The organism is Streptomyces sp. NPDC059092 (assembly GCF_042756365.1).
In the GTDB taxonomy this organism is placed as follows: Bacteria; Actinomycetota; Actinomycetes; order Streptomycetales; family Streptomycetaceae; genus Streptomyces.
Genome location: NZ_JBHZEJ010000012.1, coordinates 57,672 through 113,887 on the forward strand (window position 1 = coordinate 57,672; position 56,216 = coordinate 113,887).

Consider the following 56,216-nt stretch of genomic DNA (forward strand, 5'->3'; position numbering starts at 1 on the left):
CGGGTGACCGACACCACCACCGGCACCGTCTTCGTCGAGCCGGGCTCCTGCAACAGCCCCGTCACGCCTGCCCTCTCTCGGCTCCGGTCAGGGAGGAGCAGCTAGACAGGCCCAGACAACAAACAAGGCCCGGGTCGATGACCTGGACCTTAGTCGTGGAGCGGGTGACGAGAATCGAACTCGCGCTCTGAGCTTGGGAAGCTCATGTTCTACCATTAAACTACACCCGCTCGGCGAGCCAGTGATCGGCTTCGCGTCGTCGGCAACTCTACCCCATTCCCCGCCCCGGGTGCCCCTCGCCCCGCGGGTTCCGTCCGCGTGGTCGGGGGTGCGGGTGTTGCTGAAGGGGGGGCGGGGGCGGGAGTTGGGGCGTAGGGTCGGGGGCGGAGTGCCGCTTCATGTGGTGTCCTGATCATCCCCTAGTGTGGGCGTTCGTCCGCGTTTTTGGGGAAAGGACCTGATGGACTTGAGGGAACACACCGTCGTCCGTTGTGCCGAAGGGCACGTGTTCAGTACTGCGACATTCCCGATGCAGCAGCTCGGTGCCGGGCGGATCGGGCCCGGGCGGCTCATCCGGTGTCCGCGTTGTGCGCGGCTGCGGCATGCCGTGCCGGTGGAGACGGTGAACAGGGTGGATCAGCGCTGATCCTCGGCGGGTGAGGCGCGCGGGGCTGCCCGATTGGGGTGGGCTCGCGCGCCTTGCGTATCCTCGGGGCGTGCTTCTCTCAGACCAGGACATCCGGGCCGAGCTCCACTCCGGCCGCGTACGCCTCGAACCGTACGACGAGACGATGGTGCAGCCCTCCAGCATCGATGTACGCCTCGACCGGTACTTCAGGGTGTTCGAGAACCACCGTTATCCGCACATCGACCCCGCCGTCGAGCAGGCCGATCTGACGCGTACGGTCGAGCCCGAGGGCGACGAGCCGTTCATCCTGCACCCGGGCGAGTTCGTGCTCGCGTCGACGTACGAGGTCATCTCGCTGCCCGACGACATCGCCTCCCGGCTGGAGGGCAAGTCGAGCCTCGGGCGGCTCGGGCTGGTGACGCACTCGACCGCCGGGTTCATCGACCCCGGGTTCTCCGGGCACGTCACCCTCGAACTGTCGAACATGGCGACGATGCCCATCAAACTCTGGCCCGGCATGAAGATCGGGCAGCTCTGTCTGTTCCGGCTCAGCTCGCCGGCCGAGTTCCCCTACGGGTCCGAGCGGTACGGGTCGCGGTATCAGGGGCAGCGCGGGCCGACCGCCTCGCGGTCCTTCGTCAACTTCCACCGGACGCAGGTGTGACGCGCGCATGACCGAGCGCAGGGAGAACCTGTCGTACGAGACGTTCGGCCGCGCCGTGCGCGAGCTGGCGCAGAGTGTCGCGGACGACGGCTACGAGCCGGATGTCGTTCTGAGCATCGCGCGCGGCGGTGTCTTCGTCGCCGGCGGGCTCGCCTACGCCCTGGACTGCAAGAACATTCACCTGGTGAACGTCGAGTTCTACACGGGTGTGGGGACCACGCTCGCGATGCCTGTCATGCTCGCGCCCGTCCCCAACGTCGTCGACTTCTCCCGCAAGAAGGTCTTGATCGCGGACGACGTCGCCGACACCGGCAAGACCCTCAAGCTCGTCCACGAATTCTGCGTCGGCCATGTCGCCGAGGTGCGCAGCGCGGTCATATACGAGAAGTCGCAGTCGCTCGTGAAGTGCGAGTACGTCTGGAAGCGCACCGAGGACTGGATCAACTTTCCCTGGAGCGTCGAGCCGCCTGTCGTCCGCGGGTGAGAGGACGGCGAGGGGGCGGTGGTACCGCCCCCTTCTTCCGTTACAGCGTGCCCAGTTTGAGCAGGGACAGCAGCCCGATGAGCTGGATCGCCGACGCGCCCAGCGCCTTCGGCCACGGCAGGTCGTGCGACCTGCTGACCATCACGGTGAAGAGCGCGCCCGCCGCGATCCACGTCGCCCAGCCGATGATCTGCACCAGCGAGTTCTCACCGCCCAGGAAGAGCGCGAAGAGCAGGCGCGGGGCGTCCGTGATCGACATGATCAGCATGGAGAGGCCCACGGTCGGCTGCCAGGCGCCGTCGCCGCCGAGCTGGCGGGCGAGCGAGTGGGTGACCGCGCCCAGGATCAGACCGCCGATGACGAAGGCGACCGCCGTCGTGAGGACGTACGGGATGGCCGTGGTCAGCGTCGCGTTGATCGCTTCCTCACGGGCCGTGTCGAAGCCGAACAGCGCCAGCAGGCCGTAGAGGAACGTGACGACCAGGGCCGGGCCCCAGATCGGGTAGTCGCGCATCTGGTGGAACGTCTGCGCCGGGCGCAGGACGATGCCGCTCAGCAGCTCCTTCCAGCGCAGCCGGGGGCCGGCCGGGGCCGGGGCCGCGCCGGCCTGGTAACCGGCGCCGTCGCCGTAGCGGTCCTCGTCGATGCTGAACGCCTGGGTGTGCCCCGGGTTGTTCGCGTACGGGTCGCCGTGCTGCTGTTGCTGCGGCGGGCCGCCGTACCCCTGCTGCTGCCCGTAGGGGTCGCCGAAGTACTCGGGCTCGCCCGGTCGGCCCCCGTGCGGAGCGCCGCCCCCTTGCTGTCCACCGCCCGAGGGGGGCCACTGCTGCCGGCCGTACGACGGCGCGCCCTGCTGACCGCCCCCGTGTGCGGGGGGCGGCGCCTGCCGTCCGTACGGCGGTTGCTGCGGTTGCTGTTGCGAGGTGCGGTTGTCCCGGCCGCGTCCGATCCTGAATCCAGCCACGCGGTCGAACGTACCCGCTCCTGACGGGCCCGGTGACGGAGGGAGGGGAACCGGGGGGCCTTTGCGGCCGAGCTGTGACATCCCTTAGGGGAACCCTGGGGGGATCTCCCCAGCAAACGGTGAGGGGACGTCAGTCCAGGAAGACCGCTGTGCTGAAGGTGAGCAGGGGGTGGGGGCGGTAGGCCGGTGCCCCGGAACCGGACGTCTCGGGATCGGGATCGGGAGCGTAGAGCGCTATCAGGTCCGTTTTCTCCGACCGGTGGGTTCTTGTCACCAGGTACCCGTCCGTCGCGCGCAGGATCTCCGTGGTCGCCTTTCCGGTCGGTACGCCGGGGAGGCGGGGCGCCGGGGGCTTCCGTACCGCCGTGAAGGCGTACGCGCCGCCCTGCGGCCCGGGGCCGTCCGGGCCGCCCAGCAGCAGTGTTCCGCGCGCGGGCGCCCCGGGCGCGTGGGGGCGGGGCAGTGCGACGAGGTCGTCGTAGCCGTCGCCGTTCACATCGGTCTTCGGCTCCGGCGCCGCCAGCGCCGCCCCTCCGCCCTGGACCGGCGCGGTGGCGGCGCGCGGGGCACCGGTCCGGCTGAACGGGCCGCGCAGGAAGCTGACCTGGCCCCCGCTCGCGGTGACCGCGAGGTCGACCTCGCCGTCGCCGTCGAAGTCCCCGCAGACCGGATGGTCGGGCCACTCGTCGCCCGCGCGGGCCTTCGCCGGGATCTTCAGGACGACCGCGCGGCCGGTGGGCCCGTCCGGGCCGCCGAAGAGGATCTGGAGCGGTACGGGCGGCACCCCGATGCCGTTGTACGGCGGGTCCGTGGCGATGATCAGGTCGCCGAAGCCGTCGCCGTCGAGGTCGCACGCCGCCTCGGCGTCGAACGCGGCGGGCAGCACCCCGGCCACCCGCGCGCCCCGCTCGCGCGGGTCCAGCGTCTGGCGCACGGCCGGGTCGAAGCGGCGGGGCGCGTCGGCGCCTTCACCTGCCTTGGCACCGGCCCCGGCCTTGGCCCCGGCCCCGGCCCCGGCCTTCGTGCCGTACACGATGCCGATGCCCGCGTCGTCCCCGTACGTGTCGCCCGCCGCCTTGACCAGGTCGTTCAGTACGAGGTCGGGGTAGCCGTCGCCGTTGAGGTCGTCCGGGACGCGGCTGCCCCTGCCGCGCGGCACCGCGCGGCGCGGGACTGCCGAGGTGCCGGCGCCCGGGGCGGTGTCGCCGTTCTTCGCCTCCGCCGAGCCGCCGGGGGAGGACGTGGAGGAGGACTGCGGGGAGGCGTCGGTACAGGCCGCCAGCGGCAGCAGCAGGACCGTACAGGCGGAGAGGCTGATCGCCGCCCTCGCGGTCTTCGCCGGCCCCGCAGCTGCCGCCGCCGCTGTCGTACGTATCCGCCGTACCCGTCGCGACCGCCGTATCCGCATGATCCCACCCGCCCCATCCGTACTCACCGGCCCCCGACGCACCGCCTCATTGTGCGCGTGGCGCAGCGCCGTGCCCAGGCCGGGCCGGGGGCTCAGTGGCCGAAGCTCTGGCCGAAGTGGTCGCCCGTCGTCGGCGTCAGGCCCAGATCCGACGGGCCGATCCGACGCGGCCACCCGTCGGGGCCGGTGCCTGGGCCCGTGCCCGTCAGTCCGTTCGGGCCGCCACGCAGGACGCGTACCTGCGCCTTCTCGCCGATCGCCAGTTCCGCCGCGCCGTCCCCGTCCGTGTCCAGCAGCGCGAGCGCCCAGGCGGGGGCCGCGAGGTGCTGGGCGCCCGTGGTGGTCAGTCCCTTCGGGCCGCCGCGCAGGACGAGGATCAGGGTCGAACCGCTTTCCGACGGGGCGGTGAAGGCCACGTCGGTGTACCCGTCGCCGTTCACGTCGCCCGCCGTGAGCGCGCCCCCGAAGCCGCAGCCGGTGGATTTCGGCGCGCCCGGCAGCCCCGGTGTCGCGTCGTCGACCGTCGTCGGCTTCGGGGTGCGGCCCCGGCCCGCCGGGCCGCCGTACACGACCGTCAGCCGGCTGCCGTCGTCCACGAGCTGTTCGTCGCCGATGACCTCGCAGGAGCGGCCGACGATCACGTCCGCGGTGCCGTCCTTGTCGAGGTCGGCGGTGAGCGTGTCCGAGCCGTACATGTCCCTGCCCCGCGTGTCCTTGAGGCGCGTGTACGCGGCGGATACGCCCCCGGCGCCCCGGGCGGTCCCGCGGTGGACGGCGGTGGCGCGCGGGACGGGCATCTCGTCCACGTAGACATGGGTCCAGGTCACGACGAGGTCGTCCCGGCCGTCGCCGTTCACATCCCCCGCGGCGGCGAGGCGGGCCGTGTAGTACCCCCCTGATCCGGAGCCGCTTGATCCGGAGCCGCTCGTGGGCTCCGGATCAGGGTCTTTCGGCGTGAGGTCCAGCGGCACCGTGGCCGCGGGCACACCCGCCCGGCTGAACGGGCCGTACGACAGCGTCGCCGTCGAAGGTGACTGCCCCGCGGTGACCAGGTCGGCGTGTCCGTCCCCGTCGAAGTCGCCGGTCACCGGAGCGCTGCCGGTGAGCCGTGCCCCGCCCGCGAGGCCCTTGTCGCCGCCCCAGACGACGAAGACGGTGTTCGTGCCCGCCCCGGTGATCAGGTCGGCCGTCCCGTCCCCGTCGAGGTCGGCCGATACCACTGACCCGCCGAACGAGCCTCCCTGGCCGGCCTTCCCGAGGTTCAGGCTGTTCTGGGTGATCAGCCGGTGGCGGGCCGGGGCCGGGCCGTCCGGCGAGCCGGGCACCACGGCCGCGTATCCGGCGGCGTAGAGACCGTCGACCGTCGCGCCGGAGTCGGTCAGGACGAGGTCGCCCGTGCCGTCGCCGTCGAAGTCGGAGTACGTCGCGGGCTGGGACGGCGGGGACGGCGGGGACAACGGTGATGACGGAGACGGCGGCGGTGGCGTGCTCGACGCGCCGGTCGCGCCGGACGCCGTCGGACCGGACGGCCCGCCGTCCGGCGGCGATCCCGGCCCGCCGCACGCCGCCGCCAGCCCTATGAGGCAGACGAGACCCGCAAGACGGACCAGAGGAGCACGGACGGGCCCACCGGCCACCGGAGGTGTCAGCATGGCCAGTTGGACCCGTCCCGTCCCCGGATGGTTGTGCTCGCCCCGCACAGGGCGGGGGACGGCCCTACTTCGCCGGTTCGGGCTCCGGGTCCGGCGTGTTCTCCCGCTCCTCCGCCGGCTCCGGGTCCGCCGGTGTCCGTACCGAGTCGAGCAGCAACTGCGCCACGTCCACGACCTGGAGCGATTCCTTGGCCTGGCCGCCCGCGGCGGAGCCGCTGTCGGACGCCGCCTTCTTGCCGTTGACGGAGTCCGTCAGCATCACCAGGCAGAACGGGCAGGCCGTCGAGATGATGTCCGGGTTGAGCGAAAGGGCCTCGTCCACCCGCTCGTTGTTGACGCGCTTGCCGATGCGCTCCTCCATCCACATCCGCGCGCCGCCCGCGCCGCAGCAGAAGCCGCGTTCCTTGTGGCGGTGCATCTCCTGCTGGCGCAGGCCGGGGACGGCGGACATGATCTCGCGCGGCGGCGTGTAGACCTTGTTGTGCCGGCCCAGGTAGCAGGGGTCGTGGTACGTGATCAGTCCCTCGACCGGTGTCACCGGCACCAGCCTGCCCTCGTCCACGAGGTGCTGGAGCAACTGCGTGTGGTGGATGACCTCGTACTCGCCGCCGAGCTGCGGGTACTCGTTGGCGATCGTGTTGAAGCAGTGCGGGCAGGTCGCGACGATCTTCTTCGACGTCTTCGGCTTCTTCGTCGACGCGTCGTCGTCGTCCTCGCCGTACGCCATGTTCAGCATCGCCACGTTCTCCTGGCCGAGCTGCTGGAACAGCGGCTCGTTGCCGAGACGGCGGGCCGAGTCGCCCGTGCACTTCTCGTCGCCGCCCATGATGGCGAACTTGACGCCCGCGATGTGCAGCAGCTCCGCGAAGGCCTTCGTGGTCTTCTTTGCGCGGTCCTCCAGGGCGCCGGCGCATCCCACCCAGTAGAGGTAGTCGACCTCGGACAGGTCCTCGACGTCCTTACCGACGACCGGTACCGCGAAGTCGACCTCCTTCGTCCACTCCAGGCGCTGCTTCTTGGCCAGCCCCCAGGGGTTGCCCTTCTTCTCCAGGTTCTTGAGCATCGTCCCGGCCTCGCTCGGGAAGGCGCTCTCGATCATCACCTGGTAGCGGCGCATGTCGACGATGTGGTCGATGTGCTCGATGTCGACCGGGCACTGCTCCACGCACGCACCGCAGGTGGTGCACGACCACAGCACGTCCGGGTCGATGACGCCGTTCTCCTCCAGCGTCCCGATCAGCGGGCGCTCGGCCTCCGCGAGGGCCGCCGCGGGCACCCCGGCGAGCTGCTCCTCGGACGCCTTCTCCTCGCCCTCCACGGTCTTGCCGCCGCCGGCCAGCAGATACGGCGCCTTGGCGTGCGCGTGGTCGCGCAGCGACATGATCAGCAGCTTCGGGGAGAGCGGCTTGCCGGTGTTCCAGGCGGGGCACTGCGACTGGCAGCGCCCGCACTCCGTACACGTGGAGAAGTCGAGGATGCCCTTCCAGCTGAACTGCTCGACCTGGCTGACCCCGAACACCGCGTCCTCGGCCGGGTCCTCCCAGTCGATCGCCTCGCCGCCGCTGGTCATCGGCGGCAGCGCGCCGAGGGCCGTGGAGCCGTCCGCCTCGCGCTTGAACCAGATGTTGGGGAAGGCGAGGAAGCGGTGCCAGGCGACGCCCATGTTGGTGTTGAGGCCGACGGTGATCGCCCAGGCCATGGTCGTACCGAGCTTGATCATGGCGGCGAGGTAGACCAGGTTCTGCAGGGTGGCGAGGCTCAGTCCGCCGAACGCGGCGACCAGGGGGTACGAGACGAAGTACGCCGCCTCGTAGTGGCCGACGCCGTGGATCGCGCCCTCCAGGCCGCGCAGCGTGAGGATCGCGAGGCCGATCACCAGGATCACGTACTCGACGAAGTACGCCTGGCCCAGCTTGGAGCCGGTGAAGCGCGACTTGCGGCCCGCGCGCGAGGGCAGGCTCGCCAGCCGGACACCCATCAGGACGAGGATGCCGACCGTCGTCGCCAGGGCGATGAACTCGGTGTACATCTCGTACGGCAGCCAGCCGCCCAGCACCGGGAGGACGAAGTCCGCCTGGAAGAGCTGGCAGTACGCGGTGATGATCGTCAGCCCGAGGGTGAGGAAGCCGACCGCGACGAACCAGTGGGCGACGCCGACGACCCCCCACCGGTTCATCCGGGTGTGGCCGACGAACTCCTTGGCCAGGGTGAGGCTGCGCTGCTTCGGGTCGTCGGTGCGGCTCCCCTCGGGCACCGGCCGGCCGAGTCGGACGAACCGGTAGATCTGCGCGACGGCGCGGCCGATGAGCGCGACACCGACCACGGTCAGGACCAGCGACACGATGATCGCGGCGAGTTGCATGCGGGGCTCCTCGGGCCTGCGAGGGTGGGTGACTCAGCACTCATACTGATCGTACTAAGCGGTAACTTAATCAGCTCGTGCTGAGGGTACCCACTTATTCCGTCGCAATGTAGCCGTGGGGCCGGTGATCTGTGTCGCTGAGGCGACCCTGACCGCGGGGACCAGTGCGCCGGGCGTACGGGCGAGGATCGCCAGGTCGAGGCCGATCCAGCGGTGCTCCACGTAGTGCTGGTCGAGCAGGGGCGTCTCGTCCCACGGCAGCGCGGAGCGGCGCCGTACCTGTGCGAGCCCGGTCAGGCCGGGCCGTACGAGCTGCCGCCAGGGTGCCGCCGCGGCGGGGGAGCCGAGCTTCAGGGGCGCGGGCCCGACCAGTGAGAGGTGGCCGCGTACGACATGGGGCAGCCGGGAGAGCAGGTCGAGGCGGAAGCGGCGGGTGCGCAGGGAACTCAGGAGGAAGGGGTGTCCGTTGAGTCCAGTGCGGTAGTCGCGTACGAGAACGCCGCCGGCCGGGCGGGTGAGCGCGACGGTGAGCGCGGCGGCGGCGAGGACGGGCGAGGCCAGGAGCAGCAGGGCCGAGCCGAGGGACAGGTCCAGCAGCCGCTTGGGTTCGAGGTGTTCCCGCCGGAGCCGTTCCAGGCGCGGGAAGGTCCACGGGGCATGTCGCTTCATGGCCGCATCTGACCGTCCTCTGAGCGATTTATGGCTTTTGTCGGGGAACGATCGCATGCTGGGGCGGTGCGGGTCCGGTAGGCGCCCCGAGGGAGCCGCCGGTCAGAGGTCCCCGGAGAGGCGGGCGCACAATAATTGAGTCCCCTCGGCTCAGGTCCTTTGACTCCACGGAATCTGTCATGCATCCTTGAGCCTGTTCCACTCAAGTCACCTGGAGGAATCGAAATGGCACGTGCGGTCGGCATCGACCTGGGCACGACTAACTCCGTCGTCAGCGTTCTCGAAGGCGGCGAGCCCACCGTCATCACCAACGCAGAGGGCGCCAGGACCACGCCGTCCGTCGTCGCCTTCGCCAAGAACGGCGAGGTGCTCGTCGGCGAGGTCGCGAAGCGCCAGGCGGTCACGAACGTCGACAGGACCATCCGGTCGGTCAAGCGCCACATGGGCACCGACTGGAAGATCAACCTGGACGGCAAGGACTTCAACCCGCAGCAGATGTCGGCCTTCGTGCTGCAGAAGCTGAAGCGGGACGCCGAGGCGTACCTGGGCGAGAAGGTCACCGACGCGGTGATCACCGTCCCGGCGTACTTCAACGACTCGGAGCGCCAGGCCACCAAGGAGGCCGGTGAGATCGCGGGCCTGAACGTCCTGCGTATCGTCAACGAGCCGACGGCCGCCGCGCTGGCCTACGGGCTCGACAAGGACGACCAGACCATCCTGGTCTTCGACCTCGGTGGCGGCACGTTCGACGTCTCGCTGCTGGAGATCGGTGACGGCGTCGTCGAGGTGAAGGCCACCAACGGTGACAACCACCTCGGTGGTGACGACTGGGACCAGCGCCTCGTCGACTTCCTGGTGAAGCAGTTCGCCAACGGTCACGGCGTTGACCTGGCCAAGGACAAGATGGCTCTCCAGCGTCTCCGCGAGGCCGCGGAGAAGGCGAAGATCGAGCTGTCGTCCTCCACCGAGACCACGATCAACCTCCCGTACATCACGGCGTCCGCCGAGGGCCCGCTGCACCTGGACGAGAAGGTCACCCGCTCCCAGTTCCAGCAGCTCACGGCCGACCTGCTGGACCGGTGCAAGACCCCGTTCCACAACGTCATCAAGGACGCTGGCATCCAGCTCTCCGAGATCGACCACGTGGTGCTCGTCGGTGGTTCGACGCGTATGCCCGCCGTGGCCGAGCTGGTCAAGGAGCTGACCGGTGGCCGCGAGGCCAACAAGGGCGTCAACCCGGACGAGGTCGTCGCCATCGGCGCCGTGCTCCAGGCCGGTGTCCTGAAGGGTGAGGTCAAGGACGTCCTGCTCCTCGACGTCACCCCGCTGTCCCTGGGTATCGAGACCAAGGGCGGCATCATGACCAAGCTCATCGAGCGGAACACGACGATTCCGACGAAGCGCTCGGAGATCTTCACGACGGCCGAGGACAACCAGCCGTCCGTGCAGATCCAGGTCTACCAGGGCGAGCGCGAGATCGCCGCGTACAACAAGAAGCTCGGTATGTTCGAGCTGACCGGTCTGCCGCCCGCGCCGCGTGGCGTGCCGCAGATCGAGGTCGCCTTCGACATCGACGCCAACGGCATCATGCACGTGGCCGCGAAGGACCTCGGCACCGGCAAGGAGCAGAAGATGACCGTCACCGGTGGCTCCTCGCTGCCGAAGGACGAGGTCAACCGGATGCGCGAAGAGGCCGAGCAGTACGCGGACGAGGACCACCGCCGCCGCGAGGCCGCGGAGACCCGCAACCAGGCCGAGCAGCTCGTCTACCAGACGGAGAAGTTCCTCAAGGACAACGAGGAGAAGGTTCCCGGCGAGATCAAGACCGAGGTCGAGGCCTCGATCGCCGATCTCAAGGAGAAGCTCAAGGGCGAGGACACCGCCGAGATCCGTACCGCCACGGAGAAGGTCGCGGCCGTCTCGCAGAAGCTCGGACAGGCGATGTACGCGGACGCCCAGGCGTCCGGTGCGGCCGGTCCCGAGGGTGCGGCCGGCGAAGGCCAGGCCAAGCCCGAGGACGACGTCGTGGACGCCGAGATCGTCGACGACGAGAAGCCCAGGAAGGACGGTGCGGCGTGACCGAGGAGACCCCGGGCTTCGAGGAGAAGCCCGATGTCCCCTCCGGCGCCGACGACGCCACGCCGAAGGCCGCCGAGCCGGACTCCGCCCAGGAGTCCGGGCCGGCGGCCCCCGCCGGGGACATCCAGGACGCGGCTCTGCTGGCCCAGCTCGACCAGGTCCGTACGGCGCTCGGCGAGCGCACGGGGGACCTCCAGCGGCTCCAGGCCGAATACCAGAACTACCGCAGGCGCGTGGAGCGGGACCGTGTCTCCGTCAAGGAGATCGCGGTCGCGAACCTGCTGACCGAACTGCTGCCCGTGCTCGACGACATCGGCCGGGCGCGTGACCACGACGAACTGGTCGGCGGCTTCAAGTCCGTCGCCGAGTCGCTGGAAGCGGTCACGGTCAAGCTGGGTCTCCAGCAGTTCGGTACGGAGGGCGAGCCCTTCGACCCGATGATCCACGAGGCCCTGATGCACTCGTATGCGCCGGACGTCACGGAGACGACGTGCGTCGCGATCCTCCAGCCCGGGTATCGGTTCGGCGAGCGGACCATCAGGCCCGCCCGGGTCGCGGTGGCCGAGCCACAGCCGGGCGGCAAGACCAAGTCCGCGGAGGAGCAGGCGGATTCGGCCGATGACAGGGAGAACGGTGGCCCCGACGAGGGCTGACGGGAAGAACACACCGGCCACGGCCGGCGCGCGAAGCGCCGGCCGGGCGCCGGACACAGGTGACGCGGTGACCGGCGGTGCCGGTGCGGGCGGAGAGGAGGGACGTCGAGGATGAGCACGAAGGACTTCGTGGAGAAGGACTACTACAAGGTTCTCGGCGTTCCCAAGGACGCCACCGAGGCCGAGATCAAGAAGGCGTACCGGAAGCTCGCCCGCGAGTTCCACCCGGACGCCAACAAGGGCGACGCCAAGGCGGAGGAGCGCTTCAAGGAGATCTCCGAGGCGAACGACGTCCTCGGTGACCCCAAGCGGCGCAAGGAGTACGACGAGGCGCGCTCGCTCTTCGGCAACGGCGGATTCCGCCCGGGGCCCGGCGCGGGCGGCAACGGCTCGTTCAACTTCGACCTCGGTGACCTCTTCGGCGGCGGCCAGGGCGGCACGCAGGGCGGCCCCGCCGGGGCCGGCGGGGCCGGCGGCTTCGGCGGCGGGCTCGGGGACGTCTTCGGCGGGCTGTTCAACCGCGGCGGCCCCGGCACCCGTACGCAGCCGCGCCGCGGCCAGGACATCGACACCGAAGTGACGCTCAGCTTCACGGAGGCCGTCGACGGGGCCACGGTCCCGCTGCGGATGTCCAGCCAGGCGCCCTGCAAGGCGTGTTCGGGCACCGGCGACAAGAACGGCTCACCACGGGTCTGCCCGACCTGTGTGGGCACCGGGCAGGTGTCGCGCGGCTCGGGCGGCGGGTTCTCGCTGACCGACCCGTGCGTGGACTGCAAGGGGCGCGGGCTGATCGCCCAGGACCCGTGCGACGTGTGCAAGGGCAGCGGGCGTGCCAGGTCCTCGCGGACCATGCAGGTCCGGATCCCGACGGGCGTCAGCGACGGCCAGCGGATCAGGCTGCGCGGCAAGGGCGCTCCCGGCGAGCGCGGCGGCCCGAGCGGCGACCTGTACGTCGTCGTCCATGTCGACGCGCACCCGGTCTTCGGCCGCAGGGACGACAACCTCACCATCACCGTGCCCGTCACCTTCACGGAGGCGGCGCTCGGCGGCGAGGTGCGGGTGCCCACGCTGGGTGGCCCGCCGGTCACGCTGAAACTGCCCCCGGGCACCCCCAACGGCCGTACGATGCGGGCCCGTGGCAAGGGCGCCGTCCGCAAGGACGGCACCCGCGGCGACCTGCTGGTCACCGTCGAGGTGGTCGTGCCCAAGGACCTCGGCGGCCAGGCGCGCGACGCGCTGGAGGCGTACCGGAAGGCGACCGTGGACGAGAACCCGCGGGCGGAGCTGTTCCAGGCGGCGAAGGGAGCTTGACCCGATGGACAGGGACGGGCGGCGGCGGCCGTCCTCATCGTTCGGCAGGGCGGCGTACACGCTGACCGAGGAGACGCCGGTGTACGTCATCTCGGTGGCGGCCCAGCTCTCCGGGCTGCACCCGCAGACGCTCAGGCAGTACGACCGTCTCGGTCTGGTCTCCCCGGACCGTACGGCGGGCCGCGGGCGCCGCTACTCGGCCCGTGACATCGAACTGCTCCGGCAGGTGCAGCAGCTCTCGCAGGACGAGGGCATCAACCTGGCCGGGATCAAGCGCATCATCGAACTGGAGAACCAGGTCGCCGCGCTCCAGGCCAGGGTCGCCGAGCTGTCGTCCGCGGTGGACGGCGCGGCGGCGGCGATGCGGCAGCGCGAGGCGCAGGTGCACGCCTCGTACCGCCGGGACCTGGTGCCGTACCAGGACGTGCAGCAGACGAGCGCGCTGGTGGTCTGGCGCCCGAAGCCCACGCGCCCGACGGACTGACCTCGTTCACGGTCGCCGACCCACGGACCGACCTCGTTCACGGTCGCCGAACCCGTTCACCGTCGCCGACCACTTCCACCGTCGCAGGACGCCCGGCGGGGATCTCCCCGCCGGGCGTTCCCGTGTGCGGGGCGTCCGGCCGTCCTGGGCGCGGTCAGCCCAGCTTGCGTTCCTCGGCGGCGGCCTCGGACCCCCACCACACCCCGAGCGAGAACAGCGTGTCCACACCGACGACCTCGTACAGCTTGTTCAGGTCGGTGTTGACGGTGCGCAGGCTGACGTCCAGCTCGCTGGCGATCTGCTTGAGGGTGCGGCCCTCACGGAGCTTGTTGAGGATGCGCCGGGAGCGCCCCGTCGTGACGATGCCCTCCCGCGACCGGAAACGGCCGCCCATCCAGGGCTCGGCACGCTCCCATTGCTGCTCGAAGAGGTGGTGGAGGAAAGCCACCATGCCGGGGTGCGTCACTTTGAACGCGGTCATTCTGTTCGGCTCGTCCCGGTGGTCGGAAATGATGGCGAATCTTCTGTCCACGAGGATCATTCGCTCGAAATCGGAGGCGAGGGTACGTATCTCCGCGCCGTGCGCGGACATGGTGGTGGCCCACTCCTGTTCCGCCGCACGGGTGCGGGCCGCTTCCGAATAGATCGTGCGGCGGGTGATGCCGCGCTGGAGGAGCTTGATCTCGCGGGGGACGACCGCGGCGAGCCCTTCCGGCCTTCGGTTCACCGGATGTGCCGTATACATGTGGGATTGCGCGTAATCCGCTGCCTGCATGATGGCGGCATTGACGTGTTCGACCCGGTCGAGAAACTCGATTCCGTTACCGGTGGGCGATTCGTGCGTGCGCATGTCGCGGTACAGCTCGTCGAGCTGGTGCATGCGCTGGAGGTGGCGGGCGATGCCGGCGCGCTCCTCGGCCATGGCCGTCTGCTCGGCGTGGTGCAGGTCGGCGACGCCCCACCGGTCGGAGTGCGGGTCGTGCACGGCCAGCCCGAGGCCGATCAGCTCGGTGCAGCCCGGCTCGGCCCGCTCGACCTGCTCGCCCCGGACGAGCCGGCGCAGCAGGGTGTGCGCCCCCGCCGACACAGCGGGCGACGGTTCTCTGTGGGTCACCGCGTCCGGTTGTGTCATATGTCCCTCCTGCGTGGTTCCGCAGTGCTGCACGGTTCCGCAGTGCGCATCTGTGCAGTCAAATTTCGCTTGATCCGGGCAGGCCTGAGTCGGCACTCTACAGAGAGTGACCGAGGTCATCGCCGAGTTCTCGCCGTGCTGGAGCGTTATTTCGGCGTCCGGTTCAGGGAATTCGAGCCGATTCGGGCTGATTCAGATGGCGCGTTCCCTCTCTGTGTTCACGGTCTCCGTGTTCGCGGTGGTTTTCGATGTGGGCGGTACGGAGCGAGGTAAGAGGTGTTTCGAAATGCCGGGTCAGCGCTCCTCGTCCACGATTCCCGAGTGCGCGATCAGATAGCCGAGCTGCGCTCTGCTGCCGCTGCCGAGCGTGGTGGCGAGTTTGGCGATGTGCGCGCGGCAGGTCCGTACGTTCATCCCCAGGCGCCGGGCTATGGCCTCGTCCACATACCCCTCGATGAGCAGTTTCGCGATCGACCGCTGGACGCCGGAGACACCGTCGGGCGTCGGTTCGTACGGGACCTGTTCGGTGAGGGGGACGGCGCGTCTCCAGAGCTGTTCGAAGACCTGGGCCAGGTAGTCGACGAGCGCCGGGTGGCGCAGTTCCAGGGCGACCGCGTGGTCGGAGCGCGCCGGGATGTACGCGACGGTGCGGTCGAAGATGATCAGCCGCTCGACCAGCTCCTCCAGCGTCCGGATCTCGACGTTCCCCTCGGCGAGCCGTTCGGCGTAGGCGAGCGTGCCCTGGCCGTGCCGGACGGTGTGCTGGTACAGGGTGCGGATGCTGACGCCGCGGTCCACCACGAGCCGGCCGCGCTCCAGACCCTGTTCGAGCGCGTCGGCGCTGCGGACGCCCCCTGGCTGGACGGTGAGGACCTCGGTCCTGCACGCGGCCGTGGCGAGGTCGATCGCCGCGTTGATGCGGCCCTTGCCCTCCAGGACCGTGATCGCGTGGGCGCTCGGCGGCCCCTGCGAGGCGATGGCCATGAACGGCTCGAAAGCGTCGGTGAGCGCGACCGCGAAGTGCCGGCGCTCCTGGATCTCCCGCTCGATGGGGTTGAGACGTTGGGAGAGCGCGGCCGACGGCGGAACCGGTCGCAGCCAGTCCGGATCGTCCGGGTCCGGTTGGAGGAGCGGGAACTCCATGAGACAGGGGGCCGCCGCGACCTCGCTCCGCGCGAGGCGCCCGGAGCGTAGTGCGCTGGCGTAAAGCTGCCTGCCGTCTTCACATAGATCAGTGACGGCATGGGGATGTGTCGGCTTTGTGATGGTTTCGGTCAAATCTCCACCCCTCAGGGTCCTGAACATGCAGGAACATGATGCCTCGTCCCGGTGGTGTTGACGTGTCCGAATGAGACATCGTCTAGATGGCGGGGGAGAGGAATCCATCAAGTGAGGACGAAGCCGACTATGTATAAGAGAATGCTTCGCGCGGTGGTTGCCACTGCTTTCTCTGCGGCTCTGGCCTACGGTGCGCTGGGTGTTGCCGGGGAGATCTCCTGGACCAGCGCTCCGGCCGGTTCGGCCGGCCAGACCACCGCGGCGGGGGAGATCTCCTGGACCAGCGCTCCGGCCGGAACCGTCGTCCGGGCCGCGGGCGCCGGGGAGATGACCACGGAGGAGATTTCGTGGACGGTGGCGCCGAAGTCCGCTTCGGGTGACGCCGGCGACATCGAGTGGGGCAGTACCCCGGCCGGCATCACGGCATGACCGTCCCGCCGGACGATCGGGTCTTCCGGCGCGAGATGGCCACGGCGTACCGATCGGGGTGGCACTTCATCGATCTGGTCACGGCCATTCCCCACCGAGGAGACTCGTTGATGGTCACTCTCTACGGAGAGCCGATCGTCGTCGTGCGTGAGCAGGACGAGGACGTACGTGCCTACCGCTGCCTCCGCCGGCCGCGCGGGGCTCCACGCCCGGTCCGCTGCGCCATCCGCTACGACATGATCTTCGTCAACCTCGACCAGCGTGACCATCAGCTGGTCGGAGCAACACAACAGACCACCCTCGCCACCCCCCGCAGTGCCTGAACGATTCCCCCGTCGTTTCAAATCGTTCAGGCGCTTCCCCCACACAACGGCGCCATCGTGGACCTGAAACACGATGGCGCCGTTGTGCTGCCCGGACGCTCCGGGCCCCCGGCCGGCCCTCCCTGTGGCCCCCGGCGGCCCCTCTGTACCCCCTCAAGGCCCGGCACCCGGTGGCCCCCCGGCCGGGCCCGACGTGGGTTTCCGGGGTTGGTCGCGGGGGGCCCACCCCGGGTGGTAGCGCCGGCCCCCCAGAAAAAAAAAGGGTGAGGGCCGATTTTCCGGGCTCGGCTCAGGCTTGAGTGGCATAGACTCAACTTTGCGTAGGTTCTTGCTGTCAGGGATGCGGTGGAACGGCTGAGACCGGAGCGGCGTTTTCCCGTACCCGTAAGGAATCCCGAACCCGCAAGGGAATCGCGAACCCGCAAGGGATCGCGAGGGAATCACCTACGGGGTTACATGCGGGATCCCGTACGGGGTTACGTACGGAATCACGTGAGGATCACGTAAGGGATCCCGCAAGAACACGCGCAGAACTCGTGCAAGGAGGAGAGGGCCCACGTGGACGCCGAGCTGACCAACAAGAGCCGGGATGCGATCAACTCCGCCACCAGTCGGGCGGTGGCGGCGGGGCATCCCGATCTGACCCCCGCGCATCTGCTGCTCGCGCTGCTGGAGGGCCAGGACAACGAGAACGTCACCGACCTGCTCGCCGCCGTCGAGGCCGACCAGGCGGCCGTACGGGCGGCCACCGAGCGGCTGCTCGCCGCCCAGCCCAGCGTCACCGGATCGACCGTCGCGCCCCCGCAGCCCAACCGCGACCTGCTCGCCGTCATCGCCGACGCGGGCCGCCGGGCGAAGGAACTGGGCGACGACTACCTCTCCACCGAGCACCTGCTCATCGGCGTCGCCGCCAAGGGCGGCCCGGCGGGGGAGATACTGGCCCAGCAGGGGGCAGCCGCAGACCGGCTCCTGGACGCGTTCGAAAAGGCAAGGGGAGGGCGCCGGGTGACCACACCCGACCCGGAGGGCCAGTACAAGGCCCTGGAGAAGTTCGGCACCGATTTCACCGCGGCGGCCCGCGACGGCAAACTCGACCCGGTCATCGGCCGGGACCAGGAGATCCGGCGCGTGGTGCAGGTGCTGTCGCGCCGTACGAAGAACAACCCGGTCCTCATCGGCGAACCGGGCGTCGGCAAGACGGCCGTCGTCGAAGGGCTCGCGCAGCGCATCGTCAAGGGCGATGTGCCGGAGTCGCTCAAGAACAAGCGGCTGGTCTCGCTGGACCTCGGCGCGATGGTCGCGGGCGCCAAGTACCGCGGCGAGTTCGAGGAACGCCTCAAGACCGTCCTCTCCGAGATCAAGGAGAGCGACGGACAGATCATCACCTTCATCGACGAGCTGCACACCGTCGTCGGCGCGGGCGCCGGCGGCGACTCCTCGATGGACGCGGGCAACATGCTCAAGCCGATGCTGGCCCGCGGCGAGCTGCGCATGGTCGGCGCGACCACGCTGGACGAGTACCGCGAGCGGATCGAGAAGGACGCCGCCCTGGAACGCCGCTTCCAGCAGGTTCTGGTCGCCGAGCCGACCGTCGAGGACACCATCGCGATCCTGCGTGGCCTCAAGGGCCGTTACGAGGCCCACCACAAGGTGCAGATCGCGGACGCGGCCCTGGTGGCCGCCGCGACCCTCTCCGACCGCTACATCACCTCGCGCTTCCTCCCCGACAAGGCCATCGACCTCGTCGACGAGGCCGCGTCCCGGCTCCGTATGGAGATCGACTCCTCACCGGTCGAGATCGACGAGCTCCAGCGCTCCGTGGACCGCCTCCGCATGGAGGAGCTGGCCCTCAAGAACGAGTCCGACCCCGCCTCCAAGCAGCGCCTGGAGAAGCTGCGCCGCGACCTCGCCGACCGCGAGGAGGAGCTGCGCGGCCTCACCGCCCGCTGGGAGAAGGAGAAGGAAGGCCTGAACCGGGTCGGCGAGCTGAAGGAACGCCTCGACGACCTGCGCGGCCAGGCCGAACGCGCGCAGCGCGACGGCGACTTCGACACCGCCTCCAAGATGCTGTACGGCGAGATCCCCAACCTGGAGCGCGAGCTGGAGGCCGCCGCGGAGGCCGAGCAGGAGGCCGCCAAGGACACCATGGTCAAGGAGGAGGTCGGCCCGGACGACATCGCCGACGTCGTCGGCTCCTGGACCGGCATCCCCGCGGGCCGGCTGCTGGAGGGCGAGACGCAGAAGCTGCTGCGCATGGAGCAGGAGCTGGGCAGGCGGCTGATCGGCCAGAGCGAGGCGGTCCAGGCCGTCTCCGACGCCGTACGCCGCACCCGCGCCGGCATCGCGGACCCGGACCGGCCCACCGGCTCGTTCCTCTTCCTCGGCCCGACGGGCGTGGGCAAGACCGAACTGGCCAAGGCCCTCGCGGACTTCCTCTTCGACGACGAGCGGGCCATGGTCCGCATCGACATGAGCGAGTACGGCGAGAAGCACTCCGTGGCCCGCCTGGTCGGCGCGCCCCCCGGCTACGTCGGCTACGAGGAGGGCGGCCAGCTCACCGAGGCGGTACGGCGGCGCCCGTACTCCGTGGTCCTCCTGGACGAGGTCGAGAAGGCCCACCCCGAGGTCTTCGACGTCCTGCTCCAGGTCCTGGACGACGGCCGCCTCACCGACGGCCAGGGGCGGACGGTCGACTTCCGCAACACCATCCTGATCCTGACGTCGAACCTGGGCAGCCAGTACCTGGTCGACCCGACGATCACCCCGGAACGCAAGAAGGAACAGGTCCTCCAGACCGTACGGGCCTCCTTCAAGCCGGAATTCCTCAACCGCCTGGACGACCTGGTGGTCTTCTCCGCCCTCTCCCAGGACGAACTCGCCCACATCGCGGGCCTCCAGATCGACCGCCTCGCCAAACGCCTCGCGGAACGCCGCCTCACCCTGGTGGTCACCCCGGAGGCCCTCACCTGGCTGGCGGAAGAGGGCAACGACCCGGCCTACGGCGCCCGCCCGCTGCGCCGCCTGGTCCAGACGGCGATCGGCGACCAGCTCGCGAAGGAGATCCTGGCGGGCGACATCACGGACGGCGACACGGTCCGGGTCGACCGCGTCGGCGACAGCCTGATGGTGGGCCGGGGCGCGGCGGAGCCGCCGTCCTTGGCGAAGACGCTGTAGGGCTCTGGGGATCAGGGGCTCGGCAGGCCCGTCACCCGCTCGGGTGGCGGGCCTGTCCACGTTCGTGGGCACGCACTAACATGCCAGTGCATCCACATATCGCGATTCACTTGTTCACAAGGCGCTTCAAGGGGGTGGCACTCTTCATGTTGCTCAGCTTCCGTGTCGCCAACCACGGCTCCCTGCGCGAGCCGCAGGAGCTGAACTTCGCCCCGGTGTACGAGGGCGATCGGCCGGCGGTTCCGGTGGCGGCGATTTTCGGGGCCAATGCCTCGGGCAAGTCCACCGTGGTGGACGCGTTCGACTTCTTCACGTCAGCGGTGAAGGAGTCGCAGGCCCGCTGGCTGCCGAACGCCCTGGTACCGCGCCGCCCCTTCCTGCTCGACCGCGGGAGCAGGGCCGAGCCGTCGTCGTACGCCGCGGACTTCCTGGCGAAGGGGGTGCGGTACGTGTACGGCTTCAGCGTCACGGACGCGGAGGTGGTCGAGGAGTGGCTGTACGCCTACCCCAAGGCCCGTAAGCGCGTCCTCTTCGAACGGGCCGGTATGTCCATGACGTACGGGGCCTCGCTCACCGGCGAGCGGATGGCCGTCGAGCGGACGATGCGGCCGAACAGCCTCTACCTCTCGGCCGGTGCCCAGTCCGCGCACCCGCAGCTCGGGGACGTGTGGCAGGCATTGGACGGGATGGTCATGGGGGATGCCAATCGGCAGGTGGCGACCCAGATCGGCACGGCGACGGTCGCTCTGTACAAGGAACTAGAAGATGAGGGGCTGCCGCTCAGGGCAGATGTTCTGGCGGCAGCCGACCTGGGCGTGCACGATGTGCGGACCGGCGCGACAGCCCGTGAGGATTCTGTTTCGATCCGGAGGGTGCCGGCCGAGCAGCACGGGGAGCCGCCGGAAGGCTTCGAGGCCACCAGGGCGGAGTCGCTCGAATTCGTCCACCGGGTAGGGGGCGAGGATTTCGTGCTGCCGGTGGAGGTCGAGTCGGCGGGCACCAAGACCTGGCTCACCCTGGTGACCACGGCGCTCGCGTGCCTCTTCATCGGACGCCCCCTGTGGGTCGACGAGATCGATGTCAGCCTCCATCCCCTGCTCACCGCCAAGCTCCTCACGCTCTTCCAGAACCCGGAGCTGAACCCGCTCGGCGCCCAGCTCATCTTCACCACGCACGACGCGTCGCTCCTCGGCACGATGCTCGGCGATCAGGTGCTCCGCCGTGACCAGGTCTGGTTTGTCGAGAGGAGCGCCGCGACGGGTGCCTCGGAGCTCTATCCGCTCAGCGACTTCAAGCCGCGCAAGGGCGAGAACTTCGAGCGCCGCTATCTGGCGGGCAGCTACGGCGCCGTACCGCTCCTGCCGGAGACGGCCTTCGAGGACATGCTCAAGAAACACTGGGGGACTCATGGCGAAGGCGTTTCCGCGTGAGGGGTCGGGCCGGCGGCGCGGTCCGGTCCGGCGGTCCTCGCGGACGCTGCTGGTCGTGTGCGGCAGCAAGGAGACCGAGCGCCAGTACCTCCAGGGGTTACGTGATCATCTCCGTAACCCCGCGGTCTCCGTCGTCGTGCGCGGCAAGGCGTGCTCCCCGACGCAGCTCATCGCCCTACGCGCGCGGTCAGCGGGACCTGAACCGGGGCGGGTACGACGAGGTGTGGTGTGTCTTCGACGTCGACGAGTATCCCGATGTGGCCACTGCGGCCGACGCCGCCCGACGGCACGGCATCAAGGTCGCCGTCTCCAACCCCTGCTTCGAGCTGTGGCTGCTGCTCCATTTCACCGACCACCACGCGTTTGTCGACACGTACCGCAAACTTCTGCCACTGCTCCAGAAGCATGTCGCCGGCTACGACAAGACGCGCGTCGAGTTCGCAAAGTACCGCGACGTGGTGGGCCGGGCGGCGGAACGGGCGCGGAAGCTGGACCCCACCGGCGCCGCACACGCCCGTAACCCCTCCACGGGGGTGTGGCAGCTCACGGACCGCATGACGAATCCATGACCCGTGCGGACGCGGATGGGCTTGCCAGGGACCGCCCGGGATGGGAGAGGATGGCAGGAACCGTACGAAGGGAAATACACGGTGAGCATCGACCCGTCCTCGATTCCGAATTTCGGGGGACAGCCCCAACCGCAGGGTGAAGGACCGGCGGGCCCCGTCGTCCCCGACCAGGATCTGGTCAAGCAGCTCCTGGAACAGATGGAGCTGAAGTACGTCGTCGACGACGAGGGTGACCTCGCGGCTCCGTGGGAGGAGTTCCGTACGTACTTCATGTTCCGTGGCGAGGAGGACCAGCAGGTCTTCTCGGTGCGGACGTTCTACGACCGGCCGCACCCCATCGCGGACAAGTCCAAGATCCTCGACGCGATCGACGACTGGAACCGCCGCACGCTCTGGCCCAAGGTCTACAGCCACATCCACGAGGAGGGCGACGGGCCGCCCACTGTGCGGCTCATCGGCGAGGCCCAGATGCTGATCGGCATGGGCGTCAGCCTGGAGCACTTCGTGTCGTCGACGGTGAGCTGGGTGCGCGCCTCGATCGAGTTCGACAAGTGGCTCGTCGAGCAGTTCGGCCTGGAGCCCGGGGACGAGAAGCCCGAGGACGTCTGAACCGGCTCTCCGCGCCGCGTCTCGAACAGCCCGGCCACGGTGCCGTGATCACTACGATCACGGCCCTCGGCCGGGCTGTTTCCGTTCCCGAAGGTCAGTGGTCGCGGTCGGCCTTCCTGACCTGGCCGGGCAGTATGAAGGGGTCGATCAGCCAGCCGATTCCCAGCAGTCCGACCGTGCAGAGGTAGAGCACCCCGCGGCGGGTCCTCCCGAGGTAGAAGTGGTGCGCGCCGAACAGGCCGAGGGGGAACCACCAGAGGTAGGCGATCCCGACCGACGCCCGGCGGTGGCCCGCCGGCGGCTCCGCTGGTGCCACTGCGGACGCCTCCGTCCGCGTCTCCGTCCGCGTCTCCGCCTCCGTCCGCGCCTCCGTCTCCGTGCGCGTCTCCGTCCGTACTTCCGTCCGTACGTCCGTATCCGCCTGGGGTTCGGTCAGGACCGGGGTGGCTGTGGGGCGCGGCGGTTCGGGGCGCCGGTTCCGGTGGACCGGCAGCGGCTCCGTCCGTACCGGTACCGGTACCGGTGTGCGGACCTGCGCCTGAGGCTCCGCGTGTGCCGGTACCCGGGCCGGCGTGCGGGCCGGTTCCGGCTGCCGTGCGGGCGTCGGTACCGTCGCCGGGAGCACCGTCTCGTTGAGGCCGATGTGGCGGTGGAGCCGCTTGAGCGGGGCCGGGGCCCACCAGTTGGCGCGGCCCAGCAGGGTCATGACGGCGGGGACGAGGACACACCGTACGACCGTGGCGTCGATGGCCACAGCCGTGGCCAGGCCGAGGCCCAGTTGCTGGACCGAGCCCATGCGGCTGGTGACGAAGCAGCCGAAGACGATGACCATCAGCAGTCCGGCCGAGGTGATGATCCGGCCCGAGTGCTGGAGGCCGCGCCGTACCGCGACGTCGGTTCCGAGGCCCTCGGCCACGTACTCCTTGATGCGGCCGAGCAGGAACACCTCGTAGTCCATCGAGAGGCCGAACGCGAAGGCGAAGACGCACACGACGGTGAAGGGGCTGAAGCCGTCGACGGTCAGCAGACCGAGCGGGTCGGCGAGGAAGCCGTGCTGGAAGACCAGGCTCATCAGGCCGAATGTCGCCCCGAGGGAGAGTGTGTTCATGGCGACGGCGGTGAGGGGCACGACGACGGAGCCGGTCATCGCGAAGAGCAGGACGACCATCGCGAGGAGCGTGACCGCGATCGCCAGCGGGAGCCGGTCCGCGATCTGCCGGAGTACGTCGTCGAGGCCCGCCGCGTCGCCGGTGACCCACGACCGGCCACCGTCGGGGCGGTCGGCGCGGATGGTGTGGACCAGGTCCCGGGCCGTGGCGCCCTCGGGGTCGCCGGTGGTGTCGATGCCGACGGTCGCCAGCCCAGGACCGGCCTCCTGCGCCGGGTGGACGCGGGTGACACCGGGCGTGTCCGTCCAGCGCCGCGCCCAGTCGTCGAGGGCCGCGGCATCGGTCCTGGCGACGACCGTGAGGGTCGGAACCGTCGGCAGGCCGAACCGGTCGGCGAGCTGATCGGAGACCCGTACGGACTCCAGGGTCCTGGGGAGCGCTCCGGTGTCGTTGAGATGCAGCGACATCGACAGCACGGGGAGGCTCGCGGCGACCAGGGCCACGGCTGCGACCAGCATGGTGGTCAGCGGACGGCGCTGTACGCGGCGAGCGAGCCCGGCGAAGACGCCTGTCTCGGCGGAAGCGGCCCGCTCGTCCGGCCCCGGCCCCGGCCCCGGCCCCGGTGCTCCAGCCCCCGCTCGCGGTATACGGGGTCGAGCCCCACCGCTCCGCGTCCGCTGCTTCGCGGGCTTGATCCGGTTGCGGGCGAAGCCGACCAGCGCCGCCGTCAGCGTCAGCGCCACCAGCATCGACGCCAGCGCGATCGCGACACCGGCCGCACCGAGCGCCGCCAGCTCGGGGATGTCGAACATGAGCAGCCCGGTCAGCGCCGCGGCCACCGTCAGGGCACTGAAGGCGATGGTGCGTCCCGCCGTCGCCCAGGAGCGGCTCAACGCTGCCTCCGGAGTGAAACCGGCCCCCAGCTCCTCGCGGTAGCGGGCGACGAGCAGCAGCCCGTAGTCGATGGACAGACCCATCCCGAGGAGCGTCACCACCGTCACCGCGTCCGAAGTGATCGACGTGAACCGGGTGATGAGCAGCAGAATCGTCATCGAGGACGCGATCGACACGACCGCGCCGAGCACCGGCAGCCCCGCCGCGATCACACCGCCGAAGATGAACACCAGCACCACCAGCGTGATCGGCAGCGACAGCGACTCCGCGCCGGACAGATCCCCGGACGCCTGCTCCGTGAGCTGCTTCTCCATCGCCGGTTCGCCGCCGACGGTCACCCGGGCGCCGGCCTGGCCGCTGTCCACGAGGGTCGCGGCGAAACGGTGCAGGGTGTCGGTGAGCGCGTCGACCGCGGTGGCCTCCGCGTCTTCGTCCAGCTGGGACAGGGTGATCTGGACGAGCAGACCTGCCTCGTCCTTGGCCGTCAGTATCGCGGCCTCGGCCGCGGGCATCCCCGCGTCGTACGGGGTGACCACCGCGGCCACCCCGTGCACCCGCTGGAGCGTGCCGGCGAGCGACTTCACGCCCTCCCGTACCGCCGGCGCGGCCGTATCGACGCCGTCGACGACACCGATGACGACGCCGCCGTGATCGCTTCCCTCTTCGAGTACGGCACCGGCCTGGACCGATTCCATGGACGACGACCCACCGCCGCCCGCGATCGAGCTGAACACGGGCCCCGCGCTCAGGACGCCCACGGCGACCGCGGCCGCCCAGATCAGCAGCACCTGCCAACGGTGCCGGAAGCACCAGTGCCCCGTACGGGCGATAAGTCCCTCAGCCATGATTGTTTTGACCGTCTCTCATTCACTCTGCGCGGCGCGACCGACGGCCTGCCGATCTTGAGCCGGGTAATGCTCCAGATCCTGCTGCGGTTCGGGGCGCCGGACCATGGGAGCACCAGCAGAGTGCGGGGTGGGGGTATCCCCCCGGGCGACTGGCTGTCCAGCCCCCCGCCGGTGCCCTGACCTGTGCGGCGGGAGTGCGAGCGCGGGGCGGGGCGCCCTGGTGTCATCCCCCGCGAGAGTTACCCGCGCCGTCCGCACCGCGGCTGACGAACTCGGGTGCCGGCCGCGGATAGCGTCGCGGCAGTGCCGGGCGGCCCGGCAGCGACGACTTGCCCGGGGGAAAGAATGACCCGCAGCGCCCGCAGCATCGGCAGCACCCGCAGTGCCCGCAGCACCCGCGGCACCGGCAGCACCCACAGCGCCCGCGTACCGTCCGGTCCGTATGCCGCATCCCCACCGTCCGAGCCGAACACCGGCAGCCGGCACGGGCCTTGGGGCCGCGTGCGACGGATCGGCGTGGTCGTCGTCACCGTCCTCCTCGGGATGTTCGTCGCCCTGAACATTCACGAACTGGGCCACACCGCCGCCGCGTGGCTCGCCGGTGACCACGACGCCTCGTACGAACTGCGCTGCGAACCCGCCGGGTTCGGCTGCAACCACTTCGATGCCACCGGGATGAGCGAGGCCGAGAAGGCCGCGGTCACGGTTGGTGGCCTCCTGGTCACGCAGATCATCACCTGGTCGCTGCTGCTGCTTCGCCGGCGTGCCGGCCAGGGGTGGCGCCCGGTGCTGACTCCGCTGGTCGCGGTCTTCGCCGTCGACCCCGTACTGCAGTTGGTGCAGGCAGCGTTCACGCCGCTTCCGGAGTACGACCTGACCAAGGTGGACTTCACCGCCTTCGCCACGCTCCTGGGCTGGTCACAGTCCTTCTCGCTCGTGGTGTTCATCGGCGGCACGATCGCCTATGTCGCTGTGTGGGTGCGCCTGGGCTACCGTGTCCGATCATGACTACCGGGCCGGTGTGGGCGAGGCCGTCACCGACCGGCCGTCAGTGGCGCTGGGACCTCGCGGTCGGCGTCCTGCTGACGGTCGGCGTGGCCGTGAGCACCGTACTGTCGCGCAGCGCCGGCATCGACCCCGGTTCGTTGCGGCCCGGCCCGGGCGAGGAACTGGCCTGGGCGCTCGCCGTCGGCCTGCCGTTGTGCTTTCGCCGCCGCTTTCCGCTGAGTGCGCTCATGATGTGCGCCGTCGCGTTCATCGGCCTGCAGTTGCGGTTCGTCGGCGACTCCTCGGCGAGTTCGGTCTGCCTGACCCTCGCCGTCTACACCGCCGGCGCCTGGAGCCGTGACCGGCGTCGCGCGACCGCGGTACGGATCGTCGTCGTCGTGGCGCTGTCAGCCACCCTCGCCTACGCGTTGAGCACGGACACCTGGTCGGCGCTGAACGGGCTGACGGCCGGGCGCGACAGCGGCCCCCTGCCGGTGCTGCCCGCGTTCGCCCTCTACGCGGTCGGGACGAACGTCCTCTTCCTCGCGGGTGCCTGGACCTTCGGGAACGCCGCGTGGGTACAGACCCGCCAGCGTACGGAGCTGGCCGAACGCAACCGCGAAGTACAGGCCGAGCGCGACGAGAACGCGCGCAACGCGGTCATCGCCGAGCGGCTGCGCATCGCCCGCGAACTCCACGACGTCGTCGCGCACCACGTGAGTGTCATGGGCGTACAGGCGGGCGCCGCCCGGCTGATGCTCACCCGCGACCCCGCCGCCGTCGGAGGCGCGCTCATGTCGATCGAGTCGGCGGGCCGGGACGCGGTCGAGGAGATGCACCGTCTCCTCGGAGTGCTACGGGACGAGCGGCGACCCGCGCAGGAGACGCCGATCGCGGGCGTCGAGCGACTCGCCACGCTCGTGGAGGGAGTCCGCGGAGCCCTCCGGGCCACCTGCACGGTGGACGGCGAACCGCGCGAACTTCCCCAGTCGCTGTCCATCTCGCTGTACAGGATCGCGCAGGAGGCGCTGACCAACACGGTGCGGCACGCGGGCGCGTCGAGGGTCGACGTCACGTTGTCCTACCGACCGACCACGGTCGAACTGATCGTGGTCGACGACGGACAGGGCGCCGCCGGTCACACGGCGGCCGTGCCGTCCGCACAGGACGCGCGACGCACGGGGAGCGGACGCACGGGGAGCGGACGGGCCCGCGGCGGCCTGGGGCACATAGGGATGCGCGAGCGGGTGGCCCTGCACGACGGCACGCTCCAGGTCGGTCCGGACGAGCGTGGCTATGCCGTCCGGGCCTGGTTCCGGCTGGTATGACCAGGATTCTGCTCGCCGACGATCAGAAGCTCATCCGTGGCGGTATCCGGATGATCCTCCGGAGCGAGGACGACTTCGAGGTCGTCGGCGAGGCCGAGGACGGGTTCCAGGCCGTCGATCTGGCCCGGTCACTGCGGCCCGACATCGTCCTGATGGACGTACAGATGCCGGGGCTCGACGGCCTCGAAGCCACCCGGCAGGTGGTGGCGGCGGGTGAGTGTGTGGTGCTCGTCCTGACGACATTCAACCGGGAAGACTATTTGTTCCAGGCCCTCCAGGCCGGCGCGAGCGGCTTCCTGCTCAAGAACGCCTCGCCGGAGGACCTGATCAGCGCGGTCCGGGTGGTCGCCCGCGGCGACGCGCTCCTGGCACCGGAGCTGACGCGGCGCCTCTTCGACCGGTTCATGGCCCGGCCGGCCGTGTCGCAGCGGCCGGACCTGCTCGGTCTGCTCACCGAGCGGGAGGCGCAGATCCTGCGCCTGGTGGCGGGCGGGGACAGCAACGCCGAAATAGCCGGCAAGCTGTACGTCGGTGAGGCGACCGTGAAGACCCATGTGTCCCGGGTCCTGAACAAACTCGGGCTGCGGGACCGGGTACAGGCGGTCGTGTACGCGTACGAGACGGGCGTCGTGGCGCCGGGGGACAACCCTCCTTGAGCCTCGCCAGGTCCGACAAGGCGCAGACGTACGTGTCCGGCGAGCGTCAGCCAGTCACGACGTGCGTGACGAAGTCCGCCCATGCGTCCGGCGTGAGCGCAAGCCGAGGGCCTCCTGTGACCTTGGAGTCTCGAACCCGCACTGCGCCGGGGGTGGTGGCGATCTCGATGCAGGACTCGCCGTTGGTACCGCCGCTGTAGCTGCTCTTGAACCATGTCAGTTCGGAGGCGTCCCTGGCTGAGGCCTTGCGCATCATGTCTCTCCCAGCAGTTGCTCGATGAAGGCCAGCGACTCCCCTGGCGGGAGAGGCCTGTGCAGGTGCCGCTATGGAGTCAGCCTGTCTGGGCGTACGTGACGAAGTTGGCCCAGGCGCTGGGTGCGAGCGCCAGGTGGGGGCCGTCGACGGTCTTCGAGTCGCGGATGTGCACGGTGCCGGGGGTGGTGGCGATCTCGACGCAGGAGTTGCCGTCGTTGCCGCCGCTGTAGCTGCTCTTGAACCACGCCAGCCCGTAGGCGTCCCCGGCAGTGGTCTTGCGGATCATGTTTCTCCCAGCAGTTGCTCGATGAAGGCCAGCGACTCCCCTGGCGAGAGCGCCTGAGCCCGGATGGTGCCATACCGCAGCTCAAGGATGCGCAGGTGTTTGGGTTCGGAGATCGGTCGGCCGTTGAACGCGCCGTCGGAGCGACCCACGGCCGTACCGTCCATGAACTTCAGCATCTCGATCCTGCCGTCCATGCCGGAGTGGGTGGTGCAGTTTGTCGGCATCACCTGAAGCACGACGTTGTGCAATCGCCCCGCTTCCAACAGACGTTCGAGCTGTTGACGCCACACCATTGTGCCCCCGATAAGACGCCGCAGGACCCCCTCTTCCAGGACGAAGCTGAGTGCTGGAGCCGGGTCGCGTTCGAAGATTGACTGCCGAGCCAGGCGAGCCGCCACCATGCGCTCCACGTCGTCCGGCGAGTACGGCGGCTGTGCCGCCCCGATCACGGCTCGTGCGTGCTCGGGCGTCTGCAATAGTCCGGCGATGATGTTGCACTCGTACAGGCCGATCTCGACCGCCTGGGCCTCCAGCTTGGCCAGCTCCCGGACCTTCCTCGGGTACCGGACCTTCTTCACGTCCTCCCACGTCGCCGCGATGAGCCCGTCCGCCCCCAGCACCTCGTCGGCCGCGTTGAGGAAGTCCTGCCGAGGGATCCGCTTGCCGCCCTCGATCTTGTACACCATGTCCTCGCCGTACCCGACGACCCTCCCGAACTCCCCGGCGCGCATCCCCGCCGCCTCCCGGCGGAGCTTCAACTGCCGCCCCACCGTGGTGATGACGGCCACGCCCCACTCGTCGTCCGGGTCCACCTCCCACCCCGGCTCGTCCGCCTCATCCCTCGGTTGTGCCGCCTCCACGTCCACCGACATCCGTACTCCTCCGTCCTGCCGCGCCGTCCCTCGGCGCCCTGCGCCCTACCCGTAAGAACCGCGCGGACAGCCACGACAGCACCGGACAAGAGCCGGACAGTGACCGTACGCAACCGCTCCGTCACTCCTCAGGGTAGGCGGATTCGGCCACCCTGAGTGACGTGATTCATGAAAGTGCCGAGACCACGGCCCGACTCGACCACCCTGCGTCCACCTTCAGCGTGCTGCTTTCCTCCACGCCCCGGGGCGCCCGGCTCGCTCGTCTGCTCGCGGAGAGTCAACTCCGGGACTGGGGGCTCCCGTCGGACCCCGGGCGGCTCCTCGTGGCCGAGCTGGCGGCCAACGCCGCGAGCCATGGCCGGGTGGCCGGGCGGGACTTCCGGCTCACGCTGCGCCTCGCCGGTGACGTTCTCCGGATCGAGGTCGCCGACACGCGCCGGGAACGCCTGCCCGTACTGCAACGGCCGGATCGGGACGCCGAGTCGGGGCGTGGCCTGCTGCTGGTGGACGCGCTCGCCGACCGCTGGGGAGTAATCGAAGGCTTGTTCCCACGAAAGGTCGTCTGGGCGGAAGTGCGTCTCGCGCGACCGGAACCCGTTCCGTCAGGTTCCGGTGATGCCGGCTGTCTTCCCCAAGGAACGTGAGGAGAAAGAAACCCACCAAGCCCCACCCCACCCGCCCGTCGCTCACACTCACTCCGGCGGGTGAACATCCCTGGTTGGGCTGGATTTCGAGTCCCCCGACTGCCTTACGCTCAGCGGGAGCAGACACACCACCGCAGACATACGTCGGCCCCCGGCCGGGAGTAACGATCCCGATCGAGGGCCTGACCAACGAGGAAGAAAGCACCTTCCTGATGGATACCCGAAACACTAGCGCGCCTTCGCGCGCCCCGTCAGCCGTAGCCGACGGTCGACGCCCCTTACGGGCCAACCCGCGTACCCGCGTTCGGCGCCCGGCTCCGGCCCCGGCTGCTCATCCCGCCGGTGTCACGCACGACAACGTCCGCCACGCCACCCGCTTCACGGTGATCGGCAACCACCTCGCCCAGCACCGAGAGCTGTCGCTGCTCGCCATGGGCCTCGGTCTGCACATCCAGTCGCTGCCCACCGGCGCCCGTGTGGACATCAAGACCCTCGCCGACCGCTTCCCCGAGGGCGCCACGCGTATCGCCGCCGGGTTACGGGAACTTGAGGCGCACGGCTACCTCCGCCGGGTACGTGAGCGCACCCCTGACGGCCGGATCGTCACCCGTACGATCTCCTGCAACCAGCCGGCGGCGGCCCGGCACCGTACGGCCACCGCGCACGCACGCACCGCGGCGCCGGTCCGCATCCCGCACCCGCCCCCGGCCGACAGCGCGCCCCCGGCGCCTACCGCGCCCCCGGCGCACGAGGCGGACCCCGGCGAGAACCACACGCCCGACGGCACGCACCCCGAGCCCCTGGACCCCGAGCCCAACCGCCCCGCGCCCCGCAAGAAGCGGCCCCTGCCCGCCGTACCCCAGCCCGGCTACTCCTCCCCGGACCTCCTCCGGGCGGCCACGGACTTCCTCGCCGGCCTGCGTGTCCTCAACCCCCGCCTTCTCCTCTCCGCCTGCGACACGGCTCACCTCGCCCCCGGTGTCGCCGCCTGGCTGGAGCGCGGCGTGGCGCCCGACGCTGTGCGCCACGCCCTGACCAGCGGCCTGCCGCCCGGCGGCCCGCGCCGTTCGGCCGCCCTGCTGGCCTACCGCCTGACCACCCAACTGCCGCCCCCACCCCCGTTCCGCGCACCGAAGCCCGTCAGGGTCCCCCTCCAGAACTGCGACCACTGCGACCGGGCCTTCCGCGCCCCGGAACCAGGGCGGTGCGGAGAGTGCAGCCCGGTCGCCCCCACCCGCTCATGAACAGGACCTTCACACCCATGTTGGCGACGCCCTGCCCCAGCCGTCCCGGACGACTAACCTGGCCCGTGCGCTCCCAGGAGGACACCATGAGCACCCAGGCCGACCACGGGCACGAGCTGGCCCCCCGCCCCGAGCAGACGCCCGACGCACTGCGTGCCGCCCTGGCCGTCGTCGCCCCCGGTCGCCTGGCCGAGATGCAACGGACGAAGGACGAGGCCTTCGCCAAGGCCGTCGAGTGGCAGTCGCTCAGCCCGGTGCGAAGCTGGGTCCTGGCCTGGGCCCGGGACATCGAGATCGCCCGCCGTCCCGACCTGTCCGCCCGCCACGCTCGCGCGAGCGGCGACCTGGAGGACGAGGATCCGGACGTCGCCCGGGAGGCGCTGCGGGAACTGACCGCGGTCCTGGACGATGCGATGACGGCAGTACGCGGTTGAGCTGGGCCTGGGAGTACGCCTTCGGGGCAGAAGAAGCAGCCCGCACCGCACCGCGCTCCTTCCTGGCCGGAGTGGAGGAGAAGGCGGATGAACTGGTCAGGGCGGCGGAGGCACTGTACGTGCACGGACGAAGCCATGAGGGAGAGAATCCGAAAGGCGGGAATCTCCCCGTTCCCGGTGGCATGTTCACGTACCAGATTGTCGTGCGCAGCGAATGTGTCTACATCGTCCAGATCACCTGCCTGGGCTTCTGACCGGCGGTCGCCACCGACTGGATCCGATGTCTTCCGGCACCGCTGAACCAGGCGGCTCGGCGTCAACTTTACGTAGGGAGCACCCGGGCGTCGACACCACGATTCCGGTTCACGGACACTGCCCACGGGTTCCGGACGACTACGCGTCCATCCGCGCGTCGTGATTCGAAATGGCCTGTTGCTTTCGATGCCCGTACGAAATTCGATCGAGGTGTTGGCGTGCGGTGCTAGCGTTGCTTCGTTCGGGCCCGAACAGAGGGAGGCGGCTGTGGAAAGGCCATGGGAAGCGGATCCTGAGACGACATTCCTGCGGCGGATCGGCTCGTCGCCGCAGGAGTTGGGAGTCACCTCGGACACCCCCGACTGCCCCGACCTGTGGGAGTTGGAGAACGGTGATGTCGCTGTCATCGGGCGGGACTTGTCGAGTTCTCTCGGTACGAGGCTGCCTGCCGGGGTGTCGATCGGTCCCGATGAGCGCCTCGTGGTGATTCCCAGGAGCATGCTCATCGCGGCGAAGCGGGACATTCCCAATGTTTGATTCATTTCCCCAGGGAATTTCGACCCGCCTGGAGCGCCCCCGCTACCACGAGGAGTACTACCGCACTCTCACGAGCGGAATTAGGCATCTCAACAAGCTGGAGCGTGGCCAGCATTTCAAGGAGCGCGGTTTTCCGAGCTGGGAGGCGTTCGCGGCCGGACGCTGGGGCGAGGCGCTTTCGCTCATCGAGGAGAAGCGCGACGCCTACGTCGGGCAGGTCGGGGAAGTGGACCGGCTCGGTGTGCTGCAGCGCCGCCTCCGCGTGGTGGAGTTCCCGGTGACGCCCTATGTGCAGTGGGAACTGCATGTGCTGCGGCTGCGCGTCGAGGTGGGGGACCGGATCCGTCTGCTCGACGCCAGGACGATCGCGGACATCGAGAAGCACCGCGAGGTCCCCGAGGTGGTGATCCTCGGCGACGTCGCCATGTTCGAGGTGCGGTACGACCACGACGGGAACGCGGCGGGGGCCCGTCACTACACCGACGCGGAGCTGATCGCGGAGACCTCGGCCGGTTTCGACCAGCTCTACGCGCGGGGAGAGGAGTACGCCGCCTTCTTCGACCGTGAGATCGCCCCGCTCCCGCCGCCGGGCGCCACTGCCTGAACCGGGCCGTTCGCCGTGAGCTCAGGCTGTCAGTTGCCGCAGGCGGCTGATGGCCTCTTCGAGGACGTCGGTGCGTTTGCAGAACGCGAAGCGTACGAAGGGCGCGCCTTCCTTCTGGTGGTCGTAGAAGACCGCGTTCGGGACGGCGACCACCGCGCACCGCTCCGGAAGCGCGCGGCAGAAGGCGAAGCCGTCGCTCTCGCCGAGTGGGCGGATGTCCGTCGTGACGAAGTAGGTGCCCGCCGGGCGGTAGACCTCGAAGCCGGCCGCCGCCAGGCCCGTGCAGAGCAGATCGCGCTTGGCGCGCAGATCGGCGCGCAGGTCGTCGAAGTAGCTCTGCGGCAGGCGCAGGGCCTCGGCGATCGCGTACTGGAACGGGCCTGAGCTGACGTACGTCAGGAACTGCTTGGCCGAGCGCACCGCCGTGACCAGTGCGGGCGGGCCCGTCACCCAGCCCACCTTCCAGCCGGTGAACGAGAAGGTTTTGCCGCCGCTGCTGATCGTCAGGGTGCGCTCCCGCATGCCGGGCAGTGTGGCGATCGGCAGGTGTTCGCCCTCGAAGACGAGGTGTTCGTAGACCTCGTCGGTGATGACCAGCAGATCGCGCTCCACGGCGAGCTCGGCGACGGCGGCCAGTTCGGCGGGGCTGAGGACGGTGCCGGTGGGGTTGTGCGGGGTGTTGAGCAGGAGGACGCGGGTGCGGTCGGTGACCGCGTCGCGGAGTTCGTCGAGGTCCAGGTGGTACGCGCCGTCGCGGGGGCGCAGGGTGACCGGGACGCGGGTGGCGCCCGCCATGCCGATGCAGGCGGCGTACGAGTCGTAGTACGGCTCCAGCGCGATCACCTCGTCGCCGGGACCGGCCAGGGCGAGCAGGGCGGCGGCGATGGCCTCCGTGGCGCCCGCGGTGACCAGGACCTCGGTGCCGGGGTCGTACGTCAGGCCGTACCGCAGCCGCTGGTGGTCGGCGACCGCGGTGCGCAGTTCGGGGACGCCGGGGCCCGGCGGGTACTGGTTGCCGCGTCCGTCGCGCAGCGCCCGTACCGCGGCCTCCCTGACGGCCTCGGGCCCGTCGGTGTCGGGGAAGCCCTGGCCGAGGTTGATCGCCCCGGTGCGGGCGGCCAGGGCCGACATCTCCGCGAAGATCGTTGTGCCGCCGAGCCAGTCTTTGGTCATGGCGGACATCCTGCGCCGAACCTCTGGACTTGCTCAAGTCGGCTTTGGGCGGCGGACGCCGGGGGGACAACCGATGCACGCACGTCAGTGCGGGGCCCGTCGCCCGGAGGCGGCGCGGTCCCGCTCCGGGGGAACAGTCGGGGGACAGTGAGGACGGTGAGGCCCATGCTCGGCGTGGGAGTGGTGGTGGTTCTGGTCGCGGTCGCGTTCGTCGGGGTCGTGTCGAGTGTGCGCGGCGGCAAGGACAGGCGCCGGCGGGGGATGGCCGGAGGGACGGCCGGAGGGAAGGCCCGTAGCGCGGCGAAGGCGCGTGACGCGGAGCGGGTGCGTGACGCGCGGTTCCGTAACGCGGCGAAGGCGCGGAACACGACGCGGAACCGCCGTACGGCCCGGCCCTCGGCCTCGCCGTCTCTGTCGAAGAAGGGCGCGAGGGGTTCGAAGCGCCGCTCCTCCGGCGGCAGTTGGTGGGCCGGCGGCGGCGCGGCCGGCGGCAGCGGTGGGTCGGCCGGGTGCGGCAGCGGCGGTGGGCACTCGTCGTGCGGTGGCGGCGGACACTCGTCCTGCGGCGGAGGCGGGTCCTCCTGCGGCGGTGGCGGTGGCGGGGGGTGTGGCGGAGGCAGCTGACACGGGGCAGCTGGTCCGCCGCGGACCGAACGGTCCCGCGAAGGCGCAGACCTTCGCGGGACCGTTCCGCATGTCCGCCCGCCCCGTCGCTCCGACCTGTTGTGGCGCCCCGTCATAGTCCGCCCGGTCACGCATAATCCGGCGGCACACGCACAGTCGGGCGGACCGCGCGCAGTCCGGTTGAACAGGTGAACTGCACAGCCCCCGAGGGGATGGAAACCCCGTCAAGTTGGGTAAAAACGCTGTGAGCGTCGCGTACTTCGTGATTCCCTCCCTCTTGAGAGCTTCCAGCCCTCGGACCTGATATGGCGCCGAGCGGGCGATCTCCTCCACGAGTTCCGTAGCTCTTCGTCCGGGACATCCCCGGTCCACCCGTCAAGCGTGTTTGCGGAGCCCACCCATGCTCACCACCCTCAATACCGCCTACACCGACACCCGAGCGGCCGATCTGGCCTGGGAGTTGGGCCGGGAACCGGTTCCCGCCCTGGCCGTCCTGGATCTCGATCTCGCCGGTGCCGGGCTCCAGTTGAGACTGCTCGGCGCCTCCCATCAGGTGATTCTTGAGGAGCCTGGAGGCGCGTGCTCCGAGACCGTCGCCTGTATCCCGGGCAGTAGCACGCCACTGCCGCTCGGCGTGTCCAAGCGCCTCGGGGAATGGGAGTACGAATTCGCCGCGCGCGTCGAGACGCTCTCGCGCAATTCGTTCGCCGGCCGCGCGCAAGAACTGCTCGCCCTGGTCTCCGATCACCCGAACGGCCTAGCGGGGACGTTCCCGGGGGCCCCGAACGCCTTCACCGCGATGCTCGCGCAGCGCGACGAGAGCCATGTCCGCTGGCGCACCTGGCACGCGTACCCCCAGGAGGGGCGCCTGGTGGTCACCCGGACACGTATCAGGGTCCGTATGCCTGCGGTGCGGGGAATTCAGCCGTGTGGGTGACAAACCGAAATCAATTCGTGACGTAGCGTTACGTGCGTGATTCAGCAACCCGTGTCCTCGCCGCCCCAGGGTGAGACACGGCTGCCCGTGCGCGCGGGTGCGGGACGGTTCACGATTCTCGCCGTCGTCTTCGTGTGCGCCGCGTGCGGACTGGTGTATGAGCTGGAGCTGGTCGCGCTCGCCTCGTATCTGATCGGGGACTCCGTCACCCAGGCGTCCGTGGTCCTCTCGGTGATGGTCTTCGCGATGGGCGTCGGCTCGCTGCTCGCGAAGCGGCTGCGCTGCCGGGCGGCCTTCGGTTTCGGGCTGCTGGAGGCGGCGCTGGCGCTGCTGGGCGGCTGTTCGGCGCTCGTGCTGTACATGAGCTTCGTGTGGGTGGGGGAGTCGCGGTACGCGCTGGTGGGCTTCTCGCTGGCCATCGGTGTGCTCATCGGGGCCGAGATCCCGCTGCTGATGACGCTGATCCAGCGGTTCTCCCGGCAGGACGCGGAGGGGACGGTCGCCGACCTGTTCGCGGCGGACTACGTGGGCGCGCTCGTCGGTGGGCTCGCCTTCCCGTTCCTGCTGCTGCCCTGGCTCGGCCAGCTCACGGGCGCGCTGGTGACGGGCGCCGTCAACGCGGTGGCGGGCGCCGCACTCGTCCTGTGGCTCTTCGGGCGCGATCTGACGCGGCGGTCGCGCCGGGTGCTGGTCGCGGTGAACGTGGTGGTGCTCGCCGTGCTGGCCACGGCGGCGGTCGAGGTCGACGACTTCGAACGGGCGGCGCGGCGCGCGCTCTACGGCGACGGGGTGCGGGTCGCCCTGCACACCGACATCCAGGAAGTGGTGCTCACGGGCGCGGGCGCGGGGGGCGAGTCGCTGGAGCTGTATCTGGACGGGCGGCTGCGGGTCAGCGGGCGCGACGAGTTCCGGTACCACGAGGCGCTGGTGCACCCCGCGATGCGCGGACCCCACGCGCGCGTGCTGATCCTCGGCGGGGGCGACGGGCTGGCCGCGCGGGAGGTCCTGCGCTACCGGGACGTCCGGGCGGTCACCCTGGTCGAGCTGGACCCGGGCGTCGTCGGGCTCGCGCGTACGGACCCCGCGCTGGCGGAGCTGAACGGGCACGCGTACGACGACCCGCGGCTGCGGGAGGTGTCGGCGGACGCGTTCACCTGGTTACGGGAGGCGGAGCGGGCCGGGGCGGGCGCGTACGACGTGGTCATCTCGGACCTCCCCAACCCCGGCATCACCGCCAGTACGAAGCTCTACTCGGAGGAGTTCTACGGGCTGGCCTCGCACGTCCTCTCGAAGGGCGGACGGCTGGCGGTGCACGCGGGATCGCCCGCGACCGACCCGCGGATGTACTGGACGGTGGACGCGACCCTGCGCGCCGCCGGCTTCGGTACGACGCCCTACCGCGCCAGGGGCGGCCCTTCCGGCTTCGCGGCGGGGCCCGACCGGGCGAAGGACGGCAGACCGGAGATGAGCGACTGGGGGTTCGAGCTCGCGGAGGTGGGCGCGCGGCCCGCGCTCGGGCTGGCGCCGGACGCGCCGCGGCTCCGGTCGTCGGCGCAGGGGCTGCCGGCGGCGGGGCAGAGGGGGGTGGAGCGTACGAGGGTGCCGGGGCTGCCGCCGTCGACGCTGGTGCATCCGCGGTACGGCGGGTAGCGGGGGAGGGGCGGGGCGCGTGGGGACGTGCGTGCGGGTGCGCGGGTGCGCGGGTGTGAGGGTGACAGCCAGAAGAGGCGGAGGGGAGAGAGGCGTGATGTGGGGGCGTTGTGCATGGTGTGGGGCAAAGGGGCTGCCTCGGCGGCGACCTCTGAGTAGGCTCGGCTTCCATGGAGCATGAGGTGTTCGTTCCGGTTTCGGCAGAGACCCTTCGGCAGACGCTGCGGGACCCCGCCCGGGTCGCCCGGTGTGTACCAGGACTCCAACAGGACGCCGACGCGTCGGCCGGGCCGCTCTCCGGGCGGCTCAAGGTCCGCGTCGGCGGCCATACGATCACCTACCGCGGCGCGCTGACGCTCGCCGAACGGGACGGGCGGTTCGAGGTCGAGGCGGCCGGCACGGAGGTCCGGGGTTCCGGCTCCGCCAAGCTCACCCTCACGATCGGGCTGACGGACACCCCTGGCGGTACGACCGTCGCGTTCACCGGCGGCGCGCGTGCGGACGGCCGACTGGCCGAGCTGGACGCCGGGACGGTGACGGCGGCGGGGCAGCGGCTGCTGGACCGCTTCGTCGCGCGCCTGGGGGACGAGTCGGCTGCGGAGGACCCTGGCCGGGCCGGCTCCGGGGACTCCGGCTCCGGGGACTCCGGTACCGAGGACTCCGGTACGGGGAAGGGCGGTTCCGGGGCTGAGGACGGGGCTGAGGCCGGGGTCGGGGAGCGCGACGCGGGCGGGTCGGATGCCGGGCCTTCGGACGCCACCACCGCACCCGCTGCCGATGCGGAGCCCGCCTCGGACGCGGGCACCGGCTCGGAGGGTGCCTCCGACGCCGACGCCGGCTCGGACGCGGACGCGGACGCCGGCTCGGACGCGGACAGTGGCTCGTCGGCCGACCCCGACCCCGCCCCCGACGCGGGCTCGGGCGCGGACCCCGACGCGGACGCCGATGACGCGGCCTCCGTCTTCGACGTCGAGGTGCCGCCGTCCTCGCTCGATGGTGCGACCACCTCGGGTGAGGGTGACTTCCGTATCCCCGACGTTCCTTTCGAGGAGCCGCCCGCCGAGGCCGCGCACGCCAGGCGGACCATGATCGGGCGCAGCGCCGAGGAGGTCGATCACGCCCCGCCGCGTGGCCGGTACGCCCCGGTGCCCGCTCCCGATGCCGCCGAGGGGGGTGGCACGCTCCGCTGGATCGCGCCCGCCGCCGCACTCGCGCTCGCCTCCGCCGTGGTGGTCGGCCGCGCGCTGCGGCGGCGCAAGTAGTGTCGGAGTGTGAGTAGCAGCGAAGAGAGCATCCGACTGGCGGCGGGCGACGCCGAGTTGACCATCACTCCGGCGAACGGCTGCCGGATCAGCAGTCTGCGCATCGGCGGGACGGAACTGCTGCGCCAAGGGGAGCGGTACGGCTGCTTCCCGATGGTGCCGTGGTGCGGCCGGATCGAGCACGGACAGTTCCGCAACGGCGGGGTGCTCCACCAGATGCCCCTGAACTCCCCGCCGCACGCCATCCACGGCACCGGCCGGGACACGGCCTGGCGCACCGCGCGGGTGGGCGAGAGCGAGGCGGCGTTCACGTACGACCTGGTGGAGCCCTGGCCGTACAGCGGGCTGGTGACGCAGATCGTGGAGCTGGCCCCGGACTCGCTGACCCTCCGGCTCGGGGTGGAGACGTACGACACGTCCTTCCCCGCGCAGGCGGGCTGGCACCCCTGGTTCCTCCGTTCCCTCGCGGGCGGGGAGCTGGGGGAGGGCACGGCGGAGGGCGGCGGTGTGAAGCTCGACTTCGCCGCCGACTGGCAGGAGGAGCGCGGCTCCGACCACCTCCCCACCGGCCGCCGGATCCCGCCGCGCCCCGGCCCCTGGGACGACTGCTTCGGCATGCCGGACGGGGTGGCCGCCACGCTGACCTGGCCCGGTCAGCTCGAACTCAAGGTGACGAGCCCCGCCGAATGGGCCGTGATCTACGACGAGCAGGCCGAGGCGGTCTGTGTCGAGCCGCAGTCCGGCCCGCCGAACGGGCTGAACGGCGCGCCCCGGCTGGTCACCCCGCTGGAGCCGCTGGAGATGGTCACCACCTGGCAGTGGCGACGGCTCTGAGGCCCGGGGAGGGACGGCTTAAGCTCATGGGCATGACTGACGTACGGGCTGAGCTGCTCCAACTGATCAAGGACAAGGCCGTGGTCCACGGCAAGGTGACCCTCTCCTCGGGGCTTGAGGCCGACTGGTACATCGACCTGCGCCGGATCACGCTGGACGGTCACGCGGCGCCGCTGGTCGGTCAGGTCATGCTGGACGCCACCGCCGAGCTGGACTTCGACTGCGTGGGCGGGCTGACGCTGGGCGCCGACCCGGTGGCGACATCGATGCTGCACGCCTCCGCCGCGCGCGGGCAGCGGCTCGACGCGTTCGTCGTCCGCAAGACGCAGAAGGCGCACGGCCTCCAGCGCCGGATCGAGGGCACGGACGTCAAGGGCCGTCGCTGCCTGGTGGTCGAGGACACCTCGACCACCGGCGGCTCTCCGCTGACGGCCGTCGAGGCGGTACGGGAGGCCGGCGGCGAGGTCGTCGCCGTCGCCGTCATCGTGGAGCGTGGCGCGGCCCCGGCCGTCGAGGCGGCCGGGCTGCCCTACCTCAACGTCTACGCACTCGACGAGCTGGGGCTCTGACCTGCGGTTTCCCGCCGACTACGGCGGCTGTCGGCCGTTTCACGTGAAACGGCCGACAGAGGCGTGTGCGGTACGCACCGCGATACTCACCGTGGACCTCCCGGGAGAGTCTGGAAAGATGGGGCCGACGACGATGTCGCCCCCAGGTCAGGGACAAGCACCTCACACCCGCACATCACAAGGAGCGGCCCGATGCCCATCGCAACCCCCGAGGTCTACGCCGAGATGCTGGACCGGGCGAAGGCAGGCAAGTTCGCCTACCCGGCCATCAACGTGACCTCCTCCCAGACCCTGCACGCCGCGCTGCGCGGCTTCGCGGAGGCCGAGAGCGACGGCATCATCCAGATGTCGACCGGTGGCGCTGAGTTCCTGGGCGGCCAGTACAACAAGGACATGGTGACCGGTGCGGTCGCGCTGGCCGAGTTCGCGCACATCGTCGCCGCCAAGTACGACATCACCGTCGCGCTGCACACCGACCACTGCCCCAAGGACAAGCTCGACAGCTATGTCCGTCCGCTGCTCGACGTCTCCGCCGAGCGCGTGAAGGCCGGCCGGAACCCGCTCTTCCAGTCGCACATGTGGGACGGCTCCGCCGAGACGCTGGCGGACAACCTGTCCATCGGTGAGGAGCTGCTCGCCCAGGCCGCCGCCGCCAGGATCATCCTTGAGGTCGAGATCACCCCGACCGGCGGTGAGGAGGACGGCGTCACCCACGAGATCAACGACGAGCTGTACACGACCGTCGACGACGCGCTGCGTACGGCCGAGGCCCTCGGCCTGGGCGAGAAGGGCCGCTACCTGCTGGCCGCGTCCTTCGGCAACGTCCACGGCGTCTACAAGCCGGGCAACGTCGTGCTCCGTCCCGAGCTGCTCAAGGACCTCCAGGAGGGCGTCGGCGCCAAGTACGGCAAGGCCGTCGGCAGCCAGCCGTTCGACTTCGTCTTCCACGGCGGCTCCGGCTCCACGGCCGAGGAGATCGCCACGGCGCTGGAGAACGGCGTCGTCAAGATGAACCTCGACACCGACACGCAGTACGCCTTCACGCGGCCGGTCGCGGACCACGTGCTGCGCAACTACGACGGCGTGCTGAAGGTCGACGGCGAGGTCGGCTCGAAGAAGACGTACGACCCGCGCACCTGGGGCAAGCTGGCCGAGGCCGGCATGGCGAAGCGCGTCACCGAGGCGTGCGCCGCGCTGCGCTCCACCGGCACCAAGCTCAAGTAGGTTCAGGGCGCTTCGGGCCCGGCACCGTACGCGACGGTGCCGGGCCCGACGCATGTCCGACGTCCGCCCGACGTCCGCCCGACGTCCGTGTGAGGCGCGTCCGGTGGGTGCCCGGCGCGCGCCCCACCCACGCACGGCCCACGCGCGGCAGACGCCGGGTCGCCGTCCGGGGGTGCTGCGGGGATGATCCCCGTATGGACATCAGGCTGTCCTCGGCCCGGGGACGCTGGGTCATTCTGACGACGGTGCTCGGTTCGAGCATGGCCCTGCTGGACTCCACCGTCGTCAATGTCGCGCTGCCGCACATCGGGGACTCCCTCAACGCGGATCTCGCGGCGCTCCAGTGGACCGTCAACGCCTACATGGTCACGCTGGCCGGGCTGATCCTGCTCGGCGGGTCGCTGGGCGACCGGTACGGGCGGCGGCGCGTCTTCGTCGTCGGCGTGGTGTGGTTCGCACTCGGGTCGCTGCTCTGCGGGATCGCGCCGAACGTCGCCATCCTGATCGCGGCCCGCGCCCTCCAGGGCGTGGGCGGCGCGCTGCTCGTACCCGGCTCGCTCGCGATCATCCAGGCGAGCTTCCACCCGGACGACCGGGCGCGCGCCGTCGGCCTGTGGTCGGGGCTCGGCGGCGTGGGGGCGGCGATCGGGCCGTTCCTCGGCGGCTGGCTGGTGGACGGGCCCGGCTGGCGCTGGGTGTTCCTGATCAATGTGCCGCTGGCCGCCGTGTGCGTACCGGTGGCGCTGCGCCACGTACCGGAGACCCGGGATCCGGCGGCGCGCGGGAAGTTCGACGTGCTGGGCGCGGTGCTCGGCGCGGCGTCGCTGGCGCTGGTCACGTACGCGCTCATCGCCAGGACGGTCTGGCCGGGGGTGGCGGGGGTGCTGGTCGCGGTGGCCTTCGTACGGGTGGAACAGCGCCGCGCCGAGCCGATGCTGCCGCCGTCGATCTTCAGGTCCCGGCTGTTCACCTCGGTGAACGTGGTGACGCTGTGCGTGTACGCGGCGTTCGGCGGCTTCTTCTTCCTCGCCTCGCTCCAGCTCCAGGTCGTCGCCGGGTACTCGGCGCTGCGCGCCGGCGCGGCCCTGCTGCCGACGACGGTGCTGATGCTGCTGCTCTCCGCGCGCTCCGGCGCGCTGGCGCAGCGGATCGGGCCCCGGCTGCCGCTCACGGTGGGGCCGCTGCTGTGCGCCGCGGGCATGGTGCTGATGTTGCGCGTGGGCCCGCACGCCGACTACCTGACGGATGTGCTGCCGGCCCTGGTGGTGCTGGGGATGGGCATGGTGACGCTGGTCGCGCCGCTGACGGCGACGGTCCTCGCCTCGGTCGACATCGCGCGGGCCGGGCTGGCCAGCGGCATCAACAACGCGGCGGCCCGCGCGGCCGGCCTGATCGCGGTGGCCGCGCTGCCGCTGCTGGCGGGCATGAAGCCGGAGGTGTACCGCTCGGCGACGGAGTTCGACGCCGCGTTCCGGCGGGCGATGCCGATGCTGGCCGGGGTGCTGGTGGTGGGCGGGCTGATCGCCTGGGCGACGGTACGGTCGCCGGGGCGCGAGGCGGCCGGGCGGCCGGAGCCGGAGTGCCGGGTCAACTGCGGGCTGACACCGCCGCTGGAGACGGACCGGCCGGGGGAGCGCGGCGGGGTGGGCTGAGCAGGGCGGGCTGAGCAGGGCGGGCTGAGCGGGACGGGGGACGTGGGCTGAGCGGGGTCGGGGGCTGAGCACGGCGGGCGGGCCGGCCGGGACGCCCGAGGGCCCGGTTCCGGTGGTCCTCGGCCGGGTGCGGCAAGGCAGACTGTAGGCATGGGTATCCACGAAAACCTTCTGGGGGGACCGCCCCCCACCGAACTGCCCGACGATCCCGAGCCGCGTGAGCTGCTCGCGAACGGCACGCCGCCCACCGACGTCGCCGCGAAGTACCCGACCTCGTCGCTGGCCTGGGCGCAGCTCGCCGACGGTGCGTACGAGAACGGGCGGGTCGTCGAGTCGTACGCCTACGCCAGGACCGGCTACCACCGCGGGCTCGACGCGCTGCGGCGCAGTGGCTGGAAGGGCCACGGCCCGGTGCCGTGGGAGCACGAGCCGAACCGCGGCTTCCTGCGCGCCCTGCACGCGCTCGCCCGCGCCGCGCAGGCGATCGGCGAGGAGGCGGAATACGAGCGCTGCGCGACGTTCCTGCGCGACTCGTCGCCGCTCGCGGCGGACACGCTCGGCTGAAAACGGCTGGGTCCCGGCCGCTCCCGGACTGAGTCGAAGCAGGTCGCGCGCCGTATCTCAGGGTGCCGGTCTCCCTCTGATGGTGCTTTTTGAGCCACGTCGTGTCCTGAACCCCACGATGAGTGTTTCGTAAAGGAACCCTTCGAAGGCCCCGCCCGTCTCTCAGGGCGTGGGCCTTCGCTTAGGTGGGCGAATATCGCTACCGGTATCGACTGTGGCCGGGTTCGATCAGGGAGACATCCGTTTTGGGCAAGCGCGCCGCCATCCGTCCGGGACGTCGTAGAACGTCCGCCTCCGGTGGCGGCGGCGGTGGCGGCGGGGGCACGGACCGTTACGGCCGCGGGCGCGGCCCGATCCGCCCCCTGGTGGCGGCGGGGATCGCGCTCGCCGTCGTGATCATCGGCGGCGCCGTCGTCGCCTCCTGGCCGGGCACCCGGGCGGAGGCGGACGCGCAGGACGGCGCCAAGGGCGGCGCCTCGCCGGCGGCGTCCTCCCCTGGAGCGGAGGCAGAGGCGGAGCCGGAACCGCGGACGACGCCGAGCCCCGAGGACTCGGACCCGACGCCCACGGCCCCGCCCGAGGTCCCGGCCTCCGGCCCCGGCACCTTCACCACCGCGCAGTCGCAGGGCGACCCCGTCGGCTCCGGGCCGCTGCGCCGCTACAGCGTGCAGGTCGAGAACGGGGTCGACGTCTCCGCCGCCGACGCCGCCGCCGAGATCGAGAAGATCCTCGCCCACCCGCAGGGCTGGGCCGCGCACGACCGGGGCAGGTTCCAGCTCGTCTCCTCGAACGCCGACTTCGTCGTCCGTATCGCCACCCCGGCCACCGCCGACAAACTCTGCCTCGCCTACGGGCTGAACACGGGCGGCGAGCTGAACTGCGAGACCGTCGAGGGCGTCGTGGTCAATCTGCGCCGCTGGCTGCTGGGCTCGCCGACGTTCGACGGGCCGCCCACCGAGTACCGGCACCTCATCATCAACCACGAGGTCGGCCATGAGATCGGCCTCCAGCAGCACCTGGGCTGCGCCGGGCCCGGCGAGCCGGCCCCGGTGATGATGCAGCAGATCAAGGGGCTCGACGGCTGCCGGTCCAACGCCTGGCCGTACGACGAGGACGGGACGTACGTCGAGGGCCCGGCCGTCTGAGCCGAGCGGGCGGCCCCGGAACGCCCGTACGGGTCCACGGGTCCACGGGTCCACGGGTTCACGGGTTCACGGGGCGGCACGGTGGCGGGGGCCCGGATTATGATGCCGGGAGGGGACCGGAGCTCCGTAGCCACAGACGGAAAGGGGCGGACCGCTACCCGGCACATGTCGAGGAGACAGCGATGTCGCACACCCCCGATGTCCCCGGAGCCGGTTCGGAGGCCCCGAACCTGGACTTCGCCGGGACCACCCCGTACGAGGACTACGTCCAGGCGGACGTCCTCACCCACTTGCAGCACCTGCGCTCCGACGACCCCGGCGAGATGGTCTTCCTCGTCACCACCCAGGTCATGGAGTTGTGGTTCACCGTCATCGTCCACGAGTGGGAGACGGCCTCCCGCGCGCTGCGCGAGGACCGTACACAGGTCGCGATCGACGCGCTGCGGCGCTCCGCGCGCGAGCTGGAGGCGCTCAACGCCTCCTGGCAGCCGCTCGCCCGGCTGACGCCCGCGCAGTTCAACGCGTACCGCGGCGCGCTCGGCGAGGGCTCCGGCTTCCAGTCCGCGATGTACCGGCGCATGGAGTTCCTGCTCGGTGAGAAGTCCGCGTCGATGCTCGTCCCGCACCGGGGCGCGCCGCGCGTCCACGCCGAGCTGGAGAAGGCGCTCCAGGAGCCGAGTCTGTACGACGAGGTGGTGCGGCTGCTCGCCCGGCGCGGGCTGCCGGTGCCTGACGCGGTGCTCGGCCGCGATCTCGCGCGGCGGTACGAGCCGGTGCCCGAGGTCGAGGAGGCGTGGACCCGGATCTACGGGGATCCGGAAGGTCACACGGAACTCGCCGCTCTCGGCGAGGTGTTGACCGACGTCGCCGAGCTGGTGTGGCGCTGGCGCAACGACCACCTGGTGGCGACCCGGCGCGCGATGGGCTCCAAGACCGGTACGGGTGGCTCCGCGGGCGTCGCCTGGCTGGAGAAACGCGCCACCAAGAACGTGTTCCCCGAGCTGTGGACGGCGCGCAGCCATGTCTGAGCCGTGGGAGGCGGCCGAGTCCGCGGCGACGAGCGGGAAATCCCCCGAGACGTCCATGTACCCCGGGCTCGCCGCGCGGGCCGCGTCCCTCGACGCCGCCGACGGACTCGCCCCGCTGCGTGACCTGTTCGCCCTCAACGAAGGGTCCGTCTATCTCGACGGGAACTCGCTGGGCGCGCTTCCCCGCCATGTCCCCGAGCGGCTGAGGGATGTGATGACCCGTCAGTGGGGCGAGCTGGGCATCCGTTCCTGGACCGAGGGTGGTTGGTGGACCGCGCCCGAGCGGATCGGCGACCGGATAGCCCCGCTCGTCGGCGCCGGCCCCGGGCAGATCGTGGTCGGGGACTCGACCAGTGTGAATGTCTTCAAGGCGGTGGTGGCCGCCGTACGCCTGGCCGGCCAGGACCGTACGGCCGGCCAGGACCGTACCGATGGCCAGGACCGTACGGCCGCCGAGGGCCGTACGGAAGTGCTGGTCGACGCCACGACCTTCCCCACGGACGGCTACATCGCGCGTTCCGCCGCCCGGATGACCGGCCGGCGGATCGTGCCGCTCGCCCCGGCCGAGATGCCCGCCGCGCTCGGTCCCCGTACCGCCGCCGTACTCGTCAACCACGTCGACTTCCGTACCGGGCGCCTCCACGACCTCCCCGGGATCACCGCCGCCGCGCACGCGGCCGGGGCGCTCGCCGTCTGGGACCTCTGCCACAGCGCGGGCGCGCTGCCGGTCGGACTGGACGCGCACGGGGTGGACCTCGCGGTGGGCTGCACGTACAAGTACCTGAACGGCGGGCCCGGTTCGCCCGCCTTCCTCTATGTGGCCGAGCGCCATCAGGCCGGCTTCGACTCCCCGCTGCCGGGATGGAACGCGCACGCCGACCCGTTCGCGATGGCCGCCGGTTTCGAGGCGGCGGACGGTGCGGTACGGGGCCGGGTCGGCACCCCCGACATCCTCTCCATGCTGGCGCTGGACGCGGCGCTCGACGTCTGGGCGGACGTGCGGATGGCGGACGTGCGGGCGAAGAGCCTGGCGCTGACCGACTTCTTCCTGGAGTGCGTGGCCGCGTACGCCCCGCCGGGCCGGGTGAGTTCGCTGACCCCCGCCGCGCACGCGGAGCGCGGCAGCCAGATCGCCCTGCGGTGCGCGGAGGCGCCCGCGGTGATGGACGGGCTGATCGCCCGCGGGGTGGTCGGGGACCTGCGCGGGCCGGACGTGCTGCGCTTCGGTTTCACCCCGCTGTACGTGGGCTTCGCGGACGCGGAGCGGGCGGCGCGGGTGCTCGGCGAGGTGCTGGCCGCGGTGCCGGGGCGGGTGCCGCCCGGTCGGCGGTGACGGCGACGCCCGTGGGGCTGATAGCGTCCCCGCTGATCAGGTCAATTCGCCCCTCGTACCGAAAGGTTGGAGCAAGATGCCGGACCCCGCCGCGCACGACGCCGTCGCTCGTGACGCCGCAGAGACCGAATCGGTCCTCGCCCGCCCGGTCGTCCGGCCCGACGCCACCGCCGCGTACGGCGAACACCCTGATCAGGTGATCGACTTCTACGCCCCCCGCGGCAACCAGGAACGGGTGCCGCTCGTCGTCGTCCTGCACGGCGGCGCGTGGCGCGCACCGTACGACCGGTGGCACCTCACCCCGTTCGCGGACTTCCTGGCCCGGCGCGGCTTCGCCGTCGCCAACGTCGAGTACCGGCGCGGGGCGGGCTCTCCCGATGACGGCGACGCCCCGGTGGCGGGGCGCTGGCCCGAGACGTTCGACGACGTGGCCGCCGCCCTGGACGCCCTGCCCGCGCTCGCCGCCGCCGCGCTGCCGCAGGCCGACGTACGGCGCACAGTGGTGACCGGGCACTCCGCGGGCGGCCACCTCGCGCTCTGGGCGGCGGCCCGGCATGTGCTGCCCGAGGGCTCGCCCTGGCGGCTGCCGCAGGCGCCGCCGCTGCGCGGGGTCGTCGCGCTGGCGCCGATCGCGGACCTCACACGCGCGGTCGAGCTGGCGGTGTGCGGCGGAGCGGTGCTCCAACTGCTCGGCGGCGAGGCGGAGTTCAAGCAGCGCAGGGAGAACGCGGACCCGGCGGCGCTGCTGCCGACGGGCATCGCGACGACGGTGGTGCAGGGACGAGTGGACCTCACCGTGCCGTACGAGGTCTCCGAGGCGTACGTGGAGGCGGCGGGCCTGGCCGGCGAACTGGTGGGGCTGACGCTGCTGGAGGATGTCGGGCACTTCCCCCTAGTGGACCCGGCGGCGGACGCGTGCGCGGTGGTCGCGGAGGAGATCGCTCAGCTCGCGTGGTGAGCGCGCGGCGCCGCCCGGCTCACCCGGCGGCCCGGGGGCACCCTCGTAGTACCTGGGACGGACGGACAAGGATCCGCTTCGCTGGTGACGCCCGGGCCCGGTGCGTCCCTCTACCGTGGAAAAGTGACCGAAACCAAATCCGCGAAGCCCCAGGACAACGAGCTCCGCGTGGCCAGGGGTGCCTACGGCGGCCTCCGCCAAGACCTCTTCGACAGCGCCCTCGACTACCGCCCGCTGCCGCCCATGCGGATGGACAGCCGCTTCACCGGCCGACTGCCCGAGCGGATACGCGAGGTCGTGGGGTGGGCCCCGCACGCCCTCATCGTCGCCGCGGCGCTGATGATATTCACCGTCTCCGTCGACGCCGGCGGCGCCGGCGCGCTCGGGCTCCTGTCGGTGTTCCCGCTCCTGCTGACCCTGGTCAGGCCCGTCCTCGCCTGGTGGGCCGCGCTGGGAGTCACCCTCGTCACCAACGTCTTCACCCATCACGACTGGCCCTGGACGCCCACCTCCTTCGCCGGTTACCTCCTCGTGATGACGCTGGTGGCCATCCGCACCACCCCGCGCACCGCCGCCTGGATGTGGGCGACGACCGCCGCGTACGCCGCGTTCTCCGAGGTCTTCCTGACCCGCCTCTACTACGGCTTCGGCAGCTCCACCTCCGTCCCGATGCTCTTCGCCTCCGCGCTCGTCCTGCTGCTCGTGAGCATGCTCCAGGTCCGCCGCACGGCGGACCAGGAGGTCGCCGCGCAGCAGACCGTCACCGCCGTCGAGCGCGGCCGGCGCACGCTGCTGGAGGAACGCACCACCATCGCCCGCGAGCTGCACGACGTGGTCGCCCACCACATGTCGGTGGTCGCCATCCAGGCCGAGGCCGCGCCGTACCGGGTGGAGAACCCGCCGCCCGAGCTGGAGCAGGCGTTCCTCACGATCCGCGAGAACGCCGTCTCCGCCCTGACCGAGCTGCGCCGCATCCTCGGTGTCGTACGGGCGGACGACTACGAGGCGCCCGACGCCCCGCAGCCCACGCTCGCCGAACTCGACGGCCTGATCGACAACGTCCGCGCGGCCGGCCTCACCGTGGAGAAGACGGTCACCGGCGCGGTGCGCGAGCTGCCGCAGGGCGTGGAGCTGTCGGCGTACCGCATCGTCCAGGAGGCGCTGAGCAACGCGCTGCGTCACGCGCCCGGGTCGACCGCGCGCGTCGAGATCGCTTATGTGCTCGGCGGCCTGGGCCTGCGCATCGTCAACACACCGCCGCGCGGCCTGGTCAAGCCGTCGCCGGGGGCGGGGCACGGGGTCACCGGCATGCGGGAGCGTGTCACGATGCTGAACGGTGAGATGACCGCGGACCTCACGGAGGACGGCGGCTACGAGGTCGCGGCCTTCATTCCGGTGGCCGCCGTGCGGGACGGGGACGCGTCGTGACCATCAGGGTGCTGATCGTCGACGATCAGGTGATGGTCCGCGAGGGCTTCTCGGTGCTGCTGAACGCGATGCCGGACATCGAGGTGATCGGCGAGGCGGTGAACGGCCACGAGGCGGTCCGGCAGGTGGCGGTGCTCCGCCCCGACGTCGTCCTGATGGACATCCGGATGCCCGAGCTGAACGGCATCGAGGCGACCCGCGAGATCGTCGCGGCCGACGCCACCGCGAAGGTGCTGATCCTGACCACGTTCGACCTGGACGAGTACGTGTACCAGGCGCTGCGCGCCGGCGCCTCCGGCTTCCTCCTGAAGGACGCCTCGGCGCGGCAGCTCGCGGACGGGGTACGGGTGGTGGCTGCCGGCGAGGCGCTGCTGGCCCCGACGGTCACGCGCCGCCTGATCACGGAGTTCTCCAAGCTCTCGGACACCCCGCGCGGACCGGCGATGGCCCGGATCGGGGACCTCACGGAGCGCGAGACGGAGGTCCTGGTCCTGATCGCGCAGGGCCTGTCCAACGCGGAGATCGCGGAGCACCTGGTGGTCGCGGAGTCCACGATCAAGACGCATGTCAGCCGGATCCTGGTGAAGCTGGGGCTGCGCGACCGGACGCAGGCGGCGGTGTTCGCGTACGAGGCGCGGCTGGTGACGCCGGGGTGAGGTGACGCCGGGGGCGGGGCCCAGGGCGGGGCATGGTGGCGAGTACTCGTCATTTGATCACTCACGAGGGTGATCGGATCGGGAAGGACCGTTTCGGCTGCGCGCGGGCCGGTCATGCTGGTGTCCGCCTGACAGGAGGTGCACCATGACAGTTATGGCAGAGCGCGCGATTCAGCAGATGTCCGTCGAGGAATTCGAAAGGATTGCCAAGCTCGTCGAGCGGGAGTCCGACGCCGTCAGGTTGGAGTTCATCAACGGACGGATCGGAATCAAGGGCATGACGGGCGGCGATCACTCGGAGATCATCCGGTGGCTGCAGGAGCGTTGCATTCAAGCCCGGCCCGATGTGTGGCTGTACGCCGGAGGCGAGCTCGGTATCGAAGTCGGGGCATATCGCAAAGGCCGGGCCAAACCGGATGCGATTCTCGCGCCGAGAAAGACTTTCCTCGGCCAGGGGGACTGGAGTGACGCGTCACGCGTGCTGATGGTGGTCGAAGTGACGTCGTACGACTGGGACACCGATCGGCGGGACCGTAAGGAGAAGCCCTCCGCCTACGCCGCGGCCGGAATCCCGATCTATTTGCTGGTCGATCGCGACCACTGCACGGTCACCGTGCACAGCGATCCGACGGTGGATGGTTACGGCCATCGTCACGTGGCGGACTTGGGTAAGAAGATTCTGCTCCCCGAACCCGTCTCCATCGAACTCGACACCGAAGGTCTGACGGATTTCCTCTCCTGACGTGCGCGGGCCGGTTCTGTCCACAGCCTGTGGACGGAACCGGCCCGTCATGACATACGCGCCCGGTCCGGCCCGGCTCAGGTCAGCACATCCCGCCGCCGCAGCCCCGCCAGTCCCGCTGCCGCCAGCGCCACCGCCAGCCCCGTCAGGGCGAGCACCGGCGGCCACGCCATCTCCGGGCCCGGCAGTTTCGGGAGGTGGCCGAAGGGCGACAGATTCATCAGGGCCTGCGGGAGACCGAGCGCCGGGCCGAGCCAGCCGAGGGCCAGGGCCAGGCCGCTCGCCGCCCATGCCGCCGCGACCGCCCTCGGGAACGCCCCGTACAGCAGCACCGCCACTCCGCCCAGCAGCCAGATCGCGGGCAGTTGGACCAGCGCGGCGCCGAGGATTCCGGTCAGGTCGTGGCCGTAGCCCAGGAAGAGGCCCACCCCGCCGAGCAGCATGATCAGTACGGCGCCGCCGAAGGCGATCAGCAGGTGGCCGGCGGCCCAGCGCAGGCGGCCGACCGCGCCCGCGAGGACCGGTTCGGCCCGGCCGCCGGTCTCCTCGGCGCCCAGCCGGAGGACGGAGGAGACCGCGTACAGCGCGGCCACCATGCCGAGCAGGCTCACCATAGCTGCGAGGAACGCGTCCGTCAGTCCTTGTTCGCCGCCCATCCGCTGGATGATCTCGCGGGTCCGTGCGTTGTCGCCGACCAGCTGCGCCGCGCCGTCCGTGATCCCGCCGAACATGATCCCGCTGAGCAGGAACCCGGCGCCCCAGCCGAACACGCTGCCGCGCTGGAGCCGCCACGCCAGCCCGCCCGCCGTGGCGAGCCGGCCCACCGTGGGGCCGGGCCGCGCCGGCAGGAAGCTCATACCGATGTCGCGCCGGCCGGCGAGGGCGTACGCGAGGACCGCCTGGACCGCGACGGCGGCCAGGATCAGGAGCAGCACCCACCAGCGTGCGTCGGCGAAGGCGCGTACGTGCTCGGCCCAGCCCAGCGGGGAGAGCCAGGTCAGAGGCGAGGAGCCGTCGGCGGTCGCGGCGTCGCCCGCCGCCTTGAGGACGAACGCGGCGCCGATGACCGCGGCCGTGAGGCCCTTCGCGAGCCGCGCGTTCCCGGTGAGCTGCGCGGCGATCGCGGCGGTGCACGCGAAGAGCGCGCCGACCCCGGCGACCGCGAGGCCGAGGGCGAGCGAGCCGGTCAGGTCGCCGGTGGCCCCGGCCAGTCCCGACGTGATCACCAGTGCCAGCGCGGTATGGGCGATCAGGGCCGTGAGCAGCGCCGCGGTCAGCGGCGCGCGGCGCCCGACCACTCCGGCGGAGAGCATGTCCTGGCGGCCGGTCTCCTCTTCCTCCCGCGTGTGCCGTACGACGACGGTCAGGCTCAGCACGGCGGCGAGCGCGGTGCCGAACGCGGTCATCCGTACGGTGGTGAGCCCGCCGATCGAGTCGCTGAAGACGGGTCCGTACAGGGCGCGCAGCGAGCCGTTGGACGCGAGGGAGCGTGCGAGGTCGGCGCGTTCGGCCGCCGTACCCGCCAGCGAGCCGAGGGAGCGGGCGACGGACAGGAAGGAGCCGCCGAGGACCAGCACCCAGACCGGGAGGAGGATCCGGTCGCGGCGCAGCGCGAGGCGGAGCAGCGGGCCGGTGCCGGCGAACGGGCGGGAGCCGCCGGTCCGGGCCGCGGGCAGGGCGCGCGAGGGGCCGGTGGCGGCGCCGGCGGTCATGACGCCACCGGCTTCGGCAGGGCGCCCGCCGCATCGGACCCATCGGTCCCTTCGGCCGCGTCCGGCGCGTAGTGGCGGAGGAACAGCTCCTCCAGCGTCGGCGGCGTACTGCTCAGCGAGCGGACCCCGGCCCCGGACAGGCACCGGAGCACGGCGTCCAGCTTGTCGGTGTCGACCTGGAGCCGTACCCGCAGCCCCTGGACGTCGAGGTCGTACACCCCGGGCAGCCGGTCGAGCCCGGCGGGCGGTCCGGCCAGCTCCGCGCTCACGCTCGTACGGGTGAGGTGGCGCAGCTCGGCCAGCGAACCCGACTCGACGGTCACGCCCTTGCGGATGATCGACACCCGGTCGCACAACGCCTCGACCTCGCTCAGCACATGGCTGGAGAGGAGGACGGTCCTGCCCCGGTCGCGCTCCTCGGCGACGCAGCTCTGGAAGACCTCCTCCATCAGCGGGTCGAGCCCGGAGGTCGGCTCGTCGAGGATCAGTACGTCCACGTCCGAGGCGAACGCCGCGACCAGGGCGACCTTCTGGCGGTTGCCCTTGGAGTACGTACGTCCCTTCTTGGCCGGGTCCAGTTCGAACCGCTCGACGAGCGCGGCCCGCCGCCGCGCGTCGATTCCCCCGCGCAGCCGTCCGTACAGGTCGATGACCTCGCCGCCGGAGAGGTTGCGCCACAGCGTCACGTCTCCGGGGACGTACGCCACGCGCCGGTGCAGTTCGACCGCGTCCCGCCACGGGTCCCGGCCGAGGAGCCGGGCCGCGCCGGAGTCGGCGCGCAGGAGTCCGAGGAGGACCCGGATGGTGGTGGACTTCCCGGCTCCGTTGGGGCCGAGGAAGCCGTGCACCTCGCCGCTCTCGACGGTGAGGTCGAGACCGTCCAGCGCGTGCGTCCGGCCGAACGACTTGTGCAGTCCTGCGACGCTGATTACCTTCGCCATGATTCGGAACGTACGCTACTTTCACAAAGTTGTGAAGTTAAGGAAGTGTAAAAAAGCCGCGTTAGGATCGGAGCGTGGGCGCGGAGGCGAGACGCGGACGCGGGGCGCGAGGCCCGGACGCCGCGGCGGACAGCAGGGGAGACGAGCAGGCGATGCACGAGAACAGCCCGTCGCGGGACCCGGAGGCGGTGAGCCGCTTCGTCGAGCGGTTCGCGGCCGAGATGACCGAGGCCGGTATGCAGCGGACGGCTTCCCGGGTCTTCGCCGCCCTCCTCTCCTCGGACGACGCGTCCCTGACCTCGGCGGAGCTGAGCGAACGGCTCGGCATCAGCCCCGCCGCCGTATCGGGCGCGATCCGCTACCTCGTCCAGGTCGGCCTGGCCGGGCGGGAGCGCGACCCGGGCTCCCGGCGGGACCGCTACCGGGTGCACAACGAGGTCTGGTACACGACGTTCGCGCAGCGCGACGCCGTGCTCGTCCGCTGGGAGAACGCCCTGCGCGACGGCGCGGAGTCGCTGGGGCGGGACACCCCGGCGGGGGCGCGGCTGGCGGAGACGGTCGAGTTCTTCGCGTTCGTGCAGGAGGAACTGGTGACCATGATGGACCGCTGGCGGGCGCTCCAGGAGCAGCGCAGGGCGGAGCGGGCCTAAGGCGCGGCGTCCGCCCCGTCGGAGGTGGCGGCGGTGGCGTTCGGGGCGAGCAGCTCCAGGTAAGCGCGGGTCCCGGGGTCGTTCGGGTTGATCTCCTCGTACGGATGCCGGGGCCACATCGCCCGGTCCTCGATCCAGGGCACGACGGCCGGGGCCGGGTCCAGCCAGCCGCGCAGCTCCGCCTCGCCGGTGGGGGCGGGCAGCCCGAGCCACGGGCGGCGGGACGTGCCGGGCGCCAGTACGCCGAGCAGCGCCTCCGGCAGGTCGTCGTCGCCACCGTGGGCGGGGAAGAACAGCAGCACGGGCCCGGCGCCGTACGGATCGTCCAGCAGGACGTACCGCTTGGGCACGGGCACCGGGGCGAGAGCCGCCCGCACCAGCGTGCGCACCGTCGGCAGGTCCCGCCGCACCAGCCGGAACAGCGCCGTCAGCCCCGTCGCCGTGCAGGCCCCGCCCACCAGCAGGGTCATCCACGGCATCTCGTCACCCGGGATCAGCCACAGCACCCCCACGCCGGCCGCGGCACCGAGGCTCTGGAGGACGGCGGTCAGCGAACTCAGCTCGCGCAGCGTCCGCACCCGCCACCACGGCACCGCCCGGACATCGAGGTCGGGACGGAACCGGTGGCTCGCGGACCGGGGGACGACCCGGCGCGCCTCGGCGGCCAGGACCCCGTACGTGAAGGCGAGCGGGGCGTGAAGGTCCGCGCGGGCCAGGCGGTCGGAGGCCTTGGCGAGGCTGACGGGCGTACGCGGGCGCGGCACCGCGGGGGACGGCGTGGAGAAGGGCGCCAGGGTCGTACGGTCGCCTCCCCGGGCTCCTCCGCCGCTCCACGGCAGCTCGTTCCGCCGTCGCAGCAGCCGGACGGCGCCCCCGGCCAGGCCGGCCAGGGTGAGCGCCATCCCGGTCAGGGTCACCACGCCGTTCACGGTGTTGGCGATCGTGCCGCGCTCCTCGGCGTCGTACAGCTCGCCCTTCCACGGACCGTACGAGACCAGCCACCCCGACTCCCAGTCGTGGAGGAGCGGATCGCGGTCCGGGTCGCAGTGGTACGTGCCCTGGCGTTCCGTGCCGCTCCACGGCTCGGTCCACCGCACGGAGCAGAGACCGTCGGAGCGCTCGTCGATCACGGTCAGGTCGATGTGCGGGTCCTTCTCCGAGGCCTCGAAGGAGGCGATGCCCACGCCGAGCGCGATCGCGCCGACGAGCAGGACCCAGCGGAAGAGGCCCCGGCGGCGCCGGGAGGCGGTGAGCGCGGAAGGAATGGCCGAATCCGTGGCGGACGGTCCGGGGGATACGGACGCTGCGGGTGTGCCGGGTTGCGGCCGTCGCGGAACCGGCCGTTCCAGCAACCCGCGCTCCACCGCCACCCGTACGTTCCTGCGCCGCGCCCGTTCCCCCCGTACCGCCCGCGTCCAGACCAGCTCCGCACCGCCCGGCGGCGCGATCACTCCGCCGGTCCTGGGATCGCCGCACCACCACAGCACCCCGCCGGGGCCCGGCTCGACGAGCTGGTAGCGCTGCTGTACGGCGATCACGGCCAGCGGCCACAGATCACCGGTGACCGGGTCGCGCAGGACCACCGTCCCGCCGTGCAGCCCGCGCGGTACGGAGATGGCGGCGCAGGATGTCCACTCCGCCGCCACCAGGCGGTTCCTCATCCGGCGGGCGAGTCGCCGGGCGCCCAGGCCGAGCCCGGTCGTGAAGAGGGCGAACCCGCACAGGGACGGCAGCACCTCCTCGGGCCAGGTCAGCCCGCGGCCCCGGGCGGCCAGCGCGATGACCGCGACGCCGGCCAGCAGCGTCGGCCCGACGCGCGCCCAGGTGCCGGCGCGGGCCCGGTAGCGGGTCAGGGCCTCCGCCGTGTCGGGGAGGTCG

General features: G+C 71.1%; 53 protein-coding genes and 1 tRNA gene (1 of these 54 only partly in view). 37 read left to right on the plus strand and 17 right to left on the minus strand.

The window, feature by feature from the left end:
• Positions 1-156 precede the first annotated feature (156 nt).
• Positions 157-230 (minus strand) — tRNA-Gly (locus ACFXPL_RS10265).
• A 230-nt stretch (positions 231-460) separates the two neighbouring features.
• On the opposite strand from ACFXPL_RS10265, the gene ACFXPL_RS10270 reads away from it, so the two are divergent.
• The 3 genes from ACFXPL_RS10270 (at position 461) to ACFXPL_RS10280 (ending at position 1,776) form a co-directional block, all read left to right on the plus strand.
• The gene (locus ACFXPL_RS10270; RefSeq protein WP_384915563.1) at positions 461-646 is read left to right on the plus strand and encodes a hypothetical protein; all 186 of its coding nucleotides are present in this window, start codon (positions 461-463) and stop codon (positions 644-646) included.
• Between the two features lie 70 nt (positions 647-716).
• Positions 717-1,292: a dCTP deaminase gene (dcd, locus tag ACFXPL_RS10275; RefSeq protein ID WP_384915566.1), complete on the plus strand. Its 576-nt coding sequence runs from the start codon at positions 717-719 to the stop codon at positions 1,290-1,292.
• Between the two features lie 7 nt (positions 1,293-1,299).
• Positions 1,300-1,776, plus strand: coding sequence for a phosphoribosyltransferase (locus ACFXPL_RS10280; RefSeq protein WP_384915569.1), 477 nt, complete (start codon positions 1,300-1,302; stop codon positions 1,774-1,776).
• 40 nt (positions 1,777-1,816) lie between these two features.
• On the opposite strand, the gene ACFXPL_RS10285 is transcribed toward ACFXPL_RS10280, so the two are convergent.
• The 5 genes from ACFXPL_RS10285 to ACFXPL_RS10305 form a co-directional block, all read right to left on the minus strand.
• Positions 1,817-2,740, minus strand: coding sequence for a Yip1 family protein (locus ACFXPL_RS10285; RefSeq protein ID WP_384915572.1), 924 nt, complete (start codon positions 2,738-2,740; stop codon positions 1,817-1,819).
• A 130-nt stretch (positions 2,741-2,870) separates the two neighbouring features.
• A complete protein-coding gene (locus tag ACFXPL_RS10290; RefSeq protein ID WP_384915575.1) occupies positions 2,871-4,148 on the minus strand; it encodes an FG-GAP repeat domain-containing protein in 1,278 nt (425 codons plus the stop codon).
• 92 nt (positions 4,149-4,240) lie between these two features.
• Complete coding sequence (locus ACFXPL_RS10295; RefSeq protein ID WP_384915578.1) at positions 4,241-5,605, minus strand: FG-GAP and VCBS repeat-containing protein; 1,365 nt, start codon at positions 5,603-5,605, stop codon at positions 4,241-4,243.
• Positions 5,606-5,864: 259 nt separating this feature from the next.
• A complete protein-coding gene (locus ACFXPL_RS10300; RefSeq protein ID WP_384915581.1) occupies positions 5,865-8,162 on the minus strand; it encodes a (Fe-S)-binding protein in 2,298 nt (765 codons plus the stop codon).
• A gap of 66 nt (positions 8,163-8,228) precedes the next feature.
• Positions 8,229-8,831, minus strand: coding sequence for a sugar transferase (locus tag ACFXPL_RS10305; RefSeq protein WP_384915584.1), 603 nt, complete (start codon positions 8,829-8,831; stop codon positions 8,229-8,231).
• A gap of 225 nt (positions 8,832-9,056) precedes the next feature.
• On the opposite strand from ACFXPL_RS10305, the gene dnaK reads away from it, so the two are divergent.
• From dnaK to ACFXPL_RS10325, 4 genes are all read left to right on the plus strand, one after another.
• Complete coding sequence (gene dnaK / locus ACFXPL_RS10310) at positions 9,057-10,910, plus strand: molecular chaperone DnaK (RefSeq protein WP_329824214.1); 1,854 nt, start codon at positions 9,057-9,059, stop codon at positions 10,908-10,910.
• Positions 10,907-11,563 (plus strand): nucleotide exchange factor GrpE, encoded by a 657-nt coding sequence (gene grpE / locus ACFXPL_RS10315; RefSeq protein ID WP_384915588.1) that lies wholly within the window; start codon positions 10,907-10,909, stop codon positions 11,561-11,563. The genes dnaK and grpE overlap by 4 nt, the downstream gene beginning before the upstream one ends.
• 111 nt (positions 11,564-11,674) lie before the next feature.
• A complete protein-coding gene (dnaJ, locus tag ACFXPL_RS10320) occupies positions 11,675-12,874 on the plus strand; it encodes a molecular chaperone DnaJ (protein ID WP_384915591.1) in 1,200 nt (399 codons plus the stop codon).
• Positions 12,875-12,878: 4 nt separating this feature from the next.
• Positions 12,879-13,358, plus strand: a complete 480-nt coding sequence (locus ACFXPL_RS10325) for a heat shock protein transcriptional repressor HspR (RefSeq protein ID WP_384915594.1) — start codon at positions 12,879-12,881, stop codon at positions 13,356-13,358.
• Positions 13,359-13,512: 154 nt separating this feature from the next.
• Here the strand turns inward: ACFXPL_RS10325 and ACFXPL_RS10330 are convergent, their stop codons facing one another.
• The 3 genes from ACFXPL_RS10330 to ACFXPL_RS10340 all read right to left on the minus strand — a co-directional run bounded on the left by ACFXPL_RS10330 (position 13,513) and on the right by ACFXPL_RS10340 (position 16,190).
• Positions 13,513-14,490 carry a LuxR C-terminal-related transcriptional regulator gene (locus tag ACFXPL_RS10330; protein ID WP_384915597.1) on the minus strand — a complete coding sequence of 326 codons (978 nt, stop codon included), beginning with the start codon at positions 14,488-14,490 and terminating at the stop codon, positions 13,513-13,515.
• A gap of 294 nt (positions 14,491-14,784) precedes the next feature.
• Positions 14,785-15,795: a helix-turn-helix transcriptional regulator gene (locus ACFXPL_RS10335; RefSeq protein WP_384915600.1), complete on the minus strand. Its 1,011-nt coding sequence runs from the start codon at positions 15,793-15,795 to the stop codon at positions 14,785-14,787.
• A 158-nt stretch (positions 15,796-15,953) separates the two neighbouring features.
• Positions 15,954-16,190 carry a hypothetical protein gene (locus ACFXPL_RS10340; protein ID WP_384915603.1) on the minus strand — a complete coding sequence of 79 codons (237 nt, stop codon included), beginning with the start codon at positions 16,188-16,190 and terminating at the stop codon, positions 15,954-15,956.
• Between the two features lie 3 nt (positions 16,191-16,193).
• Here ACFXPL_RS10340 and ACFXPL_RS10345 point away from each other — a divergent pair, with 3 nt between their 5' ends.
• From ACFXPL_RS10345 to ACFXPL_RS10365, 5 genes are all read left to right on the plus strand, one after another.
• The gene (locus tag ACFXPL_RS10345; RefSeq protein WP_384915605.1) at positions 16,194-16,520 is read left to right on the plus strand and encodes a (2Fe-2S)-binding protein; all 327 of its coding nucleotides are present in this window, start codon (positions 16,194-16,196) and stop codon (positions 16,518-16,520) included.
• A 558-nt stretch (positions 16,521-17,078) separates the two neighbouring features.
• Entirely contained in the window at positions 17,079-19,694 is a 2,616-nt protein-coding gene (clpB, locus tag ACFXPL_RS10350) for an ATP-dependent chaperone ClpB (protein WP_384915608.1), read from the plus strand.
• A 146-nt stretch (positions 19,695-19,840) separates the two neighbouring features.
• Entirely contained in the window at positions 19,841-21,124 is a 1,284-nt protein-coding gene (locus ACFXPL_RS10355) for an ATP/GTP-binding protein (protein WP_384915610.1), read from the plus strand.
• 221 nt (positions 21,125-21,345) lie between these two features.
• Complete coding sequence (locus tag ACFXPL_RS10360) at positions 21,346-21,693, plus strand: RloB family protein (RefSeq protein WP_384915613.1); 348 nt, start codon at positions 21,346-21,348, stop codon at positions 21,691-21,693.
• Between the two features lie 81 nt (positions 21,694-21,774).
• Positions 21,775-22,302, plus strand: coding sequence for a YbjN domain-containing protein (locus tag ACFXPL_RS10365; protein ID WP_384915616.1), 528 nt, complete (start codon positions 21,775-21,777; stop codon positions 22,300-22,302).
• 94 nt (positions 22,303-22,396) lie between these two features.
• Here ACFXPL_RS10365 and ACFXPL_RS10370 read toward each other — a convergent pair whose 3' ends face one another.
• Positions 22,397-25,150, minus strand: a complete 2,754-nt coding sequence (locus tag ACFXPL_RS10370) for an MMPL family transporter (RefSeq protein WP_384915619.1) — start codon at positions 25,148-25,150, stop codon at positions 22,397-22,399.
• Positions 25,151-25,498: 348 nt separating this feature from the next.
• On the opposite strand from ACFXPL_RS10370, the gene ACFXPL_RS10375 reads away from it, so the two are divergent.
• Genes ACFXPL_RS10375 through ACFXPL_RS10385 form a run of 3 tightly spaced genes read left to right on the plus strand, consistent with a single transcriptional unit; the run spans position 25,499 to position 28,124 of the window.
• Complete coding sequence (locus ACFXPL_RS10375) at positions 25,499-26,161, plus strand: hypothetical protein (protein WP_384915622.1); 663 nt, start codon at positions 25,499-25,501, stop codon at positions 26,159-26,161.
• The gene (locus tag ACFXPL_RS10380; protein WP_384915625.1) at positions 26,158-27,468 is read left to right on the plus strand and encodes a sensor histidine kinase; all 1,311 of its coding nucleotides are present in this window, start codon (positions 26,158-26,160) and stop codon (positions 27,466-27,468) included. Before ACFXPL_RS10375 ends, ACFXPL_RS10380 begins: the two co-directional genes overlap by 4 nt.
• A complete protein-coding gene (locus ACFXPL_RS10385) occupies positions 27,465-28,124 on the plus strand; it encodes a response regulator (RefSeq protein WP_384915628.1) in 660 nt (219 codons plus the stop codon). The genes ACFXPL_RS10380 and ACFXPL_RS10385 overlap by 4 nt, the downstream gene beginning before the upstream one ends.
• A 46-nt stretch (positions 28,125-28,170) precedes the next feature.
• On the opposite strand, the gene ACFXPL_RS10390 is transcribed toward ACFXPL_RS10385, so the two are convergent.
• From ACFXPL_RS10390 to ACFXPL_RS10400, 3 genes are all read right to left on the minus strand, one after another.
• Entirely contained in the window at positions 28,171-28,380 is a 210-nt protein-coding gene (locus ACFXPL_RS10390) for a DUF397 domain-containing protein (RefSeq protein WP_384915631.1), read from the minus strand.
• A gap of 76 nt (positions 28,381-28,456) precedes the next feature.
• Positions 28,457-28,666: a DUF397 domain-containing protein gene (locus ACFXPL_RS10395; RefSeq protein ID WP_384915633.1), complete on the minus strand. Its 210-nt coding sequence runs from the start codon at positions 28,664-28,666 to the stop codon at positions 28,457-28,459.
• Positions 28,663-29,538 (minus strand): helix-turn-helix domain-containing protein, encoded by an 876-nt coding sequence (locus ACFXPL_RS10400; protein ID WP_384915637.1) that lies wholly within the window; start codon positions 29,536-29,538, stop codon positions 28,663-28,665. Before ACFXPL_RS10400 ends, ACFXPL_RS10395 begins: the two co-directional genes overlap by 4 nt.
• Before the next feature lie 152 nt (positions 29,539-29,690).
• Here ACFXPL_RS10400 and ACFXPL_RS10405 point away from each other — a divergent pair, with 152 nt between their 5' ends.
• The 6 genes from ACFXPL_RS10405 (at position 29,691) to ACFXPL_RS10430 (ending at position 33,256) form a co-directional block, all read left to right on the plus strand.
• Complete coding sequence (locus tag ACFXPL_RS10405; RefSeq protein ID WP_384915781.1) at positions 29,691-30,182, plus strand: ATP-binding protein; 492 nt, start codon at positions 29,691-29,693, stop codon at positions 30,180-30,182.
• 212 nt (positions 30,183-30,394) lie between these two features.
• Positions 30,395-31,426: a helix-turn-helix domain-containing protein gene (locus tag ACFXPL_RS10410; protein ID WP_384915640.1), complete on the plus strand. Its 1,032-nt coding sequence runs from the start codon at positions 30,395-30,397 to the stop codon at positions 31,424-31,426.
• An 86-nt stretch (positions 31,427-31,512) separates the two neighbouring features.
• The gene (locus ACFXPL_RS10415) at positions 31,513-31,860 is read left to right on the plus strand and encodes a hypothetical protein (protein WP_384915643.1); all 348 of its coding nucleotides are present in this window, start codon (positions 31,513-31,515) and stop codon (positions 31,858-31,860) included.
• Complete coding sequence (locus tag ACFXPL_RS10420; RefSeq protein ID WP_384915646.1) at positions 31,857-32,114, plus strand: hypothetical protein; 258 nt, start codon at positions 31,857-31,859, stop codon at positions 32,112-32,114. The genes ACFXPL_RS10415 and ACFXPL_RS10420 overlap by 4 nt, the downstream gene beginning before the upstream one ends.
• 268 nt (positions 32,115-32,382) lie before the next feature.
• Positions 32,383-32,652 carry a hypothetical protein gene (locus ACFXPL_RS10425; protein ID WP_384915649.1) on the plus strand — a complete coding sequence of 90 codons (270 nt, stop codon included), beginning with the start codon at positions 32,383-32,385 and terminating at the stop codon, positions 32,650-32,652.
• Positions 32,645-33,256 carry a DUF6879 family protein gene (locus tag ACFXPL_RS10430; RefSeq protein WP_384915652.1) on the plus strand — a complete coding sequence of 204 codons (612 nt, stop codon included), beginning with the start codon at positions 32,645-32,647 and terminating at the stop codon, positions 33,254-33,256. Before ACFXPL_RS10425 ends, ACFXPL_RS10430 begins: the two co-directional genes overlap by 8 nt.
• A gap of 21 nt (positions 33,257-33,277) precedes the next feature.
• On the opposite strand, the gene ACFXPL_RS10435 is transcribed toward ACFXPL_RS10430, so the two are convergent.
• Positions 33,278-34,429, minus strand: a complete 1,152-nt coding sequence (locus ACFXPL_RS10435; protein WP_384915655.1) for a pyridoxal phosphate-dependent aminotransferase — start codon at positions 34,427-34,429, stop codon at positions 33,278-33,280.
• A gap of 1,024 nt (positions 34,430-35,453) precedes the next feature.
• On the opposite strand from ACFXPL_RS10435, the gene ACFXPL_RS10440 reads away from it, so the two are divergent.
• From ACFXPL_RS10440 to ACFXPL_RS10510, 15 genes are all read left to right on the plus strand, one after another.
• Positions 35,454-35,990, plus strand: coding sequence for a DUF2617 family protein (locus tag ACFXPL_RS10440; RefSeq protein WP_384915658.1), 537 nt, complete (start codon positions 35,454-35,456; stop codon positions 35,988-35,990).
• 36 nt (positions 35,991-36,026) lie between these two features.
• Positions 36,027-37,640 (plus strand): polyamine aminopropyltransferase, encoded by a 1,614-nt coding sequence (locus ACFXPL_RS10445; protein ID WP_384915661.1) that lies wholly within the window; start codon positions 36,027-36,029, stop codon positions 37,638-37,640.
• A 170-nt stretch (positions 37,641-37,810) separates the two neighbouring features.
• Complete coding sequence (locus tag ACFXPL_RS10450) at positions 37,811-38,902, plus strand: SRPBCC family protein (protein ID WP_384915664.1); 1,092 nt, start codon at positions 37,811-37,813, stop codon at positions 38,900-38,902.
• Positions 38,903-38,911: 9 nt separating this feature from the next.
• Positions 38,912-39,736, plus strand: a complete 825-nt coding sequence (locus ACFXPL_RS10455; RefSeq protein ID WP_384915667.1) for an aldose 1-epimerase — start codon at positions 38,912-38,914, stop codon at positions 39,734-39,736.
• A gap of 32 nt (positions 39,737-39,768) precedes the next feature.
• Complete coding sequence (gene pyrE, locus ACFXPL_RS10460; protein WP_384915669.1) at positions 39,769-40,305, plus strand: orotate phosphoribosyltransferase; 537 nt, start codon at positions 39,769-39,771, stop codon at positions 40,303-40,305.
• Positions 40,306-40,497: 192 nt separating this feature from the next.
• Entirely contained in the window at positions 40,498-41,529 is a 1,032-nt protein-coding gene (gene fbaA, locus ACFXPL_RS10465) for a class II fructose-bisphosphate aldolase (protein ID WP_384915671.1), read from the plus strand.
• 194 nt (positions 41,530-41,723) lie between these two features.
• Positions 41,724-43,181, plus strand: coding sequence for an MFS transporter (locus tag ACFXPL_RS10470; RefSeq protein ID WP_384915673.1), 1,458 nt, complete (start codon positions 41,724-41,726; stop codon positions 43,179-43,181).
• Positions 43,182-43,331: 150 nt separating this feature from the next.
• A complete protein-coding gene (locus tag ACFXPL_RS10475) occupies positions 43,332-43,745 on the plus strand; it encodes a DUF3151 domain-containing protein (protein WP_384915676.1) in 414 nt (137 codons plus the stop codon).
• 245 nt (positions 43,746-43,990) lie between these two features.
• Entirely contained in the window at positions 43,991-44,890 is a 900-nt protein-coding gene (locus ACFXPL_RS10480) for a DUF3152 domain-containing protein (protein ID WP_384915679.1), read from the plus strand.
• 182 nt (positions 44,891-45,072) lie between these two features.
• Positions 45,073-45,918 carry a tryptophan 2,3-dioxygenase family protein gene (locus tag ACFXPL_RS10485; protein WP_384915682.1) on the plus strand — a complete coding sequence of 282 codons (846 nt, stop codon included), beginning with the start codon at positions 45,073-45,075 and terminating at the stop codon, positions 45,916-45,918.
• Between the two features lie 55 nt (positions 45,919-45,973).
• Positions 45,974-47,251 carry a kynureninase gene (kynU, locus tag ACFXPL_RS10490; protein WP_384915784.1) on the plus strand — a complete coding sequence of 426 codons (1,278 nt, stop codon included), beginning with the start codon at positions 45,974-45,976 and terminating at the stop codon, positions 47,249-47,251.
• 76 nt (positions 47,252-47,327) lie between these two features.
• Complete coding sequence (locus ACFXPL_RS10495; RefSeq protein ID WP_384915685.1) at positions 47,328-48,209, plus strand: alpha/beta hydrolase; 882 nt, start codon at positions 47,328-47,330, stop codon at positions 48,207-48,209.
• Positions 48,210-48,332: 123 nt separating this feature from the next.
• Positions 48,333-49,637: a sensor histidine kinase gene (locus tag ACFXPL_RS10500; protein ID WP_384915688.1), complete on the plus strand. Its 1,305-nt coding sequence runs from the start codon at positions 48,333-48,335 to the stop codon at positions 49,635-49,637.
• Positions 49,634-50,293 (plus strand): response regulator, encoded by a 660-nt coding sequence (locus tag ACFXPL_RS10505; RefSeq protein ID WP_384915691.1) that lies wholly within the window; start codon positions 49,634-49,636, stop codon positions 50,291-50,293. Before ACFXPL_RS10500 ends, ACFXPL_RS10505 begins: the two co-directional genes overlap by 4 nt.
• A gap of 145 nt (positions 50,294-50,438) precedes the next feature.
• Entirely contained in the window at positions 50,439-51,035 is a 597-nt protein-coding gene (locus tag ACFXPL_RS10510; RefSeq protein ID WP_384915694.1) for a Uma2 family endonuclease, read from the plus strand.
• Between the two features lie 77 nt (positions 51,036-51,112).
• On the opposite strand, the gene ACFXPL_RS10515 is transcribed toward ACFXPL_RS10510, so the two are convergent.
• Together ACFXPL_RS10515 and ACFXPL_RS10520 are read right to left on the minus strand one after the other, a co-directional pair.
• Positions 51,113-52,747: an ABC transporter permease gene (locus tag ACFXPL_RS10515; RefSeq protein WP_384915697.1), complete on the minus strand. Its 1,635-nt coding sequence runs from the start codon at positions 52,745-52,747 to the stop codon at positions 51,113-51,115.
• The gene (locus ACFXPL_RS10520; protein ID WP_384915700.1) at positions 52,744-53,688 is read right to left on the minus strand and encodes an ATP-binding cassette domain-containing protein; all 945 of its coding nucleotides are present in this window, start codon (positions 53,686-53,688) and stop codon (positions 52,744-52,746) included. Before ACFXPL_RS10520 ends, ACFXPL_RS10515 begins: the two co-directional genes overlap by 4 nt.
• A 152-nt stretch (positions 53,689-53,840) precedes the next feature.
• Between ACFXPL_RS10520 and ACFXPL_RS10525 the strand changes: the two genes are divergently transcribed.
• A complete protein-coding gene (locus tag ACFXPL_RS10525; RefSeq protein WP_384915703.1) occupies positions 53,841-54,338 on the plus strand; it encodes a GbsR/MarR family transcriptional regulator in 498 nt (165 codons plus the stop codon).
• Here the strand turns inward: ACFXPL_RS10525 and ACFXPL_RS10530 are convergent.
• Positions 54,335-56,216, minus strand: partial view of a hypothetical protein gene (locus ACFXPL_RS10530; RefSeq protein ID WP_384915706.1) — the 3' portion only. Its footprint extends 95 nt past the window's final position; 1,882 of the gene's 1,977 nt are visible here — the last part of the coding sequence; its start codon lies beyond the right edge, outside the window; it ends in the stop codon at positions 54,335-54,337. The genes ACFXPL_RS10525 and ACFXPL_RS10530 overlap by 4 nt on opposite strands.

Bases quoted from the DNA above. Each gene is read 5' to 3' on its own strand.
- ACFXPL_RS10270 (WP_384915563.1), top strand. From the start codon at position 461: ATGGACTTGAGGGAACACACCGTCGTCCGTTGTGCCGAAGGGCACGTG.
- ACFXPL_RS10280 (WP_384915569.1), top strand. From the start codon at position 1,300: ATGACCGAGCGCAGGGAGAACCTGTCGTACGAGACGTTCGGCCGCGCC.
- ACFXPL_RS10290 (WP_384915575.1), bottom strand. From the start codon at position 4,148: ATGCGGATACGGCGGTCGCGACGGGTACGGCGGATACGTACGACAGCG.
- ACFXPL_RS10300 (WP_384915581.1), bottom strand. From the start codon at position 8,162: ATGCAACTCGCCGCGATCATCGTGTCGCTGGTCCTGACCGTGGTCGGT.
- ACFXPL_RS10305 (WP_384915584.1), bottom strand. From the start codon at position 8,831: ATGAAGCGACATGCCCCGTGGACCTTCCCGCGCCTGGAACGGCTCCGG.
- dnaK (WP_329824214.1), top strand. From the start codon at position 9,057: ATGGCACGTGCGGTCGGCATCGACCTGGGCACGACTAACTCCGTCGTC.
- dnaJ (WP_384915591.1), top strand. From the start codon at position 11,675: ATGAGCACGAAGGACTTCGTGGAGAAGGACTACTACAAGGTTCTCGGC.
- ACFXPL_RS10325 (WP_384915594.1), top strand. From the start codon at position 12,879: ATGGACAGGGACGGGCGGCGGCGGCCGTCCTCATCGTTCGGCAGGGCG.
- ACFXPL_RS10330 (WP_384915597.1), bottom strand. From the start codon at position 14,490: ATGACACAACCGGACGCGGTGACCCACAGAGAACCGTCGCCCGCTGTG.
- ACFXPL_RS10335 (WP_384915600.1), bottom strand. From the start codon at position 15,795: ATGTTCAGGACCCTGAGGGGTGGAGATTTGACCGAAACCATCACAAAG.
- ACFXPL_RS10345 (WP_384915605.1), top strand. From the start codon at position 16,194: ATGACCGTCCCGCCGGACGATCGGGTCTTCCGGCGCGAGATGGCCACG.
- ACFXPL_RS10355 (WP_384915610.1), top strand. From the start codon at position 19,841: ATGTTGCTCAGCTTCCGTGTCGCCAACCACGGCTCCCTGCGCGAGCCG.
- ACFXPL_RS10370 (WP_384915619.1), bottom strand. From the start codon at position 25,150: ATGGCTGAGGGACTTATCGCCCGTACGGGGCACTGGTGCTTCCGGCAC.
- ACFXPL_RS10375 (WP_384915622.1), top strand. From the start codon at position 25,499: ATGACCCGCAGCGCCCGCAGCATCGGCAGCACCCGCAGTGCCCGCAGC.
- ACFXPL_RS10380 (WP_384915625.1), top strand. From the start codon at position 26,158: ATGACTACCGGGCCGGTGTGGGCGAGGCCGTCACCGACCGGCCGTCAG.
- ACFXPL_RS10385 (WP_384915628.1), top strand. From the start codon at position 27,465: ATGACCAGGATTCTGCTCGCCGACGATCAGAAGCTCATCCGTGGCGGT.
- ACFXPL_RS10390 (WP_384915631.1), bottom strand. From the start codon at position 28,380: ATGATGCGCAAGGCCTCAGCCAGGGACGCCTCCGAACTGACATGGTTC.
- ACFXPL_RS10395 (WP_384915633.1), bottom strand. From the start codon at position 28,666: ATGATCCGCAAGACCACTGCCGGGGACGCCTACGGGCTGGCGTGGTTC.
- ACFXPL_RS10400 (WP_384915637.1), bottom strand. From the start codon at position 29,538: ATGTCGGTGGACGTGGAGGCGGCACAACCGAGGGATGAGGCGGACGAG.
- ACFXPL_RS10410 (WP_384915640.1), top strand. From the start codon at position 30,395: ATGGATACCCGAAACACTAGCGCGCCTTCGCGCGCCCCGTCAGCCGTA.
- ACFXPL_RS10415 (WP_384915643.1), top strand. From the start codon at position 31,513: ATGAGCACCCAGGCCGACCACGGGCACGAGCTGGCCCCCCGCCCCGAG.
- ACFXPL_RS10430 (WP_384915652.1), top strand. From the start codon at position 32,645: ATGTTTGATTCATTTCCCCAGGGAATTTCGACCCGCCTGGAGCGCCCC.
- ACFXPL_RS10435 (WP_384915655.1), bottom strand. From the start codon at position 34,429: ATGACCAAAGACTGGCTCGGCGGCACAACGATCTTCGCGGAGATGTCG.
- ACFXPL_RS10440 (WP_384915658.1), top strand. From the start codon at position 35,454: ATGCTCACCACCCTCAATACCGCCTACACCGACACCCGAGCGGCCGAT.
- ACFXPL_RS10450 (WP_384915664.1), top strand. From the start codon at position 37,811: ATGGAGCATGAGGTGTTCGTTCCGGTTTCGGCAGAGACCCTTCGGCAG.
- pyrE (WP_384915669.1), top strand. From the start codon at position 39,769: ATGACTGACGTACGGGCTGAGCTGCTCCAACTGATCAAGGACAAGGCC.
- fbaA (WP_384915671.1), top strand. From the start codon at position 40,498: ATGCCCATCGCAACCCCCGAGGTCTACGCCGAGATGCTGGACCGGGCG.
- ACFXPL_RS10470 (WP_384915673.1), top strand. From the start codon at position 41,724: ATGGACATCAGGCTGTCCTCGGCCCGGGGACGCTGGGTCATTCTGACG.
- ACFXPL_RS10475 (WP_384915676.1), top strand. From the start codon at position 43,332: ATGGGTATCCACGAAAACCTTCTGGGGGGACCGCCCCCCACCGAACTG.
- ACFXPL_RS10485 (WP_384915682.1), top strand. From the start codon at position 45,073: ATGTCGCACACCCCCGATGTCCCCGGAGCCGGTTCGGAGGCCCCGAAC.
- kynU (WP_384915784.1), top strand. From the start codon at position 45,974: ATGTACCCCGGGCTCGCCGCGCGGGCCGCGTCCCTCGACGCCGCCGAC.
- ACFXPL_RS10495 (WP_384915685.1), top strand. From the start codon at position 47,328: ATGCCGGACCCCGCCGCGCACGACGCCGTCGCTCGTGACGCCGCAGAG.
- ACFXPL_RS10510 (WP_384915694.1), top strand. From the start codon at position 50,439: ATGACAGTTATGGCAGAGCGCGCGATTCAGCAGATGTCCGTCGAGGAA.
- ACFXPL_RS10515 (WP_384915697.1), bottom strand. From the start codon at position 52,747: ATGACCGCCGGCGCCGCCACCGGCCCCTCGCGCGCCCTGCCCGCGGCC.
- ACFXPL_RS10520 (WP_384915700.1), bottom strand. From the start codon at position 53,688: ATGGCGAAGGTAATCAGCGTCGCAGGACTGCACAAGTCGTTCGGCCGG.
- ACFXPL_RS10525 (WP_384915703.1), top strand. From the start codon at position 53,841: ATGCACGAGAACAGCCCGTCGCGGGACCCGGAGGCGGTGAGCCGCTTC.